Origin of the sequence: Nitrosomonas sp. ANs5, assembly GCF_050584665.1 — a bacterium.
GTDB lineage: Bacteria > Pseudomonadota > Gammaproteobacteria > Burkholderiales > Nitrosomonadaceae > Nitrosomonas.
The window spans coordinates 1-47,580 of record NZ_JBEUDO010000022.1; the positions used below are offsets into that span (position 1 = coordinate 1).

The 47,580-nt window shown below is 53.0% G+C and carries 37 protein-coding genes and 1 tRNA gene; 23 read left to right on the plus strand and 15 right to left on the minus strand.

Going from position 1 to position 47,580, the window contains the following annotated elements; genetic code table 11:
• Positions 1 to 337 precede the first annotated feature (337 nt).
• Positions 338 to 3,130, minus strand: a complete 2,793-nt coding sequence (gene prsT / locus ABTW62_RS07095) for an XrtA/PEP-CTERM system TPR-repeat protein PrsT (protein ID WP_430903898.1) — start codon at positions 3,128 to 3,130, stop codon at positions 338 to 340.
• A 488-nt stretch (positions 3,131 to 3,618) separates the two neighbouring features.
• On the opposite strand from prsT, the gene ABTW62_RS07100 reads away from it, so the two are divergent.
• Both ABTW62_RS07100 and ABTW62_RS07105 read left to right on the plus strand, forming a co-directional pair.
• Positions 3,619 to 4,899, plus strand: coding sequence for a nucleotide sugar dehydrogenase (locus tag ABTW62_RS07100; RefSeq protein ID WP_430903899.1), 1,281 nt, complete (start codon positions 3,619 to 3,621; stop codon positions 4,897 to 4,899).
• Between the two features lie 110 nt (positions 4,900 to 5,009).
• Positions 5,010 to 6,041, plus strand: coding sequence for an NAD-dependent epimerase/dehydratase family protein (locus ABTW62_RS07105; RefSeq protein WP_430903900.1), 1,032 nt, complete (start codon positions 5,010 to 5,012; stop codon positions 6,039 to 6,041).
• 576 nt (positions 6,042 to 6,617) lie between these two features.
• Here the strand turns inward: ABTW62_RS07105 and ABTW62_RS07110 are convergent.
• From ABTW62_RS07110 to ABTW62_RS07145, 8 genes are read right to left on the minus strand one after another with little or no spacing between them, the layout of a single operon-like run.
• Positions 6,618 to 7,178: a NifU family protein gene (locus ABTW62_RS07110; RefSeq protein ID WP_430903901.1), complete on the minus strand. Its 561-nt coding sequence runs from the start codon at positions 7,176 to 7,178 to the stop codon at positions 6,618 to 6,620.
• A 7-nt stretch (positions 7,179 to 7,185) separates the two neighbouring features.
• A complete protein-coding gene (gene sufU, locus ABTW62_RS07115) occupies positions 7,186 to 7,671 on the minus strand; it encodes a Fe-S cluster assembly sulfur transfer protein SufU (protein ID WP_430903902.1) in 486 nt (161 codons plus the stop codon).
• Positions 7,668 to 8,933, minus strand: a complete 1,266-nt coding sequence (locus ABTW62_RS07120) for a SufS family cysteine desulfurase (RefSeq protein ID WP_430903903.1) — start codon at positions 8,931 to 8,933, stop codon at positions 7,668 to 7,670. The genes sufU and ABTW62_RS07120 overlap by 4 nt, the downstream gene beginning before the upstream one ends.
• 3 nt (positions 8,934 to 8,936) lie before the next feature.
• The gene (gene sufD / locus ABTW62_RS07125) at positions 8,937 to 10,250 is read right to left on the minus strand and encodes a Fe-S cluster assembly protein SufD (protein ID WP_430903904.1); all 1,314 of its coding nucleotides are present in this window, start codon (positions 10,248 to 10,250) and stop codon (positions 8,937 to 8,939) included.
• A complete protein-coding gene (gene sufC / locus ABTW62_RS07130; RefSeq protein ID WP_430903905.1) occupies positions 10,247 to 11,041 on the minus strand; it encodes a Fe-S cluster assembly ATPase SufC in 795 nt (264 codons plus the stop codon). The genes sufD and sufC overlap by 4 nt, the downstream gene beginning before the upstream one ends.
• Positions 11,038 to 12,474, minus strand: coding sequence for a Fe-S cluster assembly protein SufB (gene sufB / locus ABTW62_RS07135; RefSeq protein WP_430903906.1), 1,437 nt, complete (start codon positions 12,472 to 12,474; stop codon positions 11,038 to 11,040). Before sufB ends, sufC begins: the two co-directional genes overlap by 4 nt.
• Before the next feature lie 2 nt (positions 12,475 to 12,476).
• Positions 12,477 to 12,827 (minus strand): HesB/IscA family protein, encoded by a 351-nt coding sequence (locus ABTW62_RS07140; RefSeq protein WP_430903907.1) that lies wholly within the window; start codon positions 12,825 to 12,827, stop codon positions 12,477 to 12,479.
• Positions 12,828 to 12,852: 25 nt separating this feature from the next.
• Positions 12,853 to 13,320, minus strand: coding sequence for a Fe-S cluster assembly transcription factor (locus tag ABTW62_RS07145; RefSeq protein ID WP_090412570.1), 468 nt, complete (start codon positions 13,318 to 13,320; stop codon positions 12,853 to 12,855).
• Positions 13,321 to 13,457: 137 nt separating this feature from the next.
• Here ABTW62_RS07145 and ABTW62_RS07150 point away from each other — a divergent pair, with 137 nt between their 5' ends.
• The 7 genes from ABTW62_RS07150 (at position 13,458) to lipA (ending at position 22,470) form a co-directional block, all read left to right on the plus strand.
• Positions 13,458 to 14,651, plus strand: coding sequence for an efflux RND transporter periplasmic adaptor subunit (locus ABTW62_RS07150; protein WP_430903908.1), 1,194 nt, complete (start codon positions 13,458 to 13,460; stop codon positions 14,649 to 14,651).
• 46 nt (positions 14,652 to 14,697) lie between these two features.
• Positions 14,698 to 17,796 (plus strand): efflux RND transporter permease subunit, encoded by a 3,099-nt coding sequence (locus ABTW62_RS07155; protein WP_430903909.1) that lies wholly within the window; start codon positions 14,698 to 14,700, stop codon positions 17,794 to 17,796.
• Positions 17,797 to 18,074: 278 nt separating this feature from the next.
• Positions 18,075 to 19,196, plus strand: coding sequence for a D-alanyl-D-alanine carboxypeptidase family protein (locus tag ABTW62_RS07160; protein ID WP_430903910.1), 1,122 nt, complete (start codon positions 18,075 to 18,077; stop codon positions 19,194 to 19,196).
• 15 nt (positions 19,197 to 19,211) lie between these two features.
• Positions 19,212 to 20,072: a D-amino acid aminotransferase gene (locus tag ABTW62_RS07165; RefSeq protein ID WP_430903911.1), complete on the plus strand. Its 861-nt coding sequence runs from the start codon at positions 19,212 to 19,214 to the stop codon at positions 20,070 to 20,072.
• Between the two features lie 11 nt (positions 20,073 to 20,083).
• Positions 20,084 to 20,350 (plus strand): YbeD family protein, encoded by a 267-nt coding sequence (locus tag ABTW62_RS07170; RefSeq protein WP_430903912.1) that lies wholly within the window; start codon positions 20,084 to 20,086, stop codon positions 20,348 to 20,350.
• A gap of 532 nt (positions 20,351 to 20,882) precedes the next feature.
• On the plus strand, positions 20,883 to 21,506 hold the full coding sequence (gene lipB, locus ABTW62_RS07175; RefSeq protein WP_430903933.1) for a lipoyl(octanoyl) transferase LipB: 624 nt from the start codon (positions 20,883 to 20,885) through the stop codon (positions 21,504 to 21,506).
• A 19-nt stretch (positions 21,507 to 21,525) separates the two neighbouring features.
• Positions 21,526 to 22,470 (plus strand): lipoyl synthase, encoded by a 945-nt coding sequence (gene lipA / locus ABTW62_RS07180; RefSeq protein WP_430903913.1) that lies wholly within the window; start codon positions 21,526 to 21,528, stop codon positions 22,468 to 22,470.
• A gap of 268 nt (positions 22,471 to 22,738) precedes the next feature.
• Here lipA and ttcA read toward each other — a convergent pair whose 3' ends face one another.
• Positions 22,739 to 23,647, minus strand: coding sequence for a tRNA 2-thiocytidine(32) synthetase TtcA (gene ttcA, locus ABTW62_RS07185; RefSeq protein ID WP_430903914.1), 909 nt, complete (start codon positions 23,645 to 23,647; stop codon positions 22,739 to 22,741).
• 146 nt (positions 23,648 to 23,793) lie between these two features.
• Here ttcA and ABTW62_RS07190 point away from each other — a divergent pair, with 146 nt between their 5' ends.
• From ABTW62_RS07190 to ABTW62_RS07200, 3 genes are read left to right on the plus strand one after another with little or no spacing between them, the layout of a single operon-like run.
• Positions 23,794 to 24,249 (plus strand): cupredoxin domain-containing protein, encoded by a 456-nt coding sequence (locus tag ABTW62_RS07190; protein WP_430903915.1) that lies wholly within the window; start codon positions 23,794 to 23,796, stop codon positions 24,247 to 24,249.
• Positions 24,246 to 24,776, plus strand: coding sequence for a DUF411 domain-containing protein (locus tag ABTW62_RS07195; RefSeq protein WP_430903916.1), 531 nt, complete (start codon positions 24,246 to 24,248; stop codon positions 24,774 to 24,776). The genes ABTW62_RS07190 and ABTW62_RS07195 overlap by 4 nt, the downstream gene beginning before the upstream one ends.
• Position 24,777: 1 nt before the next feature.
• Complete coding sequence (locus ABTW62_RS07200) at positions 24,778 to 25,260, plus strand: c-type cytochrome (protein ID WP_430903917.1); 483 nt, start codon at positions 24,778 to 24,780, stop codon at positions 25,258 to 25,260.
• 856 nt (positions 25,261 to 26,116) lie between these two features.
• On the opposite strand, the gene ABTW62_RS07205 is transcribed toward ABTW62_RS07200, so the two are convergent.
• The 3 genes from ABTW62_RS07205 to ABTW62_RS07215 form a co-directional block, all read right to left on the minus strand.
• A tRNA-Arg gene (locus tag ABTW62_RS07205) sits at positions 26,117 to 26,192 on the minus strand.
• A 52-nt stretch (positions 26,193 to 26,244) separates the two neighbouring features.
• Entirely contained in the window at positions 26,245 to 27,540 is a 1,296-nt protein-coding gene (locus tag ABTW62_RS07210; protein ID WP_430903918.1) for an HlyC/CorC family transporter, read from the minus strand.
• Between the two features lie 219 nt (positions 27,541 to 27,759).
• The gene (locus ABTW62_RS07215; protein WP_430903919.1) at positions 27,760 to 27,966 is read right to left on the minus strand and encodes a DUF3460 family protein; all 207 of its coding nucleotides are present in this window, start codon (positions 27,964 to 27,966) and stop codon (positions 27,760 to 27,762) included.
• Between the two features lie 164 nt (positions 27,967 to 28,130).
• On the opposite strand from ABTW62_RS07215, the gene ABTW62_RS07220 reads away from it, so the two are divergent.
• Together ABTW62_RS07220 and ABTW62_RS07225 are read left to right on the plus strand one after the other, a co-directional pair.
• The gene (locus tag ABTW62_RS07220; RefSeq protein ID WP_430903920.1) at positions 28,131 to 29,549 is read left to right on the plus strand and encodes a homospermidine synthase; all 1,419 of its coding nucleotides are present in this window, start codon (positions 28,131 to 28,133) and stop codon (positions 29,547 to 29,549) included.
• A gap of 10 nt (positions 29,550 to 29,559) precedes the next feature.
• Complete coding sequence (locus tag ABTW62_RS07225; RefSeq protein WP_430903921.1) at positions 29,560 to 30,567, plus strand: metal-dependent hydrolase; 1,008 nt, start codon at positions 29,560 to 29,562, stop codon at positions 30,565 to 30,567.
• An 18-nt stretch (positions 30,568 to 30,585) separates the two neighbouring features.
• Here the strand turns inward: ABTW62_RS07225 and glgB are convergent, their stop codons facing one another.
• Positions 30,586 to 32,796 (minus strand): 1,4-alpha-glucan branching protein GlgB, encoded by a 2,211-nt coding sequence (gene glgB, locus ABTW62_RS07230; RefSeq protein WP_430903922.1) that lies wholly within the window; start codon positions 32,794 to 32,796, stop codon positions 30,586 to 30,588.
• 120 nt (positions 32,797 to 32,916) lie between these two features.
• On the opposite strand from glgB, the gene glgC reads away from it, so the two are divergent.
• The 3 genes from glgC to ABTW62_RS07245 all read left to right on the plus strand — a co-directional run bounded on the left by glgC (position 32,917) and on the right by ABTW62_RS07245 (position 38,530).
• Positions 32,917 to 34,212 carry a glucose-1-phosphate adenylyltransferase gene (glgC, locus tag ABTW62_RS07235; RefSeq protein ID WP_430903923.1) on the plus strand — a complete coding sequence of 432 codons (1,296 nt, stop codon included), beginning with the start codon at positions 32,917 to 32,919 and terminating at the stop codon, positions 34,210 to 34,212.
• 328 nt (positions 34,213 to 34,540) lie between these two features.
• Entirely contained in the window at positions 34,541 to 36,277 is a 1,737-nt protein-coding gene (locus ABTW62_RS07240) for a glycoside hydrolase (protein WP_430903924.1), read from the plus strand.
• 228 nt (positions 36,278 to 36,505) lie between these two features.
• Positions 36,506 to 38,530, plus strand: coding sequence for an alpha-amylase/4-alpha-glucanotransferase domain-containing protein (locus ABTW62_RS07245; RefSeq protein WP_430903925.1), 2,025 nt, complete (start codon positions 36,506 to 36,508; stop codon positions 38,528 to 38,530).
• Between the two features lie 16 nt (positions 38,531 to 38,546).
• On the opposite strand, the gene ABTW62_RS07250 is transcribed toward ABTW62_RS07245, so the two are convergent.
• Positions 38,547 to 39,077 carry a lipocalin family protein gene (locus tag ABTW62_RS07250; RefSeq protein ID WP_430903926.1) on the minus strand — a complete coding sequence of 177 codons (531 nt, stop codon included), beginning with the start codon at positions 39,075 to 39,077 and terminating at the stop codon, positions 38,547 to 38,549.
• Between the two features lie 254 nt (positions 39,078 to 39,331).
• Between ABTW62_RS07250 and ABTW62_RS07255 the strand changes: the two genes are divergently transcribed.
• From ABTW62_RS07255 to ABTW62_RS07280, 6 genes are all read left to right on the plus strand, one after another.
• A complete protein-coding gene (locus ABTW62_RS07255; RefSeq protein ID WP_430903927.1) occupies positions 39,332 to 42,025 on the plus strand; it encodes an MGH1-like glycoside hydrolase domain-containing protein in 2,694 nt (897 codons plus the stop codon).
• Positions 42,026 to 42,282: 257 nt separating this feature from the next.
• Positions 42,283 to 42,822 carry a gluconokinase gene (locus ABTW62_RS07260; RefSeq protein WP_430903928.1) on the plus strand — a complete coding sequence of 180 codons (540 nt, stop codon included), beginning with the start codon at positions 42,283 to 42,285 and terminating at the stop codon, positions 42,820 to 42,822.
• A gap of 426 nt (positions 42,823 to 43,248) precedes the next feature.
• Positions 43,249 to 44,094, plus strand: coding sequence for an SMP-30/gluconolactonase/LRE family protein (locus tag ABTW62_RS07265; RefSeq protein ID WP_430903929.1), 846 nt, complete (start codon positions 43,249 to 43,251; stop codon positions 44,092 to 44,094).
• Between the two features lie 181 nt (positions 44,095 to 44,275).
• Positions 44,276 to 45,091, plus strand: a complete 816-nt coding sequence (locus ABTW62_RS07270; protein WP_430903930.1) for a glucose 1-dehydrogenase — start codon at positions 44,276 to 44,278, stop codon at positions 45,089 to 45,091.
• Between the two features lie 582 nt (positions 45,092 to 45,673).
• Positions 45,674 to 46,951: an ATP-binding protein gene (locus ABTW62_RS07275; RefSeq protein ID WP_430903931.1), complete on the plus strand. Its 1,278-nt coding sequence runs from the start codon at positions 45,674 to 45,676 to the stop codon at positions 46,949 to 46,951.
• Between the two features lie 37 nt (positions 46,952 to 46,988).
• Positions 46,989 to 47,534 carry a response regulator transcription factor gene (locus ABTW62_RS07280; protein WP_430903932.1) on the plus strand — a complete coding sequence of 182 codons (546 nt, stop codon included), beginning with the start codon at positions 46,989 to 46,991 and terminating at the stop codon, positions 47,532 to 47,534.
• Positions 47,535 to 47,580: the final 46 nt, after the last annotated feature.

Sequence of the window (47,580 nt, forward strand, 5' to 3'; positions counted from 1 at the left end):
ATTACTGCACGCAATTTACGGCATGCTGCATCACAACATGCCGTTTGATGGTGACAAGTTTTTCAAAATGAAGGCCGCTAATACGTAAATTTGGCTTGACTGAAGACAGAGTATCTACGCACTGGGCTGCTTCGCTGCCTACACGACTCGCAGCGACGATGAACGACAGTCGGTAGGGTGCGCTTGCGCACCCTACCGAAGCTGGAAATCGCGAAGCCAGACCTTTCCCCAACAACTTCTCGGCAATACCCGCAAGCGCTATAACCATTTGCGTATGCCCGTGAAAGAATCGTGAGCCAGGATACACACAGATTCAGTCACGGACATTTGGATGCTTTCATTTAAGGCTTTCGAGCAGTTTCCTGGCCTCCTCTATCTGAGGGAAGGATTTGTCAGCCTGCAGCAACCGCTCCAGCTCTGCACGTGCAGCGCCTTTATCACCCGATCGATGCAGCCCTACTGCATAGTGGTAACGAATCTCAACTGCTTCAGGCGCCAGTGAAACAGCCTTCTGCAATAACGTCACACCACGCTCGACTTCTCCCCGCTCAACCAGTATCCAGCCGAGTGTGTCCATGATGGCCGGGCTGTCCGGTGCCTGCTGGTAGGCTTTTTCTGCATATTCCACTGCAGCCGGATCTTTTTTCTGTTGATAGACCCAGGCGAGATTATTCAGTGTTGCCGCATGATCGGGATGCTGCGCCAGTACGGCCTGGTATTGTTTGATTGCCGGCGCATATTGCTGTTGCGCCAGATAGGCCCCTGCCAGATAGCTACGTGTGACCGTATCGGTTGGGTTGTCTTTCAACCATTGATTGATGCGCGTCTCTGCCTGTTTCGATTTTCCACTCTGATTCAGAGCCGCATGCAGCTTGATCAATAACTGGCTGTTTTTCTGCTTGGACAGCGCTTTATCATAGACAGCTGCCGCAGCGGCGGCGTCTTTTTGCCCCATCAACAAGTCACCTTCCATTTCGAATCCGACGGGATGATTTTCATGCAGCTTCTGGATATCGCGCGTGATGCTAAGCGCTTCCTCCAAACGATTGCTTTGGGCTGCCAGTCTGGCCTGGGCCACTTTGGCTTCCAAAAAGTCGGGCTGGATCGCAAGCGCTTTTTTCAGGGAATTTGTAGCAGCCTTGTGGTCACCCATGGCGAGATGCACTTGCGCCAACTGAAATTGCGCGGGGGCCGAATCGGGTAGTCTGGCAGCGAGTTTCTGGAAATTATCCAGTGCGGCAGGCTTGTCATCGCTCGCGAGATAAGCGCGCGCCAGTAATTCGATGATATTCAGATTATCCGGATAGGTACCCTGCAGCTTCTTGGCCAGTGTCAGCGCCTGCTTGGGCGCATTCACGCGCAAATAGTGCGCGCCCAGCTGCAAGGCAGGCTGCAATTCATCCGGATTTTCCCGCCTGGCTCGCTCCAGCCATGTGGTGGCTTCAGCCTCGTTACCCTGGGATAGCGCGAGACTGGCCAGTGCATTCATCGCCTGCAGATGCTTGGGATCCTGCTTCAGCACCGCTTCGAAGCGTTGCCGTGCGCTATCCGGATTATTTTCCTGCACATCGATTCTGGCCAGATTGGAAATTGCCGGGAAATAATCCGGCTGCAGCTTGAGTGCCTGATTGAAGCTTGCGCGCGCTTTGGTCAGATCCTTCTTGCCCAGGTAAACACCCCCTTTCAAGTTATGAAAAAGCGGGTTATCCGGTTGTTCCTTTTGCAGGGACTCCACTGCTGCCAGCGCCTTGTCATATTCGCGCAGCTGCAAATGGGTCATGACCAGCATCACGCCCGCCCGGCTGGATTGGCCTTCCAGCTGGGTGGCCATCTCCAGATCTGCAATCGCGCTTTTGCTATCGCCCTGTCCCAATTTGCTCATGGCCAGCGCGGTTTGCAGGGCCGCATTGTCTGGTGCCAGCACATCGGCCTTCTCAAAATATTCAGTGGCTTTGACGAAGTCTCCCGACCGCATGTAAGCCTCACCCGCGAGCGCATATAATTGCACATCCTGCTGAACCGCATTCAGTGCAGGCGTCAAGGTATTGACCGCCTGCTTAGCCTGATTATTTTTCAACTGGATCGATGCCATCAGCTTGATGGCATAAAGATTGTTGGGGATAGCCTTGAGATATTGAGCAACATGTTGCTCTGCCTGTGGTATGGATCCCAGCGCAAACTGCGTGGCGCCCGCCAGCAGGACACTGGGCATATGATTCGGCACAGCACCCAGTATCTGCTGCAATGATTCCTGGGCAGCCGTATGGTTACCCTGGCTGAAATCAAGCAGTGCCTGGGTATACACAGCGGATAGATCACCCGGCGCGATTTTACGGACAGTATTCAGATCAGCCTGGGCAGATTCAAATTTCTTGGCGCTGATTGCAATGGTCGCGCGGTTGACATAGGCGGAGACCGTATCGGGTTTCAGTTCTATGACTTGGTCATAATAGGCCAGGGCTTCGTCAACCTTGCCCTGGGCACGCAACAAATCGGCCTTGAACAACAGAACATCACTATTCTCAGGATTGTGGATGACGGCTTCCTCAGCGTAACGCATGGCTGATTCGACATCCTGCTGCGTGAGTGAATATCTGGCCAGCCCAATCAATGCCTCGGCAGATCCTGGCTGGTCCTGCAAGGCCTGCTCAAACAATAACCTGGCATCCACGAATTTGCCCAATGCCAGCAGAGCATTGCCGCGCAACACCAGCAGCTCGGTAAAATCGCCCTGTTCGGACAATTTCTCGGTTTCGTCCAGCAATTCCTGATATCGCCCCATACCCAACCAAGTCTGACCCAGGTCAGGCAAAACCTTGGCAGGGTCCATGCCCAGGCTCAGTGCTTTACTCAGCTCCTTTTCCGCGGACTGGATATCGCCCACCTTGTTGTAGAGCGTGCCCAGCAAGTGACGTATTTCAGGATCATTCGGACTTTGCTGCAGGGCATTTTTCAATTGTATGATAGCCGCCTTGTCGTCGCCCTGCTGCTGATACTGTACCGCTTCGGCAACAAGTGCCTGAGCATCCTTGGCCTTGCCGCAGGCAGAAAGCGAGAATACCACTATCAGCATGGAGGCAAGTAGCGTCGAAAATTTAGTTTGCGTAGTCGTTTTACCAGAGCTGCCCATTTTTACCCCTCTTGATATTTAAACACATGACTTGCGGAATGCACATTAACCTGAATGAACGACAGTCTTGATTCTGTACAACCCGAAGCATGACAGCGACATGCCCTTCATTCAGTTTCTCCGGCAGAAAAATAAAGTAGTTTCTCAGGTTTCTCAGTGTTGGAAACAAATGACTGAATTTCAGGAATAAGAACATACATGCTATTTGGAGCAATACTTGTTAGTTATATCACAATTCCAGCATCCCCGAATCACCAGAATTAACGGTTATTCCGGGCTTTGATGCTAAACTGAATATGTCATGAATCGGTTATTTTATTTTTTATCACTTATATGCTCAGTCATACATAATTGGCGAAATACACCACGTTATTCTAGTCTCCTGGAACTGTCCCGTGGCAGGTTCGAGCAGATGTCAGGCGGCTAATCTAGTACTCTAGATATCCTGGGCGATTTATCGTATTCAAGTCTATGAAGGAAATATTCTTATGCAAATAGTAGCGGTTGTGGGGTTGGGATATGTGGGGTTGCCTCTGGCTATCGAGTTTGGCAAAAAACTCGATACAATCGGTTTCGATGTTTCAGAGCATAAAATTGCGCATTATCGAAGCCATTGCGATCCCACAGGCGAAGTCTCCCCGGCCGATTTCCAGGCCGCGCAGCGATTGGCACTGACTGCCAATCCGGCCGATCTGGGCCAGGCCGATTTTATCGTTGTCGCCGTGCCGACGCCTGTCGACCTGGCGCATCAGCCCGATTTCACCGCCTTGAAACGCGCCAGCGAAACAGTCGGCAAGCACATGAAAAAAGGTGCGATTGTCGTTTACGAATCGACAGTCTACCCCGGCGCAACCGAAGAAGTGTGTATCCCCGAACTGGAACGGCATTCGGGTCTGCGCTGGAAGCAGGATTTTTTTGTCGGTTACTCACCCGAACGCATCAATCCAGGCGACAAGCAACATACCCTAACCACCATTACCAAAGTGGTTTCCGGCGATACCCCCGAGGTGCTGGACAAAGTCGCGCGCTTGTACGAAACGGTCGTCACTGCCGGGGTGCATCGTGCCTCTAGTATCAAAGTGGCCGAGGCAGCCAAGGTGATCGAAAACACCCAGCGCGATCTCAATATCGCCTTGATGAACGAGCTTGCCATCATTTTCGATAAACTGGATATCGACACCCATGAAACCTTGCAGGCAGCTGGTACCAAATGGAATTTCCTGCCATTCCGGCCGGGCCTGGTGGGGGGGCATTGCATCGGGGTCGATCCGTATTACTTGACGCACAAGGCCGAAATGGTGGGTTACATGCCGCAGGTCATCCTGTCTGGCCGCCGCATCAATGACACCATGGCCAAATATGTGGCCGAACAAACCATCAAACAGATTATTAAAGCAGGTTTCAACGTCAAGGGCGCGCAAGTCAACTTGCTGGGCTTGACATTCAAGGAGAATTGTCCGGATCTGAGAAATTCCAAGGTCGCCGATGTTATCCACGAACTGCAGGATTACGGCGTCGAGGTCCATGTGCATGATCCCGTGGCGGAAACCGAAGAAGCCAAGCATGAATACGGGGTAACACTCAAGGCTTGGGAGGATTTGCCGCAGGCACATGCCTTGATTGTGGCAGTCGCACACGAGGCATTCACTGGCAAATCATTGTCCGATATTCAGGCCAAGATGGTTGCGCAGGGTTGTTTCATCGATGTCAAATCCCAGTTCGATGCGCAAGCCATGCGTCAAGCAGGTTTCCATGTCTGGCGGCTTTGAACGCAGGGTGCGCTTGTGCCCCTTGCTGACGATGACCTATTCCAGGCTTCATGCGCTCCACTGAAAACCGCACAAAGGCAAATTTTGCAAAACCTCATCAGAAATTATCTATGACAACACGATACACTGAGACTCGACAACATTTGCAGCAAAATAGTTATTGCTGGCTGGTAACCGGTGTGGCAGGTTTCATCGGTTCGAACCTACTCGAAACCCTGCTCGGGTTGAACCAGAAAGTGGTAGGGCTGGACAATTTTTCCACCGGCCATCCCCACAACCTCGATCAGGTAAGAATGGCGGTCGGGCCTGAAGCCTGGTCAAACTTCAAGTTTATCGAGGGCGATATTCGGCAACTGGCTGATTGCCGCAAAGCCTGCGAAGGCGTTGATTTCGTCCTGCACCAGGCGGCGCTGGGGTCGGTACCGAGATCGATCGACGATCCCATTCTCGCCAACGAAAGTAATGTCTCTGGCTTTTTGAATATCCTGGTCAGCGCGCGCGACGCCAAGGTCAAGCGTTTTGTCTACGCCGCTTCCAGTTCCACCTATGGCGATCATCCGGGTTTGCCCAAGGTCGAACCCATCATTGGCCAACCGCTGTCGCCCTATGCCGTAACCAAATATGTGAATGAGTTGTATGCCGATGTATTTGCTCGCTGCTATGCTATGCAATCGATCGGCCTGCGCTATTTCAATATTTTCGGCCCTCGGCAGGATCCCAATGGCGCTTATGCTGCAGTTATCCCGCAGTGGATAGCGGCGCTGATCAGGAACCAACCGCTTTACATCAACGGAGACGGCGAGACCAGCCGGGATTTTTGTTTCGTAGAGAACGCCGTCCAGGCCAACTTGCTCGCCGCATTGACAACCCATGCCCAGGCAGTGAACCAAGTTTACAATATCGCATTGAACGCACGCACCAGCCTCAATCAGCTTTATGCCATGATGCACGACCTGCTGATTGATCGCTTTCCGCATCTCAGCAACCATCAGCCAACTTATAGAGATTTCCGCCAGGGCGATGTCCGGCATTCCCAGGCAGATATCGGCAAGGCACATGAACTGCTGGGCTACGTACCCACACACCGGATCGATCAAGGGTTGAAGCAATCGATGGACTGGTATTTACAAAATCTTTCCTGAACAGGCTTGTGGGGGTCCGAAGTCTTCGCATCGATCAAACTGGTATATGGCCGTGTTTACGCACCATGATCTGTGCCCCAAATCAAGCAAATTCGGGAGACAAATCAACTTTCTGCCACAGGCGTGTAGGGTGCACTTGTACACCGGCTTTTGTCATGCGAGGGGACTTACTGGCAGTGGCCGGTGTTTGACGGTGCGCAAGCGCACCCTACGCCTGCCCAGCAAGACATTCGCATCAAGGCCAGGCTGACGTTGGGCTGGATTGCTGCACCGCTTCCCCGGCCCGATCGATAATATGGCTAGTACTCCGTTCCGCCAAACCGCTTACATGAAATCGCGCCTTCGCCTGTCATGCGTTGTTGCAAATCCTCGCCATAGCTACGGCTATGACTGCGGTTTGCGCCTAGCCTGGCAGGCGAATCCATCGATTTCATTTGTAAGCTAATTGACGGAACGGAGTACTAGACCCAACAGGCTGCAGCCATCCAGACGCTTTTCTACGACAATGCAGCCGCCATGGACATGTCGTTGAAGAGTGGGGTCTAAAACGGACATTTCCAAAACAGCGGCTCAGATTCACACCGAGACGACCCGGATATACGGTTCGATTGTTCTCAGCAACTGCTCTATCCCCCGCAACGTGCCGGTGATTGAACTCGGGCATGTCCCGCAGGCGCCCTGATAGTGGATTTGCAGGACATTCTCCTCTAGGCCAAGCACATGCAGATCGCCGCCGTCATGCTGCAAATAAGGCCGCACTTCCTCGTCCAACAAGATATTGATGCGCTCCAGCCGCTGGCGGTCTGCCTCGCTGAGATGGGCCAACGCCTCACTGGCTGCGGCAACAGCAGCTGCCGATTCATCGGTCGCAGCCGGTGCGGCGCGAATCGGATCAGCTACGGCCCGCGCGAGGTCTTGCCAGTCGGCTTCGCCATCCTGGGTAATGGTAATCCAGCGGTCGACATAAAAAACATTGGTGACATGATCGATATCGAACAAGGCCAAGGCAAGCGGATCCTCCTCGGCTTGTTCGGCATTGTCATAAGAGCGCACAACGCCCCAGGTAAGCGGCTCTTTCAAAATGAATTTCAACGCGTTGGGATTCGGCGTCCCTTCTATTTCTGCAATTTTCGGCATAAGCTTATCAGTGATTGTTCACTGCCAGTTGTGCCGCATTGTCTTCCTCGGTTTCAGTCGAAACAGCGACAACCGAATTCATGGCGGCATGCAGCGTATGCCACGGCAAAATGGCACACTTGACCCGTGTAGGTAAATCGCGCACCCCCCCAAGGACCTTCAACCGGCCGAGATGATCAAGACTGGCCGGATCGGAGCCATTCACCACCATTTCACGAAATTCATTGACCAGCGTCTCGGCCTCCTGACGGGTCTTTCCCTTGACAGCGGCTGTCATCATCGAGCTGGAAGCTTTGCAAATCGCACAGGATTCACCATGAAAAGCAATTTGCTCGATATGCTCATCGACCATCGCGAGATCCAGTGTAATTCGATCGCCACAGAGCGGATTGTGTCCTACCGCATGGTGGGTAGGGTGATCGAGTGAGCCGTAGTTACGCGGCTTGCGGTTATGATCAAGGATGACTTCCTGATAAATGGATTTCAAACTCATAGTGCGAAGACCTTTTGTACGGATCGAATGCCTGCCACCAGGGCTTCGACCTCATCTCTGTTATTGTAAAAAGCAAATGATGCGCGGGAAGTTGCCGGCACCTTGAAGCGTTCCATGATCGGTTGCGCACAATGGTGGCCCGTGCGCACGGCAATACCTTCCTGGTTAAGCAGCGTACCGACATCATGTGGATGAATACCGTCTATGACAAACGAGATCACCGCGACTTTGTTCGAGCTGTCGCCAATGATGCGCACGCCCGGAATTGTCTGGATTTGCTCGGTTGCATAGCGCAGCAAATCATGTTCGTAAGCGGCAATGGCATCAAGGCCAATCTGATTCAGGTAATCAATTGCCGCACCAAAACCGATCGCTGCCGCAATAGGCGGCGTTCCCGCTTCAAATTTATACGGCAGCTCGTTATAAATCGTTTTCTCAAAAGTGACCGAGGCAATCATGTCGCCACCACCTTTGTAGGGCTGCATTGCTTCCAGCAGATGTGCCTTGCCATAAAGCACCCCGATCCCTGTGGGGCCGAAGAGTTTATGCGCCGAAAATGCATAAAAATCGCAGTCCAGCTTTTGCACATCAACTTTCAAATGGGGGGCGGCCTGTGCGCCATCGATCAAAACCGGAACGCCATGTTGATGCGCAATGGCAATCATTTGCTTGATCGGATTGATGGTACCAAGCGCGTTCGATACATGCGAAAGGCCGACAAAGCGAGTCTTTGAATTGAAGAGCTTTTCGTACGCCTCAACCAGCAATTCGCCGCTGTCATTGATCGGTACAACCCGAATACGGGCGCCCTTTTCCTCCGCCAGCATTTGCCAGGGTACTATGTTCGAATGATGCTCCAGGGTCGTGAGGATGATTTCATCACCGCTCTGGATGAACTTGCGGCCGTAGCCGTGCATGACTAGATTGATGCTGTCAGTTGTCCCGCTGGTGAAGATCACTTCTTTCTCTTCCCGTGCCCCCATGAAATGCTGCAATTTACGGCGCGCATTTTCATATTCTTGTGTGGCGATTTCGGAAAGATGGTGGACGGCACGATGAATATTGGCATGCTGGGTCGTCTGGTAACGCACCAGTCGATCGATAACAGCTTGCGGCATCTGGCTGGAAGCGGCATTGTCCAGATAGACGAGCGGCTTGTCACCGACGCGGATGCCGAGTATCGGGAAATCGTCGCGCAGGCGCTGCATTTCCAGTGCCGTGGGTGTTGTCTGGGGAGTAAATAATGCTTCGACGCTTTTCATAGTTCAATTGACCTGTGTGCTGGCAAGGACAAATTTCTCGAGCTGCTGTTTGAGCGAATTCACCGGAATGCGGCTGATCACTTCACCGCCAAAGGCGTAGGTCAGCAGATTGCGAGCCGCGGTATCGGACAACCCCCTGCTTTGCAAATAGAACAGTGCTTCCTTGTCGAGCTGGCCGACCGTTGCCCCATGCGCGCACTTCACATCGTCCGCAAAAATTTCAAGCTGTGGTTTAGTATCCACTCGAGCCTTGTCTGACAGCAACAGATTGCGGCTCATTTGTCTGGAATCTGTCATTTGTGCATGCGGGCGCACCATGATTTTCCCGCTGAATACCCCACGGGCACTATCATCGGCAATACATTTGTGAAGTTGCTGGCTTCTGCCGTACGGCTTGGCATGATCGATAAATGTATGCGTATCGGCCAGTTGTTTGCCGGCTATGAGCGTAAGTCCATCAATGGCACATTCCGCATTCTCGCCTGCCAGCACAATATTTTGACTGTACCGCGAGATTTGGGCACCGAGAGTCAGACTGACCGAACGATAACAAGCATCAGGCGCAATCACCGTGGTGTTGTTGGCGATGTGAAACGCCTGCCGGCTTTCGCGCTGGACACGTATATGCTGCACTTGCGCGGAACGGGCGAGATGCATTTCCATCACGGAGTTGGTCAGATAAGCGGCATCCTGCAGCGCAATGTATTCTTCGACCAGCGTCGCCCGGGCGCCTGGCTCGGCAATCACCAAACACCTCGGGTAGGTTGTCTGCTCCGGCTGCGAGGTGATAAACAAGACATGAATCGGCGCAGCCGCCGAAATATCGGCTGGAATGATAATCCCCGCACCATCATGGAGAAAGGCCGTATTCAACGCCACGAAGATGTCATCCTGAAAGTCTGCCAGCCGACCCAGGTAACGTGCCACCATGGCCGTGTGCTCGTTAGCCAGCGAAGATAGATTGCCGGCGATGACGCCACTGTCATGTTCGATACTCGACAACTCTGAGGAAAATTGACCATCGACGAACACCACCCGATACGGCACATCATCCAGTGTGTAACGCGCAATATCGTGTCCGGTTAACCTTGAGGCAACCGATGCCCGTGGAAAGGATGAATATTTAAGCGGTGTAATATCGGTAAAACGCCATTCTTCATCCCGTGTCGTGGGCAGTCTGAGCACTTCAATACGACCGGCTGCGCTGGCGCGCAGCTGATCGAGCCAAGAGGTGACAGGCATGGCGGAAGCAGCCGCCTCCGCTTTCCAGGAGGCAATCAGCTGCGCGAGATAATCGTCTTTGATCACTGAACTCATAATTGCGTCCCTACCGCACGCCCCGCCTCGCTATGCAGCCAGTCATAGCCATGGGTTTCAAGCGCAAGTGCCAGCTCTTTGCCACTCGTTTTGATGATGCGCCCCGCCTCCATCACATGCACATAATCGGGAACGATATAATCCAGCAGACGCTGATAATGCGTCACCAAAATGATCGCGTTATCCTTGTTGGCAAGTCGATTCACGCCACTTGCCACGACTTTGAGTGCATCGATATCGAGACCGGAGTCGGTTTCATCCAGAATGGCCAGCCTCGGCTCCAGCAGGGCCATTTGCAGAATCTCGTTACGTTTCTTTTCACCACCGGAGAAACCTTCATTGACACTCCGATCGAGGAAATCCGGCTTCATTTCAAGCCATTTCATCTTTTCACGCACAAAATCATCGAATTCCAAGGGATCGAGCTCTTCCTTGCCCCGTTGCGCTTGCACAGTATTGTACGCCAGTCGCAGAAACTGGTCATTGGCGACCCCGGGAATTTCGGTCGGATACTGAAATGCGAGAAACACACCGGCGCGTGCCCGTTCCTCCGGTGCCAGGCTGGATAGATCCTGGCCATCGAGATGGACTGTACCTTTGGTCATCTCATAAGCCGGATGGCCTGCCAGCACCTTGGCAAAAGTGCTTTTGCCCGAACCATTCAATCCCATGATGGCATGAATCTCGCCGCTTTTGACGGTGAAATTCACACCCTTGAGGATCTCCGTTCCATCGACGGTTGCATGCAAGTCATGAACTTCCAGCAATACTTTACTGTTCGGGTCTATCATCCCACACTCCCTTCCAGCTTGAAGCTGAGTAATTTTGTCGCTTCCACCGCGAATTCCAATGGCAATTGCTGAAAGACTTCTTTGCAGAAACCATTGATGATCATCGATACCGCCTCTTCGGCATCGATGCCACGCTGGGCGAAATAAAACAATTGGTCTTCACCGATCTTGGAAGTCGACGCTTCATGTTCGACCTGCGCGCTGTTGTTCTGTACTTGAATATAGGGAAACGTATGCGCACCGCACTGACTGCCGATCAACATTGAATCACACTGCGAATAATTGCGGGCATTGGTTGCTGTGGGCGCGATTCTTACCAACCCACGATAACTGCTATTGGATTGACCGGCCGAGATACCCTTGCTGACAATGGTGCTGCGTGTATTCGGGCCGATATGGATCATTTTGGTGCCCGTATCTGCCTGCTGATGATGATTGGTGACGGCCACTGAATAGAATTCCCCCACGGAATTCTCGCCGCGCAGGATACATGAAGGATACTTCCATGTAATTGCGGAACCGGTTTCTACCTGGGTCCAGGAAATGCGCGAGTTCCTGCCTTTTGCCAGGCCACGCTTGGTGACGAAATTATAGATACCGCCCACGCCATTCTCATCGCCAGCATACCAATTCTGTACCGTCGAATACTTGATGTCGGCGTTATCCAGTGCGACCAATTCGACCACTGCCGCATGCAGTTGATTGGTATCAAATTGAGGCGCGGTGCAGCCTTCCAGATAGGAGACGGATGCGCCTTCCTCCGCGATGATCAGGGTACGCTCGAACTGCCCGGATTCCTGGGTATTGATCCGGAAATAAGTGGATAGATCCATTGGGCATTTGACGCCCTTTGGAATATAGCAGAAAGACCCGTCCGTAAAGACGGCAGAGTTAAGCGCCGCATAAAAATTATCTCCTGGCGGCACAACCGTACCCAGATACTGCTTGATCAGCTCAGGGTGATGCTGAACCGCTTCGGAAATGGAACAGAAGATGATGCCGACTTCAGCCAGTTTTTCCTTGTAGGTCGTGGCAACCGAAACGCTATCAAAAATGACGTCAACAGCGACTCCGGCCAATGCGGCCCGTTCATGCATGGGCACACCCAGTTTTTCGAAGGTGCGCAGCAATTCGGGATCCACTTCATCCATACTGGCCAGCTTTTTCTTCGGTTTGGGGGCAGAATAATAGCTGATAGCCTGAAAATCGATTTTGGGATGCTTGACATTCTGCCAAGTCGGCTCGGTCATCCCCAGCCACCGCTGGTAGGCCTCCAGCCTGAAAGCCAGCAACCATTCAGGCTCTTTCTTTTTGGAAGAAATCAGTCGGATGACATCCTCATTCAGACCCTTGGGCGCAATATCCGCTTCGATGTTGGTGACAAAGCCGTGCTTATATGGTTGATTAACCAAATGTTGTAATGCAGCACTCATTTTTATAATTCCTGATTTTGTTCCTGCGTTTTAAGGCTGAAACTCTCTCCACAGCCGCAAGTATTATCAATGTTCGGATTGATGAATCTGAAAGTACTGTTCAGGCCTTCCTGAACATAATCAATTTCGGATCCATCAAAAAAGGACAGATGATCCTGCTTGACCACGACCTTGGCGCCGCGTGACTCGAACAGCTGATCATCAGCCTGTATTTCATCTGCATAATCGAAAAGATAGGCAAACCCTGAACAACCGGACTTTTTAATTCCCAGTCGCAGAGCAAGCCCCTTACCCCGTTTGGTCAGCTGCTGCCGAATCTGGCAGGCTGCGCGTTCTGTCAAAGTAATTGCCATGGTTCTGCCTTTCATGGATTGCCAATCAGAATGCCGCTTCCCGCATATCGTACAGCTTGACCACGGCCTGTTCGCGTTGTAGCTCGCGTTGGTTCTGCTCATCCACCAGACGCTGCAGCGTGACATGCCCGAGATAATCGAATATGATTTCGTTGAGCTTGGCCCAAAGATCGTGGGTCATGCATTTGCTGTCGCCAAGACAGTTTTCTTTGCCGCCACACTGGGTGCTGTCGATCGGTTCATCCACGGCCAGAATAATGTCCGCCACGGACACTTCATCCAGATCCTTGGCCAGGCAATACCCGCCTCCTGGTCCGCGCACGCTGTCAACCAGTTCGCGCTGGCGCAATTTGGCAAACAGCTGTTCAAGATAGGATAGTGAAATTTTCTGCCGCTGGCTGATATCGGCCAACGCGACCGGGCCGCTGCCATGCCGCATTGCGATATCCAACAGTGCCGTTACCGCAAATCGTCCTTTTGTTGTCAATCTCATTACAATTCCTTAGTACAATAGAGCGGTTAAAAAGTATTTCCGATAATTTTGGTCAACTATATAATACCTGACAATATTAGTCAACTTTAGTGGTCCATAAACTGCCTGCATGCGTCACTAAATAATTCCAATAAACAATGAATTCCAATCCGTCAAAATACCGCTTCGCATCCACTGGATCAAAAAAAACCAAGTCTCGCCCGCTTCCTGCAATGCTCGCTGCACTGCTGTTATGTGCTTTGCTTGCTGCATGTTCCAAAGACAGCACAAACCGGAATGAATTCCCTGAAACGGATCAGGCACTGCCAGTAAGCGTTGTCAGAGTCAACCCAGTCAACGCACCGAGAATGACCGAAACGGTTGGCCAAACGGAAGGCGCGAAAGAAGTGGAAGTGCGCCCGCGCGTCGGCGGCATTCTGCTCAAACATTTGTATGAGGAAGGCGAAAGTGTCCAGGCGAATCAAGCACTGTTTCTGATTGACCCGGAACCGTTCCAGATTGCACTGGCACAGGCACGCGCCAGACTCTCCGAGCAACAGGCACGCGTGACAGATGCCGAACTGGAAGAGGCGCGCCTGAAAAGACTGGTCGCTGAGAACTTTGTCAGTCAGCGCATGTATGATAATGCCGTGGCAAGTCTTGCCATCGAACGGGCGGGCATGGGGGCCGCGCGCGAGCAGGTCAGGCAGGCGCAACTCAACCTCTCCTATACCAAGGTGGTGGCCCCGGTCGGCGGATCGTCGGGTCGGGCCCAGTTTTCTGAAGGCTCGCTGGTCGAAGCGCAGAATAGCTTGTTGACCACCATCCACCAGGTGTCACCCGTGTGGGTGCGCTTCAGTCTTTCCGATCATGATCTGACAAGGCTGGGAGGCTACCTCACCGAGCAAAACGTCCAGCTTGTCCAGGTCATTCTGCCGGATGGCAGCGAATATCCGCTGTCCGGCAAAATCAATTTTGCTGCCAGTTATATTGACCCCGTACTCGGCACGCAACAGTTGCGCGCAACTTTCGAGAATCCGGACAAGCGCCTACTACCCGGCCAATTTGTGCGCGTCAGAATCAAGACCGGCGAATACCAGAACGTGTTTGTCGTGCCCCAACCAGCCGTGCTGGCCTCGGATCTCGGCAAATACGTTTATGTCGTGAACGAACAAAACGAGGCTACCATACGCTCCGTCCAGGCAGGCGAATGGACGGGCAGGGACTGGGTCATTCTGGATGGACTCATGTCAGGCGACCGAGTAATCGTGGACAACCTGATCAAACTACAGCCCGGGCTGATTGTTGCGCCACAGGAAGCGACTGACGCACCCGGGCACGCGGCGCTCTAAAAACCGGCCCAGGCCCAATCCACCCACTTCTTCATTTGTTTGAATCATGAGCCGTTTTTTTATCACACGCCCCATTTTTGCCTCGGTTTTATCAATTTTGATCGTACTCGCCGGGATTGCGGCCGTTTTGCAATTACCGATCGCACAATATCCTCAAATCACGCCGCCAACCGTACTGATTACCGCTACTTTTCCCGGCGCCAATGCCGAAACACTGGCCAGAACCGTTGCTGCGCCGATTGAACAGGAACTCAGCGGCATCGAGGGGCTGCTCTATTTCGATTCCAGCGCGGATTCGAGCGGCACGCTCACCATCACGACCACATTTGAAATCGGCACTGACCTTGACCAAGCCACATTCAACGTCAGCAACCGCATGAATATCGCCCTGCCACGCTTGCCTGAAGAAGTGCGTCGCACGGGGGTCATCGTGCAAAAGCGCTCCAACGATATTCTGCTTGTGTTAATGCTGACTTCAAACAATGAAAACCATACCCCACTATTCCTGAGCAATTACGTCACCACCAATATTCTCGATGAACTGAAACGCACACCGGGCGTCGGCGAAGCGAGAGTTTTCGGCGCCCAGGATTATTCTATGCGCATCTGGATCCGGCCCGATCGCATGGCACAGCTGGGTGTGACCACCAGCGATATTGTCGATGCCATACGCACACAAAATTCACAATATGCGGTGGGAAAAATAGGTCAGGAACCGGCATTGCCGGATCAGCAGCTGGTCTATACGGTCACTGCCAAGGGACGCCTGTTGAAACCCGAAGAATTCGGCAACATCATATTGCGTGCGGATGGCCCGCGTGGCGTGCTGCTGCTCAAGGATGTCGCACGCATCGAGCTTGGCCCCCAGGACTATGACATCCGGACTTTTCTGGATGGCGAACCCGGCGTGGGCATTCCCATTTTCTTGCGGCCGGGATCGAATGCCCTGGACACCGCCGAGGCTATCAAAACAAAAATAGCCAAGCTGGAGCAAGGCTTTCCGGAAGGCGTGGTATACAGCATACCCTACGATACCAGCGACTTTGTCAAGGAATCGATCTGGGAGGTGTTCAAAACCCTGGGTGAGGCGATGATCCTGGTCATCATCGTCGTCTACCTGTTTCTACAAAGCTGGCGCGCAGCCTTGATTCCGATTATCGCCGTCCCGATTTCTCTGATAGGTACCTTCGCAGGCCTGTGGCTGCTCGGTTTCTCTATCAACACCATGACATTGTTCGCGATGGTGCTCTCCATCGGAATCGTTGTCGACGACGCCATCGTGGTGCTGGAAAATGTCGAGCGGTTGATCTCGCAGGAAAAACTCCCCCCCCTCGAGGCAGCCATCAAGGCCATGCGTCAGGTTTCAGGCGCTGTGATAGCCATGACCCTGGTCCTGGTCGCTGTCTTTCTGCCAGTGGCGTTCATTGGCGGGATCGCAGGCGAACTCTACCGGCAGTTTGCAGTCACCGTGGCGGTGGCGGGCGTGCTGTCCGGCGTGGTCGCTTTGACCCTATCGCCGGCTTTATGTGCAATTTTGCTCAAATCCACACACACCGACACAAAATTTTTCCGCTTATTCAATCGCGGGTTTGATTCGATCCGGAATGTCTATGTGGGCCTGGTCAATAAAAGCCTGCATCATGCCTTCATCAGCGCGCTCATTTTTCTGGCATTTGTAGGGACTGTTCTGTATCTGGCAAATATTATCCCTAAGGGCTTTGTTCCGCCAGAAGACCAAGGGTACGTTATCACCGAGATCATCCTGCCAGATAGCACCACATTGACCAGAACGATCCAGACCACCGAGGCTGTGCGAACTCAAATGGCACAAAACCCAGCCGTTGCTCACCAGTTTGCGGTCAATGGCTTCGACCTGATCGGCGGTGGCAACAAAACCAACGTGGCCACCATGTTTGTCCGCATGACGGACTGGTCGGACAGAAGCGCGACGGCGGACGATATCGTACAGGAGCTGTTCGGAGTCGGCGCACAACGCTCGGATGGATTGGTCATCGCTTTCAACCCGCCGGCCATTCGCGGCCTGGGCAGCACCGGCGGGTTTGAAGCATATATCCAGACGCTTGCCGTATCAGATCCATTGGTGCTGTCCGAGATCGTCTCCGATTTCATGGACAAGCTCCGGGCAGATCCGGTAATCGCCTCGGTCAATACCTTCTTTCGTCCGAATGTCCCGCAACTGTTTGTGGAAGTCGATGAAGCCAAAGCAATTTCACAGGGCATAGCCATTGGCGACATATACGCCACATTGCAAAGTACGATGGGCGCATTCTATATCAATGATTTCAACCGTACCGGCCGCACCTACCGGGTCCAGTTGCAGGCTGATGCGCCCTACCGCATGAAACCGGAAGATCTGGGTAACGCTTATGTCCGCGCGGCATCCGGTGCCATGGTGCCGTTATCCGCAATCAGCAAGGTACACCATATCATTGGCGCAGAGCAGTTAGAACGTTTCAATGGCTTGCTGTCGGCGAAGATACTGGGTGAAGGTATTCCCGGCGCAAGCTCGGGCGAAGTGATCGAACGGGTCGAAGCGCTCGCCGCCGAATTTCTCCCGAGCGGCTACCAACTGGCCTGGACCGGCAAGGCATTCCAGGAAAAGCAAACAGGCGCGGCCGCTGTGCTCGCTTTCAGCCTTGCCATTGTGATGGTATTCTTGATTCTTGCGGCCCAATACGAAACTTGGGCATTGCCGCTGGCGGTTATCATGGCCGTGCCATTCGCGGTCGCTGGCGCCTTGATTGCTGTCCTGCTGCGCGACATGCCGAACGACATTTATTTTCAAATTGGGATGGTCACGCTGATTGGTTTGGCTGCCAAGAATGCTATATTACTGGTTGAGTTTGCCAAGCAAAAAATGATGGAAGGCGTGCCGACCTTTGAGGCCGCCATTCAATCGGCCCGGCTGCGTTTCCGGCCTATCGTCATGACCTCGATGGCATTCATTCTGGGTGTCGTCCCGCTGGTGATCGCCACCGGTGCGGGTTCGGCTGCGCGCCAATCGATGGGCACCGGGGTATTCGGTGGGATGATCCTCGCGGCATTCATCGCGCCCATTTTCGTGCCCTTGTTCTTTTCCTGGCTAGCCGGCAAGAAACGCGCGCCCGCCAAGGAAAAGGCATGACGGACATAACGATCAGCCATGGCGCAGGCATCGGCCCAACCGAAACTGCCCCAGCCCGGCCGAATGTCCGAAAAAAACGTTTCACCCCTTAAGCTGAACATGGGCATGTTTACCGCATCCCTGGCAGCACAACCACTGAATAGAATGATATAGCTGTGCAACCAGGCTGCGCTTGTCATGCGGCTTGAAAACTGCACATGCTAGCCCGTCCACCAACCAAGATTTCCAGGTTTAAGAAACCTGATGTGCGAGGTATAATGAGATTTTTGCAGATTTTCATGAAACGACTCATCTTCTTTCTGCTTTTCCAATTGACAGCATGGCCGGCCTTTGCGCAACAGCCCGAGCTATCTCTGGCCGCCAAATCTTTTGTTTTGAGCGATTTCCACAGCGGCCAGGTGCTTGCCAGCCATAACCCGCACGAACGGCTGGATCCGGCTTCACTGACCAAGTTGATGACCGCCTATGTGGTATTCTCCGCCATCAAGCAAGAACGCATAGCGCTTGAGCAGGTGGTGCCCGTCTCGAAGAAATCCTGGCGCATGGTCGGGTCGCGCATGTTCATCGAGCCCAACAAACGAGTCACCGTCAATGAGCTGATTCACGGCATGATCGTCCAATCCGGCAATGATGCCTGTGTCGCCCTAGCGGAAATGATCGCAGGCTCGGAAGATATGTTCGCGCATATGATGAACGAGGAAGCGAAGCGCTTGAAAATGCACAATACGCATTTCACCAACTCGACCGGATTGACGCATCCCGAGCACTACAGCACGGCACATGACCTGACACTGCTTGCATCGGCCATTATCCGGGATTTCCCTGAATTCTACCCGTTCTATTCGTTGAAGGAGTATACCTATAACGGCATTACCCAGCCCAACCGGAACCGGTTGCTATGGACCGATCCCAACGTGGATGGCATGAAAACCGGCTGGACCGAAGCCGCGGGCTATTGCCTGATCACATCCGCCCAGCGGGATCACCGCCGGCTGATTTCTGTTGTCATGGGCACCGCCTCACCCAATGCCCGCAGCATCGAGAGCCAACGCTTACTGAATTATGGTTTCCAGTTCTTCGATACTGCCCACCCTTACAAGAAACATCAAACCGTGGCCAACGTCCAGATCTGGAAAGGTGCCCAGAACAAACTCAAGGTGGGCTTCGACCGGGATATCTATTTCTCACTCCCGCGGGGCAAGGTCGACAAGCTCAAGGCCAGGATGGAATACCGGCAGCCGCTTGTCGCGCCGATCGGTCAAGGACAAGAAATCGGTGCAGTCAGATTTGTTCTGGATGGCGAGGAAATTGCTTCTTATCCGTTGATTGCGCTTGAAGCTGTCGAGGCTGCCGGTTTCTTTGGACGAACCTGGGACAACCTGAAGATGTGGCTCAATTAACGCGTATTGGCATTTATGATTTATCTCAATGGAAAGTTTCTGCCCATCGAACAGGCTTATATCCCGGTCCTGGATCGCGGCTTTATTTTTGGCGACGGTGTTTACGAGGTCATCCCCGTCTATTCACGCAAACCCTTCCGGCTCTCTGAACACCTGACCCGCTTGCAACATAGCCTGGATGGGATTCGCCTCAACAACCCCCATTCCGAACTACAGTGGAGTCAGCTGATCGCACGCATCATTGCGCACAATGAAGGCGAAGACCAATATCTTTATCTGCATATCACCCGCGGTGTCGCCAAACGGGATCATGCCTTTCCGCTGGGCGTGCCGCCGACCGTCTTCATCATGAGCACCCCATTGCCGCCACCGCCCCAGGCATTGCTCGCGAGTGGTGTACCAGCCATCACGGCACAGGATAATCGCTGGGGCCGCTGCGACATCAAAGCCATTTCCCTGCTGCCCAATGTGCTGCTGCGTCAGCTGGCCATCGATGCACGCACCATGGAAACCATTCTGCTGCGTGACGGGCTGCTGACCGAGGGCGCGGCCAGCAATATTTTTATCGTCAAGGATGATGTGTTGCTGGCCCCGCCCAAAGACCATCGGATGTTGCCTGGCATCACCTATGATGTCGTACTGGAGTTGGCCGAGACTCATGCCATTCCACATGCCGTAAGAGAGATTTCTGAAGCCGAGCTACGCTCTGCCCAGGAAATCATGCTGACCTCTTCCACCAAAGAAATCCTGGCGATCACCCAGCTGGATGGCGAACCGGTCGGAGACGCCAGGCCCGGCCCGGTATTTCAGCAGCTCAATCAGCATTATCAAGCCTATAAGGCGACCATGATGCGGGGTCAACCCGCCCTCTCCTGAGCAGGCCCGGCATGACGGAAGAACCTTCTTTGATAGAATACCCTTGTAATTTTCCTATAAAAATCATGGGAAAATCACACCAGGGGTTCACCCAGGAAATATTGACCATCGTGAAAACCCATGCACCGGATTTTGACGACACCACTGTGGAAGTGCGGGTCAGCAGAAATGGCGCCTATCTGAGCCTGACCTGTATCATTTGCGCCACTTCACGCACGCAACTGGACGCGCTCTATCAGGCACTGCACGATCATCCACTGGTCGTCATGCTGCTGTAGCCGGCAGGCAAACGGAAAACCTAGTACTCCGTACCGTCAATTAGCTTACAAATGAAATCGATGGATTCGCCTGCCAGGCTAGGCGCAAACCGCAGTCATAGCCGTAGCTATGGCGAGGATTTGCAACAACGCATGACAGGCGAAGGCGCGATTTCATGCAAACGGTTTGGCGGAACGGAGTACTAGGAGGCTGTCCGAGAATAGCGATCGTAGCGAGGGCGAGGCTGGTTGAGTTGGATTTTTCGATCATTTGAGGCGAATAGTCGTTCTATTTAACGAAAAGGATCGTAAAATCCGGCCAATCAGGCTCATCCGCAGTAGATCAGTCTATTCTCGGACAGCCTCATAGGCGCACCATTAAAGCCTTGCCGATTAGGCCAACCCGTTCCGGACATTGAAAGGCCCGCGTTTCTTGGATCATTATCATGGCTGTACGGGCACAGGCAGCACCATCCGGATTACCGATCATAGGGGACAAATGTCAGACCATAACCGCCTGGACCGGCATGATGACCGAAGCCGAAGTGAATCGATGAACATTCAATTCCCCGTCGTGATCAAGCCCCTCGGCCATGTGGATTATCTTGCCACCTGGCAGGCCATGCAATATTTTACGGCACAGCGGACAGCACAGACGCTTGATGAAATCTGGCTGGTGGAACACCCGTCCGTTTATACGCAAGGCATTGCCGGCAAACCCGAGCACCTGCTACAGCAGAACGGCATTCCGCTCGTCCGGACAGACCGGGGCGGGCAAATCACCTACCATGGGCCCGGTCAAGCAATCGCCTATCTATTGCTAGACCTGCGCCGCTGGCAATTAAATGTCAGGGCGCTGGTCAGAAAGATGGAAGGCGCCGTGGTAGACTTGCTGCACGCCTATCGTATCGAGGCGCAGGGCCGGACGGATGCACCGGGAGTCTATGTCGATGATGCCAAGATTGCCTCTTTAGGCTTGAAAATAAGGCATGGCTGCTGCTATCACGGTATTGCGCTCAATGTCGCGATGGATCTTGCGCCTTTTGCCGCGATCAATCCCTGTGGCTACCCAGGTTTACGCATCACTCAGACCAGCGATCTTGGCATATCCGACAGTCCGGAGATGCTAAGCACGAAACTGGCCCAGAAATTACTGGCCCGATTAACTAACCCCTAACAGAGGAAACTGATTTCTCATGACAGCTGAAACTCATCAACGCGGAGCGGCCAAAACAGCACGCAATCCGGTCAAACTCGATTTGCAACAGAGCGGCCAACCGCTGCGCAAACCGGCCTGGATTCGCGTGCGGTCATCCAACAGTCAGAAGTATCTTGAGGTCAAACGTCTGCTGCGGGAAAACAAGCTGCATACTGTCTGCGAGGAAGCCTCCTGCCCCAACATCGGTGAATGCTTCGGACGTGGCACAGCAACGTTTATGATACTCGGTGACTTGTGCACCAGGCGTTGCCCCTTTTGCGATGTTGCCCATGGCCGCCCCCATGCACCCGACCCCGACGAACCCAAACATCTGGCACATTCCATTGCTGTACTGAAACTCAACTATGTCGTAATCACCAGCGTGGATCGCGACGACCTACGAGATGGCGGCGCACAGCATTTTGCGGACTGCATTCGCGAAATACGCGCGCAATCCCCCCAGACCCGGATTGAAATTCTCGTACCGGATTTCCGTGGCCGGCTCGCAGTGGCGCTGGAGAAATTATCTGCCTGTCCGCCCGATGTCATGAACCACAATCTGGAAACGGTGCCGCGCCTATACAAACAATGCCGGCCAGGTGCGGACTACGCACATTCATTGCAATTGCTCAAGGATTTCAAATCCGCCTTTCCGGATATTCCCACCAAATCCGGTCTGATGCTCGGGCTGGGTGAAACCGATGAGGAGATTATCGATGTCATGCGCGATTTACGCGCCCATCAAGTCGACATGCTGACCGTCGGGCAGTACCTACAACCCAGCACTGGCCACTTGCCCGTTGTCCGCTTTGTCACACCGGAAGATTTCAAGAGCTTTGAACGTATCGCCCTCAATCTTGGATTCAGTCATGCCGCCTGCGGGCCGATGGTGCGCTCCAGCTACCATGCCGACCAGCAAGCGCATGAAGCCGGGATCAAGTGAGAGGTCTTGCGGGAGAAGATGCCCGTTACCCGCAAGCCGTTCCGAGAGCGTTTTGCGGGCTCGAGCTTAAAAACAGACGGCATGCTCCAGCCAGAAGACCCGATACGGCCTGACAGCAGCCTGCCTATCCCGTGGCTAGTACTCCGTTCCGTCAATTAGCTTACAAATGAAATCGATGGATTCGCCTGCCAGGCTAGGCGCAAACCGCAGTCATAGCCGTAGCTATGGCGAGGATTTGCAACAACGCATGACAGGCGAAGGCGCGATTTCATGTAAGCGGTTTGGCGGAACGGAGTACTAGATGGCCATCCTCATCCGGCATGGCCGGCCAGCCCAGCGGCTCATCGTCGAACGCTTTGTCACCATCCTCAATAGCCACACCATGCGGTGTCAACCCGGCAAAGTCGTAATGCTGACGATCCGCCAGATGCGAAAGCTGAACATTCTGCAAGGCAGTAAACATTGTTTCCAGCCGGCCAGGAAACTTCTTGTCCCATTGCTGCATCATCTCCTTGATGGCCTGGCGCTGCAGATTCTTTTGAGACCCGCATAAATTGCAAGGTATGATTGGAAATTGAGCGCTGGCAGCATAGGCGGCGACGTCCTTCTCCCTGCAATAGGCCAGCGGCCGGATCACGATATGACGGCCATCGTCGCTGACAAGCTTGGGGGGCATGGCTTTGAGCTTGCCGCCATAGAACATGTTGAGAAAGAAAGTTTCCAGAATATCATCTCGATGATGACCAAGGGCAATCTTGGTTGCGCCCAGTTCACCCGCAACCCGGTATAACACTCCCCTGCGCAGGCGAGAACAAAGACTGCAGGTCGTTTTTCCTTCCGCAATCACGCGCTTGACTACGCTATAGGTATCCTGCTCCACGATGCGGAAAGGCATACCTATTTTCGTCAGATAATCTGGCAACACATGTTCCGGGAAACCCGGTTGTTTCTGGTCGAGATTGACCGCAATCAACTCGAAATCGAGCGGCGCATGCACCTGAAGGTTGCGCAGGATATCGAGCAGCACATAACTGTCTTTCCCGCCAGACAGACACACCATGACTCGATCCCCCTCTTCAATCATGTTGAAATCGGCGATAGCCGTCCCCACAAGGCGTCGGAGCCGCTTGTGTAGCTTGTTAGTGTTATATGCCGATTTTTTAGAAAGGACTTCCATGACCTTATCGATTCCTGTTATACGTAAACGTGCAGCACATGCAAAAAATCCGGTGAACCCTATTCACGGAAAGGAACATTCGAACAATCTTGCTATCAAATCAAGAGGCAGTAGCAGGCTTTGTGCTCTATCCAAGGGAGGGTTGTATGAAAAAGTCTCTAATTGTATCCTTCTCGATCCTTTGCCTGGGTTCAGCCATGACTTATGCTGCCGTACAACATTATAACAACGCAGCGATAGGCAAACCAGGCGTCCTTGAAAACGTGACGCGAACCATTGAGATCGAGGCCTATGAAAACCGCTTCTCACCATCCGAGATTACTGTCAGGCAGGACGATACCGTCCGGTTCATCGTCAGAAATACCGGAGAAAAAAAACATGAAATGATGATAGATACTATGCAACATCTCAGGGAGCATGCAAAAATGATGCGGTTGCATGCGCATATGGAACACAACGAGCCCAATCAAATAACACTTGCACCGGGTGAACAAAAAGAACTGATCTGGCAGTTCACGCACGCAGGTGTCGTCGATTTCGCTTGTCCGATGCCCGGCCATTTCAAGGGCATGCGTGGCAAGATCATAGTGGAGAAAAAATGACCAAACAACTGAATCAATTCTTTACCCAATCCATGCTGGCCATTGCTTTGGCAGGTGCCAGCATGCATGTGGCTGCAGCGGCAACCATCGAAGTTTATAAAAGCCCGACTTGTGGATGCTGTTCAAAGTGGGTTGACCACCTGCGGGACCATGGCTTCACTGTCAATACGCATGACGTCGGCAATCAGGAAGCCCGTGCACGGGCTGGCATCTCTCCTTCATTGGGATCTTGCCACACCGCGACAGTCAATGGCTATGCCATCGAAGGACATGTGCCGGCAGCCGATATCCAACGACTTCTCAGGGAGAAACCGCGCGCGGTCGGGCTAGCCGTTCCGGATATGCCGCATGGCTCGCCCGGCATGGAAACCGGCCGGAACGATCCTTACAACGTATTGCTGATCCGCAAACCAGGCGACGAACGTAGCGCTGCAACAATTTACAGCCGCTACGGCACAGACGGGCAAACGCAGACTGGCGGCGCAGCGAACAGCGATGCATCGGGATCTGTCTTGAGGCTCAGATAAAGTGGCGTTGACCAGAGCAGCCTTGCTTGTTTCCTTGTGTTACGTCGCGGCCTGCTCGGATCAGCAGACTGCGGCCCCCACCAGCGAGGCGCTGGATCGCATCTTGGGCAGATCCGTGACACAAGAGCAAGTCATTCGGGATTTCGATCCAGCCCAAGTTGCGCGTGGACAGGCGATTTTCCATAACAACTGCGCCGGATGCCATGGCCAGAATGCGGAAGGCACACCCGACTGGCGCAAACCGCTGGAAAGCGGCAGATATCCCCCACCGCCGCTCAATGGCACCGCACATGCCTGGCATCATTCCACGGAGGAACTCAAGCGTTTCATTCTGAATGGCGGCCCGCCTGGTGAAGGGCGCATGCCTGGCTGGGCCGGCATCCTGACAGATCAGGAAATCGATGATGTCCTGGTATGGATAAAATCCTTGTGGCCCGACGAAGTCTATGAGGGATGGTATACGCGGATCGAGAATAGGCCCTGAACTGACTAGTACTCCGTTCCGCCAAAACGATTACATGAAATCGCGCCTTCGCCTGTCATGCGTTGTTGCAAATCCTCGCCATAGCTACGCTATGACTGCGGTTTGCGCCTAGCCTGGCAGGCGAATCCATCGATTTCATTTGTAAGCTAATTGGCGGAACGGAGTACTAGGAGGCTGTCCGAGAATAGACTGATCTACTGCGGACGAGCCTGATTGGCCGGATTTTACGATCCTTTTCGTTAAATAGAACAACTATTCGCCTCAAATGATCTAAAAATCCCGCTCAGCCAGCTTCGTCCTCGCTACGATCGCTATTCTCGGACTGTCTCCTAGGCAAGCGCGATACGCCATACGGCAAGGCGCTTGCCGGGGCACATGCCCATCATTCACGAAGCTGAAAATCGCGAAGCCGGACTTTTTCCCGACAACCCGTAATTTGACACTAGCCGGGTGGTGCGCAAGCGCACCCTTGTATGACTGGATTACTTCGCTGCATCGGTCACGAACAGTAAAAATGACCGCCGTATATACTTTGATCGCCGACATAGCGACGCCCAAAACGGCCTGCGGTCATCCAGATGCTTTTCGGTGACAGTGCATCGCCGCCATGGATATGGCGCTGAAGAGATGGGCTTAAATGGAAATTTCCAGACAGCTTCTTAGTTGGACTACGTATATATTGTGCTTATCGGTGCGCTGGTGCGGGAAGCGATAGCACGCGCCGATCTTCCGGAAGGAGCAAAGTACACTTCGTAGAATGGGTATGGGTCAATTGGCCTTGCACGCTCAACAGCATACAGGCACTTTGCCTGCACGCGCAATACCACTATGCACAGCGTCTGTGATACCCCAAAACTGGCGCGCCCAGCACGATTCGAACGTGCGACCCCCGCCTTCGGAGGGCGGTACTCTATCCACTGAGCTATGGGCGCTCTGAGACAAGGGAATACTGAATCATTCAGCACTTCCCCTGAATAACAACAACTAATGTGCAGGCGGATCCGTCTCGGATTTTTGAAAAACCGCCGGATAAATGCGCACGATCTTGACCACCTGGTTGCTGGTCTGGAGGATTTCCATCGGATAACCTTCGATGTTCAAACCCGTACCCGCCTCAGGAATATCCCTGAAGAATTCAAGAATCAATCCATTCAGCGTCTTGGGGCCATCGAGCGGCAATTGGAATCCTAGCTTGCGATTCAAGTCCCGCAACAACGTGCCGCCTTCGACTATTATACTACCATCCGGCTGTTGTTTGAATGAACTCGATTGAGAGGGCGCATGCGTCGTAAATTCGCCAATGACTTCCTCGAGAATATCCTCCAGCGTTACCAGTCCCAGCCATTCGCCATACTCATCGACGACCAGGCCGATCCGCCTGTGATTTTCCTGGAACAATTGTATTTGAGAAAACAAGGGCGTGCCTGCAGGAATAAAATATGGCGACTGCATGACCGCTTCCAGCATCTCGGCGGTAATTTTTTCCTCTCGCAACTGGTTGAGCACCTTGCGTACATGTACGATTCCAACCACATTGTCGAGCCGTCCCCGATAAACCGGGAATCTGGTGTGATGACAGGTCAATAATTGTCCACGGATCACTTCTTCATCCGCTTCGAGGTCAATCGCTTCGATCTGATTTCTGGGAACCATGACATCCTCGACCGTGACCGACTCGAGATCGATGAGGTTTGCCAGCACACTTTGATGCTTTTTCTGAATGAGATGGCCGGCCTCCAGCACCAGCGTCTTGAGCTCTTCCATGCTCAGTTGATGCGTCACCTGCTGCGAGGGTTTAAGGCGCAGCGCAACCAACAGCATCTGCACAAACAAGTTGACGAACCAGACAACGGGATAGAAAACTTTCAGCAGAGGGGTCAGGATATAGCTGACTGCCAGCGCAATCCGCTCCGGATAAGCGGCTGCGATAACCTTGGGCGTAATCTCGCTGAATATCAGTATCGCCAGTGTCACGGCAATACTGCCGAGCAGTAATGCCAGCTCATCATGGGCGAAGAAGATGGACACAATCGCGGCGACCAGGGTCGCCGCGGCAGTATTCAGTAGATTATTGCCAAGCAGAATGACACCCAGCAATCGATCCGGATTCGCCAGCAGCTTCGTAGTCAGCTGAGCGCCGCGATGGCCTTGTTTGGCCAGATGCCTGAGCCGATAGCGATTGATCGCCATCATGCTGGTTTCCGACAATGAAAAAAAGCCAGAAACAATCAGCAAAAGCACCAGCGCGATAAGCAGGAGGTATAACGGAATATCTTCCAAAGAAGTCTATCCTTGCAATGTGATTGCAGTCATCCGCGCGCCGGGCGCAGTTGATCGCCTGTCACCAGCGCTGCCTGCGCAAACCATGCCACTTGCATCACGTTAATACGCCCGGGATAGCATGCCATTCAGAGAAATATCCCGGGCAAAACTGAAAAAAATCCTGGGAATCGCCAGGCTGCACCCATCGATAACACTTTGCTGCTTCGAGCATCAAAACTATTGTTCACCCTCTTTGCCAGGCCATGAAAAATAGACATAGCCTTTCTGCGGCACCTTGTTTTCCTTGAAACGTTTCAAGGCTTCTCTGTCAACCTGCTTGTCCCACCAGAGCGCACGCGCTTCCTTCTGCTTTTCGATCAGTTCAGGTCTTTTAGTGAACAGCTCACGCATGAACTTGGTGTGCTCGGATTCGTAGAATTCCATGTTGGTTTGCCCGTTAAATTATTAGTCTATAAAATCCATACCTATTTTGATCAAGCGCTGCCGCGAGATGTCTGAATTTTTGTGTTTTTCAATGTCATCCTGGCAGCATCATTACGCCGCATTATAGATTAAGAACAAAATTATTGATAAAAGATATTATATAAATGATTAGATATGAAAAATTTGCCGGTTTTAAAGGAAAACTTGTATTGGTCGGTTTTGGCAGCGTGGGACAAGGTTCCCTGCCGTTGCTGCTCAGACATTTAGATATTTCACCCAGCCAGATTTTAATCATCAGCGGAGATGATTCCGGGCATGCGCAGGCGGACCAGGCACAGGTTGCATTCAAGGTTTGCCCGCTCACACCGGCGAATTACCGGGAGGTGCTGGATCCAATCCTGGGCGCCGGCGATTTCCTGCTTAATCTTTCCGTCAATGTCTCCAGTCTCGCGCTAGTGGAATTCTGTCATGCGCGCGAGGCACTCTATCTGGATGCCTGCACAGAGCCCTGGCAGGGAGGTTATACGGACGCCCGGCTATCGCCATCGGAGCGCTCCAACTACGGCTTGCGCGAGCAGGCTTTGGCGCTTCGCAAACAACTCGGCGATGGCCCGACCGCAGTGCTCTCTCACGGCGCCAACCCTGGCCTGGTCTCTCACTGGGTGAAGCAGGCCCTGCTGAACATCGCGCGCGATACGGGTCACGATATCGCCACGCCTCAAACCCGGAACGAGTGGGCAGCGCTCGCACGCAATCTGGATATCAAGGTGATCCAATGCGCTGAACGCGATACACAAACCGCCAAGCCATTTAAACGCATCGATGAATTCGTTAATACCTGGTCAATTGACGGCTTTGTGGGGGAAGGCCTCCAACCCGCAGAATTGGGCTGGGGAAGCCATGAAAAACGTTTACCGGCCGATGCCAGACACCATGATTCTGGCTGCGATGCCGCCATCTATCTGCAACGCCCCGGCATGCGCACCCAGGTACGGGGCTGGACGCCTCTGACCGGTGCCTACCAGGGTTTTCTGATCACTCACTCCGAATCAATATCAATTGCCGATTATTTCACGCTCAAACAGGATGGCGAACTTCGCTATCGTCCGACAGTCTATTATGCTTATCATCCGACTGATGCAACCGTGCTGTCGATTCATGAGCTCAGCGGCAGAAATTTCAAGTTGCAGTCCCATACACGCCTGCTGATGGATGACATTGAATTCGGAACGGATGCACTGGGCATGGCGCTGATGGGACATCCCAAGGGGGTCTACTGGTACGGCTCGATGCTGTCGATCGAGGAAGCTCGTCAGCTGGCGCCCTACAATAACGCCACCAGCCTGCAAGTTGCTGCGGGGGTTCTGGGTGGGATGGTGTGGGCGCTTGAGAATCCCCATGCAGGCATTGTTGAACCAGATGAAATGTCTTTCGAACGCGTATTGGAGATTGCAAACCTTTATCTGGGCGAGATGGTTAGACAGTACAGCGACTGGACGCCCCTCCAGGACAGACAGGCATTGTTTCAGGAGGATATTGATCTAACCGACCCCTGGCAGTTCAAGAACTTCCGGGTTAACTGATTTCAAGGACATGGATCTACTCACTCAAGGGCTACTGGGGGCCAGTCTGGCTCAGACGCGCGCGCATGCGCATGAAGCACGCCTGGCGACCGGCGTTGGTTTTTTCGCAGGATTGATCGCAGATGCAGATATCCTAATTCAGTCAACCAATGATCCTTTGCTGAATATCGAGTTTCATCGCCACTTCACACATTCCCTGTTTTTTGTTCCGCTTGGGGCATGCATAGCGGCGATCCTGCTGTGGCCATTCGTGCGCAAACACATGGCCTTTTCCCGGCTATATCTATTCGCCCTCCTGGGCTACAGTCTGAGCGGCGTGCTGGATGCATTGACCAGCTACGGCACCCACCTATTATGGCCGCTGAGCGAGACACGTCTTGCATTCAACATCATATCGGTGATCGACCCGGTCTTCACACTGGTTTTGCTGATCGCGACAGTTTATGCATTCAAGCATCGTGCCGCCAGATTTGCCGGTATTGGACTGGCTATTGCTTCGCTTTATTTGCTGCTTGGCTGGACACAGCTGCAGCGGGCAGAGACTGAGGCGTTGGCCCTGGCGCAGGCACGCGGTCATGATGTCGAACGTCTGCTGGTCAAACCCACGCTCGCAAATTTACTGCTGTGGCGCTCGGTCTACGAAAGCAATAACCGGTTTTATGTGGATGCAATTCGTGTCGGGTTACTATCCGAACCCAAGGTTTATTCCGGGGAATCCATCGAGAAATTCAACTTGATGCAATATTCACGCCAGTTACCTGAAGAATCTGTGCTGGCCAACGATATTGCACGCTTTACTACTTTTTCCGATGGATTTGTCGCGCTGCAGCAAGAAAACCATAATTTGCTGGTAGATATCCGTTATTCCAGCCTGCCAACCAGCACGGCACCGCTCTGGGCAATAGAAATGGACCCCACACTGCCACAGCAACATGCCCGCTTTCAGGTATTTCGTGATATCTCCAAGGAAATACACGGGCAATTCCTGGCCATGCTGTGGGGCCATAAGCTCAATTGATGAAGTTTCCTGTCGCGCTCAATTGGCGCGCGACAGGATAATACCCGCCAATGGCGGCAGGGTCACGACGATTGAGTCATTCTGCCCCGACCAGGGTTTGCCAGTGGTCTCGATATTGCCACCATTGCCGACATTACTGCCACCATAATAAGTGGAATCACTGTTGAATAGCTCGCGATACCGACCTGCTTCCGGCACACCCACGCGGTAATCCATACGAGGCAATGGTGTGAAATTCAGGGCAATCAGCACAAATGATCCATCCCGCGCCCGGCGCAGATAGCTGATGACCGATTGCTCGGCATCATGACAATCGATCCAGCTAAAGCCCTCTGGAAAGAAATCCAGTTCATGCAGCGCCGGCATGGTTAGATATAGATGATTCAGATCGCGCGACAGCATCTGCATGCCACGGTGTTGCGCACGTTCCAGCAAATACCAATCAAGCGGCTGGCCGACGCCCCATTCCCTGCCTTGCGCGAATTCATTACCCATAAAATTGATTTTCTTGCCCGGACAGGTCATCTGATAAGCGAATAACAGACGCAGATTGGCGAACTTCTGCCAGGCATCACCAGGCATTTTGTCCAAGAGCGATCTTTTGCCATGCACGACCTCATCATGCGAAAGCGGCAGAACAAAGTTTTCGGTATAAGTATAGAGCTGGTTGAAAGTCAGCTCGTTGTGATGATAATGCCGGTGCACGGGATCATGCTGCATATAGCTTAATGTATCGTTCATCCAACCCATGTTCCATTTCATGGAAAAGCCCAATCCTCCCAGATAGGCAGGACGCGATACCGCCGGCCAAGACGTAGACTCTTCGGCAAGCGTCAACGCGCCCGGGAATTCCCCGTGCACCATGGTGTTCAATTCCCGCAAAAATTCGATCGCCTCGAGATTCTCTCGCCCCCCGAAGCGGTTGGGCAGCCATTCCCCCTCCTGACGCGAATAATCCAGATAAAGCATCGAAGCGACCGCATCGACGCGCAAACCATCAAGATGAAACATCGTCAGCCAGTAATGCGCGCTGGACAGCAAAAACGATTTGACCTCATTGCGCCCGTAATTGAAGATATATGTTCCCCAATCATGGTGATAGCCCAGGCGCGGATCTTCATGCTCGTATAAGGCAGTGCCATCAAAACGTGCCAGCGAGAAGCTGTCACGGGGAAAATGCGCGGGCACCCAATCGAGAATCACGCCAATGCCCATCCGATGACAGGCATCCACAAAATACATGAAATCCTCGGGCCGGCCAAAGCGGCTCGTTACGGCAAAGTAGCCGGTTGTCTGGTATCCCCAGGATTCATCCAGCGGATGTTCCGATATCGGCAGTAACTCGACATGCGAATAGCCCATGTCTGACAAATAAGGAATCAATTGATCGGCCAGTTCACGGTAGGACAAGAAACTGCCATCGGGATGCCGTTGCCACGAACCCGCATGCATTTCATAAATATTCATCGGGGCATGCAGCCAGTCCCACGCCTCCCTGCGCCGCGTCATCCAGTCGTCATCCTGCCAGTCAAAACGGCCTTCGTTCGGTGTATATGCCGCATTGTTGGGCCGCAACTCATGCCAGCTCGCATACGGATCGGTTTTGAGCATGATCGCACCGCTTGTCCGGTTGCGGATTTCATATTTGTACAACATGCCTGCGGGTAAATCTGGAATGAACAACTCCCATACCCCGCTGTCCGGATGGATCGACATCGGATAGACACGCCCGTCCCAACGACAGAAATCCCCCACGACACTTACCCGTTCAGCATTGGGCGCCCAGACAGCAAAACGGATACCGGTCACGCCATGATTTTTTACCCGGTGCGCCCCCAGCATGCGATAAGCCTGGTAAAGACGCCCCTCATTGAACAAATATAAGTCATGGCCGGAAATCTGCATGGGAAAGGCGTAGGGATCGTGGCACTCATCGATCGTCCGGGTTTCCGCATCCTCCAGGCGCAGCAAGTAGGGCCGGGCAAGATGCTCGCCTTCCCATTCGAAAATCCCCGCCGGGTGCACACACTGCATCAGCTCAAAACCAAGAGAAGTTTGAACCCAGACCCGCGACTTATGGGGCTGGAACACCCTGACCAGCTTGCCATGCGGACTATGGTGCATCCCCAGATAGGCACAGGGATTATGCAGGCACGCGGTCAGCAACAATGTTTGCAGGGGATCACCCGTTTCGGCCGATTGCATCGGTAATGTAGATTCTGTTTGCATACCGTAGATTATAACGCGCGCGGACGGCTGGCAATGATTATTAAGATCAAGTAAGATGAAGCGCAGTGATTCGAATATACGGTATCACGCTGTGCGTGATCGCAACCCAGCGAGGAGACCATGGACACCCAGCAAAGCCCCCAAGCCAATTATTATCCACGTTTCGTCAGCGCCATCACCCGCAATACCCTTGCGTTGATTCTGGCGGGTGGGCGGGGAACACGTCTCAAACATCTAACCGACTGGCGCGCCAAGCCGGCAGTACCGTTTGGCGGAAAGTTTCGTATTATCGACTTTGCCCTGTCCAACTGCGTCAATTCAGGTGTTCGCCGTATCGGCGTCGTGACCCAGTACAAGGCACAAAGCCTGATCCGCCATATACAACGGGGCTGGAGTTTTCTGGATGGCCGGTTCAAGGAATTTGTCGAGCTGTTACCCGCCCAGCAACGCACTGAAGAAACCTGGTACCAGGGCACCGCCGATGCGGTTTTCCAGAATCTCGACATTCTGCGCAGCCACAATTCTGACTACGTGCTGATTCTGGGCGGGGACCATATTTATAAGATGGATTACGGCCGGCTGTTGGCCGAGCATGTCGAGAAGCGAGCGGATTTGACTGTTGCCTGCGTGGAAATTCCCGTCAGTGAAGCGAGCGCCTTCGGGGTCATGGCTGTCGATGACAATTGGCGTGTCACCGCCTTCACCGAAAAACCAGAGCACCCCCCTTCGATCCCCGGACAACCCGACCTGGCACTGGTCAGCATGGGCATTTACGTCTTCAATGCGAAGTTTTTATACGAACAGCTGATACTCGACCATGATCTCGAATATTCATCGCATGATTTCGGCAAGGATCTGATTCCCAGCCTGATAAAAAATGCCAATGTTTATGCTCATCGCTTCCAGAACAGTTGCGTCAACATGGCATCAGGCACGCCTTACTGGCGGGATGTCGGCACGGTCGATGCCTACTGGGAAGCAAATATCGACCTCACCACCATCACGCCGGATCTGAATTTATACGATGAGGACTGGCCGATTTGGACCCATCAGGAACAACTGCCCCCCGCCAAGTCTGTGTTCGACGACGACGACAGGCGCGGCCAAGCGCTCGATTCGATGGTATCGGGCGGATGTATCATCAGTGGTGCAACCGTGCGCCGCTCCCTCCTGTTTTCCAATGTCCAGGTTCGCAGTTTTGGCACCATCGAGGATTCGGTCATCCTGCCCAATGTCGATATAGGCCGGCATGCCTATCTCAAGCGAGTCATTATCGAGAAAAGCTGTATTATCCCTGAGGGGCTGAGAGTCGGATTTGATCGCGAAGAAGATCAAAAACGATTTTATGTCACCGAGAATGGCGTCACACTGATCACGCCAGAAATGCTGGGGCAGCGCATTCACCAGATTCGCTAAAGCTGATGAACTAGGAGGCTGTCCGAGAATAGACTGATCTACTGCGGACGAGCCTGATTGGCCGGATTTTACGATCCTTTTCGTTAAATAGAACAACTATTCGCCTCAAATGATCGAAAAATCCAACTCAATCAGCCTCGCCCTCGCTACGATCGCTATTCTCGGACAGCCTCCTGGCAGGTCATTTGCGGCCAGCCAGGCATAAAACAGGAACCAGAACTCGCGCTTAACGCTCTTAATCTATTGATTCGATTTTACGTTGCTCGCATGGATTGTATCCTTCCCCTGCTGCATGCAACATACTTTTACAGACTTAGGCGGATAAACCATGATACATCATATCCCTAAACTCGATCTTGTCCTGCTGTGGCATATGCATCAACCCGATTACCGTGACAGTGAAACCGGTGAGTTTGTATTGCCCTGGGTCTATCTGCACGCAATCAAAGATTACACCGACATGGCGTATCATCTGGAAATGCACCCGGACATCAGACTGGGCATCAATTTTGTGCCCATCCTGCTGGACCAGCTGGAAGATTATGCCGATCAATTCACTCACGGCAAGATTCGCGATCCACTGCTGCGCCTGCTCGCAGCACCTGATCTTGACCGGATCTCGTTGTCCGAGCGCACCCTGATTCTGGAAAGCTGTTTCCTGAGCAATCACGAGACCATGCTCAAGCCATACCCGGCATACCAGCACCTGCGCAACCTGTACGACAACCTGCAACAGCTTGGTGACAAGACACTGTTGTATGCTTCGGGACAATACCTGGCCGACCTACTGGTTTGGTACCACCTGGCATGGACAGGAGAAAGTGTGCGCCGGGAAAATGCCTGTATCGTACAGCTGATGTCACAAGGGAAATTGTTCAGTCATGACGACCGGTTGCGTTTGTTCAACCTGATTGGCGAATTGATCCAGGATCTCATTCCTCGCTATCGCAAGCTGGCGCAATCCGGGCAGATAGAGCTTTCCACCACACCTCATTATCATCCGCTTGCCCCGTTGCTGATTGATTTCACGTCTGCACGCGACAGTCTGCCAGGAGCCGTCCTCCCGCCTCATGCCAGCTATCCCGGTGGCCGGGAACGCGTATCTTTTCATTTAAAATCGGCCAAGGACAGCCATACCCAACGCTTTGGCATCCAACCAGCCGGCATATGGCCCGCAGAGGGCGCAATCTCCGAACCGTTCCTGAACATCTTGATCGAAAATGATTGTCAATGGTGCGCCAGCGGCGAAGGGGTGCTGGCCAACAGCCTGCGCAAATCCTTTCCGGACCAACCACTGCCCGCTCGTAGCGGCTATCTTTACCACCCCTATAGTTTCCAGGCCGAGCATGGCAGCACCCTGTGCTTTTTCCGGGACGATCAATTATCCGACATGATCGGATTCGAATATTCAAAATGGTTCGGACGGGATGCCGCCGAGAATTTTGTTCAGCGGCTTGAACAGATTCGGCATGATGTCCACCACAGTCACCCTTCCTCCGGCAACACCAGCCCGGTTGTGAGCGTCATCCTTGACGGCGAAAATGCCTGGGAGTTCTATCCCTATAACGGTTACTATTTCCTAAATGATCTTTACGAACTGCTCGAAAAACACCCGCATATCCAGACCACAACCTTTCAGGACTACATAGCGAAGCTCTCGCAGTCACGGTCTGCCATCAAGCCGTTGCCTGCCGTGGCTGCCGGCAGTTGGGTATATGGCAGTTTCTCCACCTGGATTGGCGACCCTGACAAGAATCTCGCCTGGGAATTACTCTGCGCGGCCAAGCAAAGCTATGATCTCGTCTTGCAGAGCCCGCGTTTGACCGGGACAGAAAAGGCAGCCGCACAACGGCAACTCGCCTCCTGTGAGAGCTCCGACTGGTTCTGGTGGTTTGGTGACTACAATTCGACCCAGGCTGTCGAAAGCTTTGATCGGCTGTTCCGCACCAATCTCGCCAATCTTTATCGCTTGTTAAAAATCCCGGCACCGGTTACCGTGCTGGAACCGATCAGCCATGGCGGTCTTTCGGACAGTGACAGTGGCGCCATGCGGCGTGCTTCCTGAAGCGGACCATAACGACGACTGATCAAGATCCACCCAAGCAGCAGAAACGATTAGAGGGTACCTGTAAAAATTCAGCGTTTTAAACAAGACGTGGCGAGAACAAAAAATGTTGACGCAGCATATGATAGATGTGTAAGGAGACATTTTTTGAGAACAACGACGTATTGTGACGAAATATGGATTTTTAGAGGCACCTTAGATTAATAGCCTAGCCACAGGGATCCTTCCATGCCCCCATCCGTCTCTTTGCTTTTTGGCGTCCACGCACACCAGCCGATTGGCAATTTTCCCGAAGTCGTCATGGACGCGCATGAACGCTGCTACAAACCTTTCTTGCAAACCTTGTACCGCTACCCGGAGTTCCGCTTTGCGGTCCATTTCTCGGGCTGGTTGCTCGATTTTCTTTTCGATCACTTCCCGCAGGATATGGCCTTGCTACAGGACATGGTCGCACGCGGACAAATCGAACTCTTCGGTGCGGGCGAAACCGAACCGGTACTTGCTGTAATTCCCGATCGGGATCGTATCGGGCAAATCAGAACCTTCTCGGCCAAGCTCAAGAAAAAACTGGGGCAACGGCCACAGGGCGCCTGGCTGACCGAGCGGGTTTGGGAATCCACCGTCATCCCTGCACTGGCCGATTGCGGCATCCGCTATGTGATCGTCGATGACTATCACTTCATCTGTGCCGGCAAGGATAAAACAGAACTCTCCGGTTACTTCACCACTGAGGAAAATCGCCGCAGACTTGACCTCTTTCCCATTTCCGAGGCGTTACGTTACAAACTGCCGTTTTCTCCCGCGCCAGATGCGGTCAGCTATATCGAATCCCTGGCAGATCATCTGCCAAGCGGACAACAACCCGCAGCCGTTTATTTCGACGATATCGAGAAATTTGGCATCTGGCCGGAAACCTATCAATGGGTCTATGAACAGGGCTGGCTGGAACAATTCATTCAAGGCGTGCTCGCTTCCCCCTATATTACGCCCCAGCACTATCGGGATTATCACGCCAGCGAAAAGACCCGTGGGATCATTTATCTCCCCACCACGTCCTATATCGAAATGAGTGAATGGACGCTGCCCGCCGCACCGGCCCATATCTATGCCGACCTCGTGCAGCAGGCCAAAGCGGAAGGATGGTACGAGCAGAACAAACCCTTTATACGCGGCGGCATCTGGAAGAATTTTTTTTCGCGCTATCCGGAATCCAACTGGATGCATAAGCGCATGCTGGGGCTTTCCGCCCGTTTTGCCAAATTGCCGACAAAACAGCGCATGGAAAGCATGCAGCAATGCTTATATGCCTCCCAAGCCAACGACGCCTACTGGCATGGCCTGTTCGGTGGCCTCTACCTGCCTCATCTGCGGCGCGCAATCTACAATAATTTGATCGAACTGGAAGCCTTGCTGGATGACTGCTCACCACGCCCTCCCCTGTTCACCGAGGATACCGATCTGGATGGCGTGGAAGAAATTTATCTGCACAACACCACCCTGCAAGCCGTATTGAAACTTGACGGCAGCGCCAGTATTTGTGAACTCGATGCCTATCCGCTCAAGCATAACTTTGCCGATACCCTTACTTGCCAGCCCGAGCATTACCATCGCAAGATTCAGCTGAACGCCCAACAAAACTCGACCCATCACGATACCGGTATTGCTTCGGCGCATGATCGCATCAGTTTCAAACACGAAATTCACCCCGTCGACCTGGAGCCTGACCCCCACCCACAATTTCTGTTTATCGACCGGCTGAATGACAGCTTGTTGACGAGTTATCAGCACCAACCCTCTGACAGCGGTGAAGTCATTTTTCAGACTGCATCCGGCCAAATTTCAGTCAACAAACAGATCCGGATCGCTGACCATCAGCTGATCGTGCAGTACGACCTGGCCGGCGACACGAACGGAGCGATGATGCACACAGAAATCAATCTGGCCATGCCCAGCTGCGACGGCCCAGCTGGACGCTATCGTCAGCATGAAACCATACTTTCTGGCTTCGGGCAGCCACTCGAACTGGCCGCGCTGACCGTCATCACCCTTGAGGACGACACCCTGCAGGGCGACCTGACGCTGACCACATCGCATGCGGTACGACTCCTGGCACGCCCGCATTTCACCGTTTCCCAATCGGAGGGAGGATTCGAAAAAATCATGCAGGCGGTCAAATTGACACTCAGCTGGCCGGCATCCATTCAACGGCAGACTATTTCCCTGCAATACAAGCAGCGAAACAGCACCAGCTGAAAATGCGTGCGCTTGTTCACATCCCAATGGGCTCGGCATGGTCCACAAAAATCAAACCGGTCGTGTCGAAACCCAGCGCATTCGCCTGGGTGATAAATTGCTCGATGATTGCCCTGTCAATCTGCGGCGATCTTGCCAGCAACCATAGATAAGAAGTGTCCGGCCCCGTGACGAAAGCGTATTGATAATACTGCTTGTCCAGTGCGAACACCACGTAGGATCCATAAAACGGGCCCCAGAAAGACACTCTCAAATAGCCCTCTTCCGGATTCCTGACAAAATAAGCTCTGCCCTCGGCTTCCTTCCATTCGTTTTCGCTGACTGAATAGCCACGATTGATCACCCGGACACCGCCATCATGATGCAGGGAATATTCCGCCGTCACGTTATCAAGTCCGCGTTCAAAAGAATGATCAAGACGGGCGATTTCATACCACTTGCCCAAATATCGATCCAATTCAAACTCATCCACCGGGCGCACCCCTTCGGGGTAACCCAGACAACCACTCAGCAACAGGATTAATACAACATGCAGATATCGGCACATAAACAAATCTCCCTCAAAGCATGATTCGATCACCTGCTGGCACCTTGCGCCAGCCCGGTTTGGATTGCAACAAATACTGACACAACTTTACCTTTTTGCGTTCGCAGTAAAATTTTGATACGCTCAAGCGAGAATCGCTAACAACGATACGCCACCAGCCGCCTACCAGCCCGCGTTGCCGCTCCCTGGCTGGCGTCTGCTTTGGCAGCGCCAGACTACAAGACTGACCATTCCGGCACGTGAGGAGCCATGACATGACGAATGAATTCCAGCGTCTCAGGCAATGCAATCAAGACAATGTGCCCTGGAAAAAATGGGGGCCTTATCTGAGCGAACGGCAATGGGGCACCGTCCGTGAGGACTATAGCCCAGATGGAGAAGCCTGGCAGTATTTTCCGCATTTCCAATCGACTGCTCGCGCGTACCGCTGGGGCGAGGATGGGCTGGCCGGGATCAGCGATGATCGACAGCAGCTCTGCTTCGCGCTTGCCCTCTGGAACGGACGTGACCCGGTATTGAAAGAACGCCTGTTCGGCTTGACCGGCACACAAGGCAACCATGGCGAGGATGTCAAGGAATACTACTTCTACCTGGATGCAACCCCTACCCACAGCTACCTCAAATACCTCTACAAATATCCGCAAGCCCCCTTTCCCTACGAAGACCTGGTCACCACCAACAACCAGCGCTCCAAACACCAGCCGGAATATGAGTTATTGGATACCGGCGTTTTTGCAGAGAATCGTTACTTCGATATTTTTGTGGAATATGCCAAAGCGGACCCAGAGGATATTCTGATTCAAATCAGCGTGATCAATCGGGGTCCGGAAGAAGCGCAGCTGCGCGTATTGCCGACACTCTGGTTTCGCAATACCTGGTCATGGGAGCCGGATGCAGCCAAACCGGTGCTCAACCAATGCCAGAGCGAAGACGGCGATTCAATCGTACTTGCCAGCCATCACCAGTTGGGCGATTACCAGTTGTTCTGCGCGGACAATCCCGGCCTGTTGTTCACTGATAATGAAACCAATGCCCAGCGCCTGTTTGCTGGCACAAATAATGGTCCCTATGTTAAAGACGGAATCAATGAGTATGTCCTGCATGGCAATAGGACCGCTGTGAATGCCGACGGTTGCGGCACTAAGATGGCGGCTGATTATGGCCTGCTCATTGCAGCAGGGGAAACACGCGTCATCAGGTTGCGCTTGGTCCGGGCGGGTAGCATTGAATCAAGCACCGCCTTTACTGATTTTGAAATGGTTTTCGATCTACGGCGACAGCAGGCCGATCTTTTTTATCAACAGCTGTCTGGCGGCAAGCTTGACACCGAAAAACAGCGCCTGCTGCGACAAATGCTGGCGGGCATGCTATGGACCAAGCAATACTATGAATTCGATGTCGGACGCTGGCTGGATGAGCATCACGGTCAGGCTACCCGCAACGCCGACTGGGGACATATGAAGAACCGGGATATCATTTCCATGCCCGACAAATGGGAATATCCCTGGTACGCGGTCTGGGACACGGCCTTCCATACGCTCCCGCTGGCCATGGTGGATCCGGTTTTCGCCAAGCACCAGCTGAGTTTGTTTCTGGAGGAACGCTACTTGCACCCAAGTGGACAGATGCCAGCTTACGAATGGAATTTTAGTGACGTCAATCCGCCCGTCCATGCCTGGGCGACATATGCCGTATATCAAATCGATCGCGAGTCCCATGGCCAGGGCGATCTCGCCTTCCTGAAAACCGCTTTTGCCGGCCTGGAACGCAACTTTCACTGGTGGGAAACGCGCAAGGGACCGGACGGAAATGTTTATCAGGGTGGATTCCTCGGTCTGGACAATATCGGTGTATTCGATCGCAGCCATGCGCTGCCTACCGGTGGGCACCTGGAGCAGTCCGACGGCACTGCCTGGATGACCCTGTATGCACAGAATATGCTGCAAATCGCGTTGGAACTGAGTCTGCATGATTTGGACTACGAGCACAAGGTAATCACTTATCTGGATCATTTTCTGGCAATCGCTGCGGCCATGCACGATATCGGCAGCGAACACCGGGATATGTGGGACGAGGATGATGGCTTTTTTTATGATGTCCTGCGTTTCCCGGATGGCCATTCGACTCGCCTGAAAATACGCTCTCTGGTCGGGTTACTGCCTTTATGTGCCGTGACCGTGATCGAACAGAGTGCCTTGCAAAAACTTCCCCAGGTCGCGGCACGTTTCGAGGCGTTGGTCAGACATAAGAATCATTTGACGACTGATATTTTCTGTCCGATTAAGCCCGGCATGGGTGGTCGTCGCTTGCTGGCAATACTGGATGAGGAAAAATTACGCAGAGTCCTGGCAAGATTGCTGGACGAACAAGAATTCCTGAGTCCTTACGGCATACGATCACTTTCCAAATATCATCAGGCACACCCCTATCACTTTCACTGGCAGGATCAAACGTTCACGGTAAGCTACCAGCCGGGTGAATCGGATTCCTATATGTTCGGCGGCAACTCCAATTGGCGAGGACCTGTATGGATCCCCGCCAATATTCTGATCATTCGCGCCCTCTTATCCCTGTACACTTATTATGGGGATGATTTTCAGATCGAATGCCCGACCACAACAGGCACCCCACGAAATCTATTCCAGATCGCCGAAATGATTGCCGAACGGTTATTACGCATCTTTTTGCCGGATGAGCAGGGAAGACGAGCGGTTTTTGGAGGGAGCGAGAAATTTCAAACAGATCCGCATTGGCAAGATCATCTGTTGTTCTATGAGTATTTCCATGGCGAGGATGGCTCCGGATTGGGCGCCAGCCATCAAACCGGCTGGACTGGCGCGCTGGCCACATTGCTCACGATCTTCGGCTCACTGGCGCCGGCAGATTTGTCAGCCGCCGGCATGAGGCGGGTCACAGCCACGCTAGGAGGCTGCCCGAGAATAGACTGATCTACTGCGGACGAACCTGATTGGCCGGATTTTATGATCCTTTTCGTAAAATAGAACGACTATTCGCCTCAAATGATCGAAAAATCCAACTCAACCAGCCTCGCCCTCGCTACGATCGCTATTCTCGGACAGCCTCCTAGCGTCGACAAACACCTCATGACCGGGTCACTTCATAGCCGCACACGGTTCAATCCCGGGATGAGCCGATCCATGCACATGATCCGAAGATATGACATCCTCTAGCAGATAATGCAATCATGACAACCGAAACATGCTCTCGTCAGCCAATCAATCGCGGTCGCGTCATCATACTCTGCGGCGTTTCAGGTTCTGGCAAATCCACTGTAGGACAGGCCTTGGCCAAACGTCTGGGCTGGCGCTTCATTGAAGGAGACAGTTTTCATCCGCACACGAACATCGCCAAAATGCAGCGCAACGAGCCTCTCAATGATAGTGACCGGGAGCCCTGGCTGTACCGTCTACGGGATGAAATCAAAAATTGCCTGGCCCAGGAATATCAGACAGTCCTCGCTTGCTCGGCGCTCAAGGCCCGCTACCGCGCAATCTTGTGCCTGGACTGCCGGGTGAATTTTGTGTTTCTCATCGGCAAGCATGATCTATTGCGGCAACGCCTGACTCAACGTACGCAGCATTTTATGGGCACTGATTTACTAAAGAGCCAACTGGATACGCTGGAATTACCGCAGCATGGCCTGATCGTCGACATCAATCAGTCGGTCCCGGTCATCGTTGAACTGATTGTGAGCTGGCTTGCCTCGAAGAAAAATGGATGCTAGTACCCCGTTCCGCCAAACCGCTTACATGAAATCGCGCCTTCGCCTGTCATGCGTTGTTGCAAATCCTCGCCATAGCTACGGATATGACTGCGGTTTGCGCCTAGCCTGGCAAACGAATCCATCGATTTCATTTGTAAGCTAATTGACGGTACGGAGTACTAGCGACCTGGCTGACTGTTGTGGGTTGACACCGGATGCACATGAAAGATCTCGGGCATCCACTGCCACATCCGGTTTTATCCGGCCAGGGGCGCACTGATAAAAGTGACGATGCGGGACTCTGCCTGAATATAATGAAGCACTCAATTGAAAGTCCTTGCTTGCCAAAATCAGTTATCAGGCCGAGAATTGATCACAGGCGCAATATAAAACAGTAATCGGCCGAGATTGTCAGGATATGTGCCACATCAATAGGAGGCAGCATGTATGCATTCGAAAACTAACATTCTTCTGACCGGTCTTGCTTTTCCGGAATCGCCACGCTGGCGGGACGATCGCTTATGGTTCACCGATCAACACGCCCGAAAAATCATGACTGTAACATCAGAGGGCGAAGCTGAGTGCATGCTGCAGACCCAGGATCTGCCGGGTGGTCTGGGCTGGCTGCCGGACGCGACCTTACTGGTTGTCGCCATGACCGAGCGAGCGATTTACCGCCTGACCGAATCGGGCCTGGAAAGATATGCCGACCTTTCCGCTTTGGCGTCATTTCACTGCAATGACATGGTAGTCGCCAGCAACGGCCAGGCCTATGTCGGCAATTTTGGCTTTGATTTGCATGCAGGCGCAGCGATCGCCAGCACTCGCCTCATCCTGGTCGAACCGGGTGGCCTTTGCCGGCTGACCGCCTCCGACCTGGTCTTCCCCAATGGCAGCATCATCACTCCGGATGGCCTGACATACATCGTCGCAGAAACCTTTGCTCATCGCTTGACGGCGTTTACCATCGATGACAATGGCTCGCTGCATGTCCCCAGACTCTGGGCCGATCTCGAGCAGGCCACACCGGACGGCATCTGTTTAGATGCCGAAGGGGCGTTATGGGTGGCAAGCCCCGGTACACGGGAAGTAATTCGAGTCCAGCAGGGTGGCGCGATTACCACAAGAATTCATCCACTTGGGACACCTTATGCCTGCATGCTCGGCGGTCAGGACCGACAGACATTGTTTATACTGACCGCCGAAACAGATGATCCCAGGCAGGCCAATAGGCTACGTTCTGGCCGTGTCGAAATTGCGACAGTGAATGTTCCTGGCACTGGACTCCCTTGAGGTACCCTTGATGCCATCTGGAATATTTGGGATACAAGCAGACTGTCGCCTGGGCAACCAAGATCGATACCGGATGCCAGCCTGCCCAGCCAAGGGTTGCGGGTTTATTCCGGCAATGTGCGCAATCAACCCACGCATTGGCCTTCATTGGTTGTAATTTTTTCAGCAATATGGAGGAATCATGTCCAAGACAAATGAAAAGCCACTGGCTGGACAGCGTGCGCTAATCACCGGTGGCAGTTCTGGTATCGGCGCAGCGATTGCGCGTGCCATGGCCGAAGCAGGCGCCCAAGTAGCGGTCAACCATCTGTCCGATCCTGAATCCGCGCACAGTGTGGTTGATGCCATCCTGGCAAATGATGGCAAGGCACTGGCCATTCAGGCGGATGTCAGTCAGGCAGCAGAAGTCAAGGCTATGTTCCGGAAAGTGATTCAAACCTGGGGCAGTCTTGATATTCTCGTGACTAACGCCGGCATTCAGGATGATGCGCCCTTCACTGAAATGACGTTATCGCAATGGGAGAAAGTGCTGGCGGTCAATCTGACGGGACAGTTCCTATGTGCGCAGGAAGCAGTCAAGGCGTTTCTGCATCGTGGCATTGTGCCAGAGCTGTCCAGCGCCGCAGGCAAAATCATTTGTATTTCTTCCGTTCACGACATTATTCCCTGGTCTGAACGCGTCAATTACGCGGCTTCCAAAGGTGGGCTACTCATGTTCATGAAAAGTCTGGCCCAGGAAGTGGCCCATCAAAAAATCAGAGTCAATGCTATTTCACCCGGCGCGATCCGCACTGCCATCAACCGTTCCGCCTGGGAGACATCCGATGCGGAAGCCGCGCTACTTAAGCTGATACCCTATGAACGAATCGGAGACACGCTGGATATCGCGCGGGCCGCAGTCTGGTTGGCCTCCGATGCCTCCGATTATGTCATTGGCACAACACTCTACGTAGACGGCGGTATGACTTTATATCCAGGGTTTCGGCAAGGCGGATAAGCTATCACCGCAGCTATTCGCCACGCTTGCCTCGCGTCGCCATCGCACGTTGCCACGCCAGCAGGTGCGACAATTTGTCACATGGTCCAGGCGACTATTTTGCGTTATTGTTACGCCAAGTGCGTTGACACCCTCTACAACTAACTATGAATTATCCCGAACTTCATACATCCTACTGAAAATTGCAGCGCGGTAGAAAAGCACAAGTTGTGATCTCCATACTCACACAGCTAGGAGGCTGTCCGAGAATAGCGATCGTAGAGCGAGGGCGGGGCTGGTTGAGTTGGATTTTTCGATCATTTGAGGCGAATAGTCGTTCTATTTAACGAAAAGGATCGTAAAATCCAGCCAATCAGGCTCGTCCGCAGTAGATCAGCCTATTCTCGGACAGCCTCCTAGTGACTGGGTAACAATATTTGCAAATGGATTACGCGGTTTGTCTGCCACAAGACGGCCATACAATTCTTTGAAATGGAATAACCATGAACAAGGTTGCGACCTGTTCTGCAACCAAAGAAACCTCACATGACAAGTCCGTACAGCCAAGGAATCGAGGATAATCAGAATAACAGAAGACGAACCATGGCCATATTCAGCATCCTGCATCATTCTCCACTCAGTAAAAACCTGCAACGCCTGTTTCTGCTCAGGATTATCGCCATCGTTACCCAGACCATCATTTTTAGCTTGGTCTACAGCATTATCGAATTCGATTTGCCCTGGCCGGAAATCATTCTGACGATCGTTGCGCTGGCCCTGCTCAACCTGCTGACATGGATCCGTCTGCGTTACCACTGGCCGGTCACGAATCTGGAGCTTTTTGCGCAATTGTTAATCGATGTGGCCGCATTGACTGTACTGCTCTATCTCAGTGGCGGCTCAACCAATCCATTTATCTCGCTTTATTTGCTTCCACTCACCATCGCTGCGACAGTGCTGCCCTGGCACTATACCTGGAGCATGGCGGCCATCACCATTTCCTGCTACACCTTTCTGCTCTACGCATATATCCCACTCCCACACAATCATACCGATGATCACAGCCGCCACATGTTTGAGTTCAATCTGCATGTCTCTGGCATGTGGCTGACTTTCGTACTCAGCACACTGCTGATCGCGTGGTTCGTGGTCAAAATGAGCACTTCGATTCGTGATCGGGACAAGGAATTGGCACGGTCACGCGAACAGGCACTGCATAACGAACAGATCCTTGCACTGGGCACACTTGCCGCAGGCGCAGCCCATGAACTGGGCACGCCACTATCGACCATGGCCGTTATCACCAAGGAACTCGAACAGGAATACCCCCAGGATACTGAATTTCAAAACAATGTCCGGATCCTGCGCGACCAGATTACGCATTGCAAGCAGACCCTGACACAGCTGCTGGCAAATGCCGGCCAGGCGCGTGCCGAAGAAGGCGATGGCCAGCCGGTGGATGTCTTTTTGAGTCAAATCATCGACAAATGGAAATTGATTCGTCCCACGGTAAAATTCACCTATCAATGCAAGGGCATTCAGCCAGCCCCCGCCATCATGAATACGAGACTGTTGAGCCAATCAATTTTAAATTTGCTCAATAACGCTGCCGATGCCTCGACTAAACAAGTCGATATCACCAGCTACTGGGACCAGCGCCTGCTGCACATGGAAATACTCGATGATGGTGAGGGTCTAAACGCCGAAGCGATTCAACGAGCGGGGGAGGCATTTTTCACCAGCAAGGGCCCCGGGCAGGGTTTTGGTATTGGCCTGTTTCTCGCCAATACCAATATTGAACGTTTCGGTGGAACTGTACGCTTGTTCAATCGCCCGGAAGGTGGCGCCTGTACCCATGTCACCCTGCCGGTCCTGTCTTGAACAACTGAAATGATTGTATCCAAAAGGAGTGCCGGCCATGAATGATGCCATGGATTGCCCAAATTTATTGATTGTAGAAGATGATACGGTGTTTTGTGATGTGCTTGCCAAGGCCATGAGCAAGCGAGGATTTGAAGTAGTATGCGCCCATACCATTCAGACCGCTCTGCAACAGGCAGAATCGCTCGCGCCCGAATATGCGATTATCGACCTCAAGCTCGCTGATGAATCCGGCTTATCGCTGGTCGAAAAAATAAAGGAACTGGACCCGGGCACCCGTATCGTGGTGCTGACTGGGTATGCCAGTATCGCCACGGCCGTTGAAGCCATCAAGCTGGGCGCGACGCATTATCTGGCCAAGCCTGTGGATGCAGACGAGATCATGACCGCTTTCGAGCGAACCAATGGCGACTCCGACACCCCCATCAATGCCCATCCGCTATCGGTCGAACGACTCGAATGGGAATATATCCACCGCATACTCGCAGAAAACGACAACAATATTTCAGTCACTGCCAGGCTGCTAAATATGCACCGCCGCACATTGCAGAGAAAGCTCTCCAAGAAACCCGTACAATTGTAAGTTGCCGCCAGAAAATTGGCACTTACTGGCAAATTCGCAGATAGAG

Coding starts and splice junctions, on each gene's coding strand:
- ABTW62_RS07150 (WP_430903908.1), top strand. CDS start 13,458: ATGAATTCCAATCCGTCAAAATACCGCTTCGCATCCACTGGATCAAAA.
- glgB (WP_430903922.1), bottom strand. CDS start 32,796: ATGCAAACAGAATCTACATTACCGATGCAATCGGCCGAAACGGGTGAT.
- ABTW62_RS07140 (WP_430903907.1), bottom strand. CDS start 12,827: ATGGCAATTACTTTGACAGAACGCGCAGCCTGCCAGATTCGGCAGCAG.
- ABTW62_RS07215 (WP_430903919.1), bottom strand. CDS start 27,966: ATGGAATTCTACGAATCCGAGCACACCAAGTTCATGCGTGAGCTGTTC.
- ABTW62_RS07280 (WP_430903932.1), top strand. CDS start 46,989: ATGAATGATGCCATGGATTGCCCAAATTTATTGATTGTAGAAGATGAT.
- ABTW62_RS07170 (WP_430903912.1), top strand. CDS start 20,084: ATGACGGAAGAACCTTCTTTGATAGAATACCCTTGTAATTTTCCTATA.
- ABTW62_RS07160 (WP_430903910.1), top strand. CDS start 18,075: ATGAAACGACTCATCTTCTTTCTGCTTTTCCAATTGACAGCATGGCCG.
- ABTW62_RS07265 (WP_430903929.1), top strand. CDS start 43,249: ATGCATTCGAAAACTAACATTCTTCTGACCGGTCTTGCTTTTCCGGAA.
- ABTW62_RS07225 (WP_430903921.1), top strand. CDS start 29,560: ATGGATCTACTCACTCAAGGGCTACTGGGGGCCAGTCTGGCTCAGACG.
- ABTW62_RS07165 (WP_430903911.1), top strand. CDS start 19,212: ATGATTTATCTCAATGGAAAGTTTCTGCCCATCGAACAGGCTTATATC.
- ABTW62_RS07190 (WP_430903915.1), top strand. CDS start 23,794: ATGAAAAAGTCTCTAATTGTATCCTTCTCGATCCTTTGCCTGGGTTCA.
- glgC (WP_430903923.1), top strand. CDS start 32,917: ATGGACACCCAGCAAAGCCCCCAAGCCAATTATTATCCACGTTTCGTC.
- lipB (WP_430903933.1), top strand. CDS start 20,883: ATGAACATTCAATTCCCCGTCGTGATCAAGCCCCTCGGCCATGTGGAT.
- prsT (WP_430903898.1), bottom strand. CDS start 3,130: ATGGGCAGCTCTGGTAAAACGACTACGCAAACTAAATTTTCGACGCTA.
- lipA (WP_430903913.1), top strand. CDS start 21,526: ATGACAGCTGAAACTCATCAACGCGGAGCGGCCAAAACAGCACGCAAT.
- ABTW62_RS07250 (WP_430903926.1), bottom strand. CDS start 39,077: ATGTGCCGATATCTGCATGTTGTATTAATCCTGTTGCTGAGTGGTTGT.
- ABTW62_RS07110 (WP_430903901.1), bottom strand. CDS start 7,178: ATGCCGAAAATTGCAGAAATAGAAGGGACGCCGAATCCCAACGCGTTG.
- sufC (WP_430903905.1), bottom strand. CDS start 11,041: ATGATAGACCCGAACAGTAAAGTATTGCTGGAAGTTCATGACTTGCAT.
- sufU (WP_430903902.1), bottom strand. CDS start 7,671: ATGAGTTTGAAATCCATTTATCAGGAAGTCATCCTTGATCATAACCGC.
- ABTW62_RS07195 (WP_430903916.1), top strand. CDS start 24,246: ATGACCAAACAACTGAATCAATTCTTTACCCAATCCATGCTGGCCATT.
- ABTW62_RS07105 (WP_430903900.1), top strand. CDS start 5,010: ATGACAACACGATACACTGAGACTCGACAACATTTGCAGCAAAATAGT.
- ABTW62_RS07145 (WP_090412570.1), bottom strand. CDS start 13,320: ATGAGATTGACAACAAAAGGACGATTTGCGGTAACGGCACTGTTGGAT.
- ABTW62_RS07220 (WP_430903920.1), top strand. CDS start 28,131: ATGATTAGATATGAAAAATTTGCCGGTTTTAAAGGAAAACTTGTATTG.
- ABTW62_RS07155 (WP_430903909.1), top strand. CDS start 14,698: ATGAGCCGTTTTTTTATCACACGCCCCATTTTTGCCTCGGTTTTATCA.
- ABTW62_RS07255 (WP_430903927.1), top strand. CDS start 39,332: ATGACGAATGAATTCCAGCGTCTCAGGCAATGCAATCAAGACAATGTG.
- sufB (WP_430903906.1), bottom strand. CDS start 12,474: ATGAGTGCTGCATTACAACATTTGGTTAATCAACCATATAAGCACGGC.
- ABTW62_RS07275 (WP_430903931.1), top strand. CDS start 45,674: ATGGCCATATTCAGCATCCTGCATCATTCTCCACTCAGTAAAAACCTG.
- sufD (WP_430903904.1), bottom strand. CDS start 10,250: ATGAGTTCAGTGATCAAAGACGATTATCTCGCGCAGCTGATTGCCTCC.
- ABTW62_RS07245 (WP_430903925.1), top strand. CDS start 36,506: ATGCCCCCATCCGTCTCTTTGCTTTTTGGCGTCCACGCACACCAGCCG.
- ABTW62_RS07260 (WP_430903928.1), top strand. CDS start 42,283: ATGACAACCGAAACATGCTCTCGTCAGCCAATCAATCGCGGTCGCGTC.
- ttcA (WP_430903914.1), bottom strand. CDS start 23,647: ATGGAAGTCCTTTCTAAAAAATCGGCATATAACACTAACAAGCTACAC.
- ABTW62_RS07270 (WP_430903930.1), top strand. CDS start 44,276: ATGTCCAAGACAAATGAAAAGCCACTGGCTGGACAGCGTGCGCTAATC.
- ABTW62_RS07100 (WP_430903899.1), top strand. CDS start 3,619: ATGCAAATAGTAGCGGTTGTGGGGTTGGGATATGTGGGGTTGCCTCTG.
- ABTW62_RS07120 (WP_430903903.1), bottom strand. CDS start 8,933: ATGAAAAGCGTCGAAGCATTATTTACTCCCCAGACAACACCCACGGCA.
- ABTW62_RS07240 (WP_430903924.1), top strand. CDS start 34,541: ATGATACATCATATCCCTAAACTCGATCTTGTCCTGCTGTGGCATATG.